57 protein-coding genes, 2 tRNA genes, 3 rRNA genes and 9 pseudogenes (2 of these 71 running past the window's edge) are annotated in these 57113 nt (G+C 45.9%); 19 read left to right on the forward strand and 52 right to left on the reverse strand.

All coding sequences use genetic code 11. From position 1 onward, the window contains the following. The 6 genes and pseudogenes from XBJ1_RS02680 to XBJ1_RS19295 all read right to left on the reverse strand — a co-directional run. Positions 1-569 carry the 5' portion of a methionine ABC transporter permease MetI gene (locus XBJ1_RS02680; protein WP_012987212.1) on the reverse strand. Its footprint begins 85 nt before the window's first position, so only the first 569 of its 654 coding nucleotides appear in the window; it begins with the start codon at positions 567-569; its stop codon lies beyond the left edge, outside the window. Beyond that, positions 562-1593, reverse strand: a complete 1032-nt coding sequence (metN, locus tag XBJ1_RS02685; RefSeq protein ID WP_012987213.1) for a methionine ABC transporter ATP-binding protein MetN — start codon at positions 1591-1593, stop codon at positions 562-564. Before metN ends, XBJ1_RS02680 begins: the two co-directional genes overlap by 8 nt. Positions 1594-2312: 719 nt before the next feature. After that, on the reverse strand, positions 2313-2951 hold the full coding sequence (locus tag XBJ1_RS02690; protein WP_012987214.1) for a LysE family translocator: 639 nt from the start codon (positions 2949-2951) through the stop codon (positions 2313-2315). Between the two features lies 1 nt (position 2952). Beyond that, entirely contained in the window at positions 2953-3723 is a 771-nt protein-coding gene (locus tag XBJ1_RS02695; RefSeq protein ID WP_012987215.1) for a 2OG-Fe(II) oxygenase, read from the reverse strand. Between the two features lie 550 nt (positions 3724-4273). Further along, positions 4274-4598: pseudogene (locus tag XBJ1_RS22250) on the reverse strand (IS110 family transposase); the annotation flags it as partial. A gap of 880 nt (positions 4599-5478) precedes the next feature. Beyond that, a pseudogene (locus tag XBJ1_RS19295) lies at positions 5479-5604 on the reverse strand (transposase); the annotation flags it as partial. A 68-nt stretch (positions 5605-5672) separates the two neighbouring features. Between XBJ1_RS19295 and XBJ1_RS19300 the strand changes: the two are divergent. Further along, a pseudogene (locus tag XBJ1_RS19300) lies at positions 5673-5998 on the forward strand (transposase); the annotation flags it as partial. 27 nt (positions 5999-6025) lie between these two features. Here XBJ1_RS19300 and XBJ1_RS22255 read toward each other — a convergent pair. The 4 genes and pseudogenes from XBJ1_RS22255 to XBJ1_RS22865 form a co-directional block, all read right to left on the reverse strand. Next, positions 6026-6345, reverse strand: a pseudogene (locus XBJ1_RS22255) (integrase core domain-containing protein); the annotation flags it as partial. A gap of 16 nt (positions 6346-6361) precedes the next feature. After that, on the reverse strand, positions 6362-7249 hold the full coding sequence (locus tag XBJ1_RS02710; protein ID WP_012987221.1) for an IS982 family transposase: 888 nt from the start codon (positions 7247-7249) through the stop codon (positions 6362-6364). A gap of 97 nt (positions 7250-7346) precedes the next feature. Beyond that, positions 7347-7868: an IS3 family transposase gene (locus XBJ1_RS02715; protein ID WP_049778793.1), complete on the reverse strand. Its 522-nt coding sequence runs from the start codon at positions 7866-7868 to the stop codon at positions 7347-7349. A gap of 21 nt (positions 7869-7889) precedes the next feature. Continuing rightward, entirely contained in the window at positions 7890-8120 is a 231-nt protein-coding gene (locus XBJ1_RS22865) for a transposase (RefSeq protein WP_012987223.1), read from the reverse strand. Positions 8121-8243: 123 nt separating this feature from the next. Here XBJ1_RS22865 and XBJ1_RS19310 point away from each other — a divergent pair. From XBJ1_RS19310 to XBJ1_RS21840, 9 genes and pseudogenes are all read left to right on the forward strand, one after another. Then, positions 8244-8533: pseudogene (locus XBJ1_RS19310) on the forward strand (transposase); the annotation flags it as partial. Between the two features lie 115 nt (positions 8534-8648). Continuing rightward, positions 8649-9215 carry a D-glycero-beta-D-manno-heptose 1,7-bisphosphate 7-phosphatase gene (gene gmhB, locus XBJ1_RS02725; protein WP_012987224.1) on the forward strand — a complete coding sequence of 189 codons (567 nt, stop codon included), beginning with the start codon at positions 8649-8651 and terminating at the stop codon, positions 9213-9215. A gap of 373 nt (positions 9216-9588) precedes the next feature. Then, a 16S ribosomal RNA gene (locus XBJ1_RS02730) occupies positions 9589-11131 on the forward strand. A gap of 83 nt (positions 11132-11214) precedes the next feature. Then, positions 11215-11290 (forward strand) — tRNA-Glu (locus XBJ1_RS02735). Between the two features lie 186 nt (positions 11291-11476). Continuing rightward, a 23S ribosomal RNA gene (locus XBJ1_RS02740) occupies positions 11477-14386 on the forward strand. Positions 14387-14472: 86 nt separating this feature from the next. After that, a 5S ribosomal RNA gene (rrf, locus tag XBJ1_RS02745) occupies positions 14473-14588 on the forward strand. The 16S, 23S and 5S rRNA genes sit together here with 2 tRNA genes alongside, the layout of an rRNA operon. Positions 14589-14661: 73 nt before the next feature. Next, positions 14662-14738: transfer RNA gene (locus tag XBJ1_RS02750), tRNA-Asp, on the forward strand. Between the two features lie 296 nt (positions 14739-15034). Continuing rightward, a complete protein-coding gene (locus XBJ1_RS22870; protein WP_419184840.1) occupies positions 15035-15154 on the forward strand; it encodes a hypothetical protein in 120 nt (39 codons plus the stop codon). Positions 15155-15394: 240 nt separating this feature from the next. Beyond that, entirely contained in the window at positions 15395-15601 is a 207-nt protein-coding gene (locus XBJ1_RS21840; protein WP_162467458.1) for a hypothetical protein, read from the forward strand. Between the two features lie 25 nt (positions 15602-15626). Here the strand turns inward: XBJ1_RS21840 and XBJ1_RS02755 are convergent, their stop codons facing one another. The 3 genes from XBJ1_RS02755 to XBJ1_RS02765 all read right to left on the reverse strand — a co-directional run bounded on the left by XBJ1_RS02755 (position 15627) and on the right by XBJ1_RS02765 (position 18484). Continuing rightward, on the reverse strand, positions 15627-16631 hold the full coding sequence (locus tag XBJ1_RS02755; protein WP_012987226.1) for an IS110 family transposase: 1005 nt from the start codon (positions 16629-16631) through the stop codon (positions 15627-15629). Positions 16632-16846: 215 nt separating this feature from the next. Further along, on the reverse strand, positions 16847-17851 hold the full coding sequence (locus tag XBJ1_RS02760) for an IS110 family transposase (protein WP_012987226.1): 1005 nt from the start codon (positions 17849-17851) through the stop codon (positions 16847-16849). A 204-nt stretch (positions 17852-18055) separates the two neighbouring features. Next, the gene (locus XBJ1_RS02765; RefSeq protein WP_038198328.1) at positions 18056-18484 is read right to left on the reverse strand and encodes a hypothetical protein; all 429 of its coding nucleotides are present in this window, start codon (positions 18482-18484) and stop codon (positions 18056-18058) included. A gap of 170 nt (positions 18485-18654) precedes the next feature. Here XBJ1_RS02765 and XBJ1_RS02770 point away from each other — a divergent pair, with 170 nt between their 5' ends. The 3 genes and pseudogenes from XBJ1_RS02770 to XBJ1_RS21955 all read left to right on the forward strand — a co-directional run bounded on the left by XBJ1_RS02770 (position 18655) and on the right by XBJ1_RS21955 (position 20368). Further along, entirely contained in the window at positions 18655-19443 is a 789-nt protein-coding gene (locus XBJ1_RS02770; RefSeq protein WP_012987228.1) for a PhzF family phenazine biosynthesis protein, read from the forward strand. Between the two features lie 21 nt (positions 19444-19464). Beyond that, positions 19465-19753: pseudogene (locus XBJ1_RS19325) on the forward strand (transposase); the annotation flags it as partial. 450 nt (positions 19754-20203) lie between these two features. Further along, positions 20204-20368, forward strand: coding sequence for a hypothetical protein (locus XBJ1_RS21955; protein ID WP_012987229.1), 165 nt, complete (start codon positions 20204-20206; stop codon positions 20366-20368). Positions 20369-20509: 141 nt separating this feature from the next. On the opposite strand, the pseudogene XBJ1_RS19330 reads toward XBJ1_RS21955, so the two are convergent. After that, positions 20510-20719 (reverse strand): annotated as a pseudogene (locus tag XBJ1_RS19330) (transposase); the annotation flags it as partial. Positions 20720-20805: 86 nt separating this feature from the next. Further along, complete coding sequence (gene lldD, locus XBJ1_RS02775) at positions 20806-21948, reverse strand: FMN-dependent L-lactate dehydrogenase LldD (RefSeq protein ID WP_012987231.1); 1143 nt, start codon at positions 21946-21948, stop codon at positions 20806-20808. A gap of 425 nt (positions 21949-22373) precedes the next feature. On the opposite strand from lldD, the pseudogene XBJ1_RS22875 reads away from it, so the two are divergent. After that, positions 22374-22493: pseudogene (locus XBJ1_RS22875) on the forward strand (IS30 family transposase); the annotation flags it as partial. A 116-nt stretch (positions 22494-22609) separates the two neighbouring features. Here the strand turns inward: XBJ1_RS22875 and XBJ1_RS22880 are convergent. From XBJ1_RS22880 to XBJ1_RS02810, 8 genes are all read right to left on the reverse strand, one after another. Further along, positions 22610-22801, reverse strand: coding sequence for a polysaccharide lyase (locus XBJ1_RS22880; RefSeq protein ID WP_012987236.1), 192 nt, complete (start codon positions 22799-22801; stop codon positions 22610-22612). A gap of 344 nt (positions 22802-23145) precedes the next feature. Next, a complete protein-coding gene (locus tag XBJ1_RS02780; RefSeq protein WP_012987237.1) occupies positions 23146-23748 on the reverse strand; it encodes an RBBP9/YdeN family alpha/beta hydrolase in 603 nt (200 codons plus the stop codon). A gap of 110 nt (positions 23749-23858) precedes the next feature. Next, positions 23859-24215 (reverse strand): NADAR family protein, encoded by a 357-nt coding sequence (locus XBJ1_RS02785; protein ID WP_012987238.1) that lies wholly within the window; start codon positions 24213-24215, stop codon positions 23859-23861. Between the two features lie 23 nt (positions 24216-24238). Next, positions 24239-24933, reverse strand: a protein-coding gene (locus XBJ1_RS20470) for an IS1 family transposase (protein ID WP_143827612.1) whose coding sequence is annotated in 2 segments (ribosomal slippage) — positions 24239-24678 and positions 24678-24933 — 696 coding nt in all. Because the reading frame shifts where the segments join, the coding sequence is not laid out codon by codon here. 159 nt (positions 24934-25092) lie between these two features. Further along, positions 25093-25545 carry a DUF2335 domain-containing protein gene (locus XBJ1_RS02795; RefSeq protein WP_038198332.1) on the reverse strand — a complete coding sequence of 151 codons (453 nt, stop codon included), beginning with the start codon at positions 25543-25545 and terminating at the stop codon, positions 25093-25095. A gap of 121 nt (positions 25546-25666) precedes the next feature. After that, positions 25667-25852 carry a Cro/CI family transcriptional regulator gene (locus tag XBJ1_RS02800; RefSeq protein ID WP_012987240.1) on the reverse strand — a complete coding sequence of 62 codons (186 nt, stop codon included), beginning with the start codon at positions 25850-25852 and terminating at the stop codon, positions 25667-25669. A 385-nt stretch (positions 25853-26237) separates the two neighbouring features. Next, positions 26238-26969: a 3'-5' exonuclease gene (locus tag XBJ1_RS02805; protein WP_049778794.1), complete on the reverse strand. Its 732-nt coding sequence runs from the start codon at positions 26967-26969 to the stop codon at positions 26238-26240. Between the two features lie 1987 nt (positions 26970-28956). Continuing rightward, a complete protein-coding gene (locus XBJ1_RS02810; protein ID WP_012987244.1) occupies positions 28957-29934 on the reverse strand; it encodes a tail fiber protein in 978 nt (325 codons plus the stop codon). 654 nt (positions 29935-30588) lie between these two features. Here XBJ1_RS02810 and XBJ1_RS22260 point away from each other — a divergent pair. The 3 genes and pseudogenes from XBJ1_RS22260 to XBJ1_RS02825 all read left to right on the forward strand — a co-directional run. Next, positions 30589-31047 (forward strand): annotated as a pseudogene (locus XBJ1_RS22260) (Hcp family type VI secretion system effector); the annotation flags it as partial. Between the two features lie 281 nt (positions 31048-31328). Next, positions 31329-32168: a DUF6402 family protein gene (locus XBJ1_RS22265; RefSeq protein ID WP_012987247.1), complete on the forward strand. Its 840-nt coding sequence runs from the start codon at positions 31329-31331 to the stop codon at positions 32166-32168. Then, positions 32165-32611: a DUF6201 family protein gene (locus XBJ1_RS02825; RefSeq protein ID WP_012987248.1), complete on the forward strand. Its 447-nt coding sequence runs from the start codon at positions 32165-32167 to the stop codon at positions 32609-32611. The genes XBJ1_RS22265 and XBJ1_RS02825 overlap by 4 nt, the downstream gene beginning before the upstream one ends. A gap of 98 nt (positions 32612-32709) precedes the next feature. On the opposite strand, the gene gpJ is transcribed toward XBJ1_RS02825, so the two are convergent. Further along, positions 32710-36399 (reverse strand): TipJ family phage tail tip protein, encoded by a 3690-nt coding sequence (gene gpJ / locus XBJ1_RS02830; RefSeq protein ID WP_012987249.1) that lies wholly within the window; start codon positions 36397-36399, stop codon positions 32710-32712. Positions 36400-36462: 63 nt separating this feature from the next. Between gpJ and XBJ1_RS21845 the strand changes: the two genes are divergently transcribed. Continuing rightward, entirely contained in the window at positions 36463-36669 is a 207-nt protein-coding gene (locus XBJ1_RS21845) for a hypothetical protein (RefSeq protein ID WP_162467458.1), read from the forward strand. Between the two features lie 25 nt (positions 36670-36694). Here XBJ1_RS21845 and XBJ1_RS02835 read toward each other — a convergent pair whose 3' ends face one another. The 28 genes from XBJ1_RS02835 to XBJ1_RS02980 form a co-directional block, all read right to left on the reverse strand. Then, positions 36695-37699: an IS110 family transposase gene (locus tag XBJ1_RS02835; RefSeq protein ID WP_012987226.1), complete on the reverse strand. Its 1005-nt coding sequence runs from the start codon at positions 37697-37699 to the stop codon at positions 36695-36697. Between the two features lie 76 nt (positions 37700-37775). Continuing rightward, positions 37776-38414: a tail assembly protein gene (locus XBJ1_RS02840; protein WP_012987250.1), complete on the reverse strand. Its 639-nt coding sequence runs from the start codon at positions 38412-38414 to the stop codon at positions 37776-37778. A gap of 70 nt (positions 38415-38484) precedes the next feature. Further along, positions 38485-38856, reverse strand: coding sequence for a hypothetical protein (locus XBJ1_RS02845; protein ID WP_038198338.1), 372 nt, complete (start codon positions 38854-38856; stop codon positions 38485-38487). Between the two features lie 91 nt (positions 38857-38947). Continuing rightward, entirely contained in the window at positions 38948-39652 is a 705-nt protein-coding gene (locus XBJ1_RS02850; RefSeq protein WP_012987252.1) for a C40 family peptidase, read from the reverse strand. 2 nt (positions 39653-39654) lie between these two features. Continuing rightward, positions 39655-40407, reverse strand: coding sequence for a phage minor tail protein L (locus tag XBJ1_RS02855; protein ID WP_419184850.1), 753 nt, complete (start codon positions 40405-40407; stop codon positions 39655-39657). Between the two features lie 6 nt (positions 40408-40413). Next, positions 40414-40746, reverse strand: a complete 333-nt coding sequence (locus tag XBJ1_RS02860) for a phage tail protein (RefSeq protein WP_012987254.1) — start codon at positions 40744-40746, stop codon at positions 40414-40416. Then, positions 40746-44120: a tape measure protein gene (locus tag XBJ1_RS02865; protein ID WP_012987255.1), complete on the reverse strand. Its 3375-nt coding sequence runs from the start codon at positions 44118-44120 to the stop codon at positions 40746-40748. Before XBJ1_RS02865 ends, XBJ1_RS02860 begins: the two co-directional genes overlap by 1 nt. A gap of 8 nt (positions 44121-44128) precedes the next feature. Continuing rightward, positions 44129-44395 (reverse strand): phage tail assembly protein T, encoded by a 267-nt coding sequence (locus XBJ1_RS02870; RefSeq protein ID WP_012987256.1) that lies wholly within the window; start codon positions 44393-44395, stop codon positions 44129-44131. 8 nt (positions 44396-44403) lie between these two features. Continuing rightward, positions 44404-44781, reverse strand: a complete 378-nt coding sequence (locus XBJ1_RS02875; protein ID WP_012987257.1) for a phage tail assembly chaperone — start codon at positions 44779-44781, stop codon at positions 44404-44406. Positions 44782-44783: 2 nt separating this feature from the next. Then, the gene (locus tag XBJ1_RS02880; RefSeq protein ID WP_012987258.1) at positions 44784-45251 is read right to left on the reverse strand and encodes a phage tail tube protein; all 468 of its coding nucleotides are present in this window, start codon (positions 45249-45251) and stop codon (positions 44784-44786) included. 13 nt (positions 45252-45264) lie between these two features. Further along, the gene (locus tag XBJ1_RS02885) at positions 45265-45600 is read right to left on the reverse strand and encodes a DUF3168 domain-containing protein (RefSeq protein WP_012987259.1); all 336 of its coding nucleotides are present in this window, start codon (positions 45598-45600) and stop codon (positions 45265-45267) included. Then, positions 45597-46040: an HK97-gp10 family putative phage morphogenesis protein gene (locus tag XBJ1_RS02890; RefSeq protein WP_012987260.1), complete on the reverse strand. Its 444-nt coding sequence runs from the start codon at positions 46038-46040 to the stop codon at positions 45597-45599. The genes XBJ1_RS02885 and XBJ1_RS02890 overlap by 4 nt, the downstream gene beginning before the upstream one ends. After that, on the reverse strand, positions 46037-46357 hold the full coding sequence (locus XBJ1_RS02895; RefSeq protein WP_012987261.1) for a phage head closure protein: 321 nt from the start codon (positions 46355-46357) through the stop codon (positions 46037-46039). The genes XBJ1_RS02890 and XBJ1_RS02895 overlap by 4 nt, the downstream gene beginning before the upstream one ends. Beyond that, a complete protein-coding gene (locus XBJ1_RS02900) occupies positions 46357-46662 on the reverse strand; it encodes a head-tail connector protein (protein ID WP_012987262.1) in 306 nt (101 codons plus the stop codon). Before XBJ1_RS02900 ends, XBJ1_RS02895 begins: the two co-directional genes overlap by 1 nt. Before the next feature lie 45 nt (positions 46663-46707). Then, on the reverse strand, positions 46708-47919 hold the full coding sequence (locus XBJ1_RS02905; protein ID WP_012987263.1) for a phage major capsid protein: 1212 nt from the start codon (positions 47917-47919) through the stop codon (positions 46708-46710). Positions 47920-47933: 14 nt separating this feature from the next. Continuing rightward, complete coding sequence (locus tag XBJ1_RS02910; RefSeq protein ID WP_041573294.1) at positions 47934-48587, reverse strand: HK97 family phage prohead protease; 654 nt, start codon at positions 48585-48587, stop codon at positions 47934-47936. Further along, positions 48565-49803, reverse strand: a complete 1239-nt coding sequence (locus tag XBJ1_RS02915; protein ID WP_012987265.1) for a phage portal protein — start codon at positions 49801-49803, stop codon at positions 48565-48567. Before XBJ1_RS02915 ends, XBJ1_RS02910 begins: the two co-directional genes overlap by 23 nt. Beyond that, positions 49803-49979: a hypothetical protein gene (locus XBJ1_RS21960; RefSeq protein WP_012987266.1), complete on the reverse strand. Its 177-nt coding sequence runs from the start codon at positions 49977-49979 to the stop codon at positions 49803-49805. The genes XBJ1_RS02915 and XBJ1_RS21960 overlap by 1 nt, the downstream gene beginning before the upstream one ends. Positions 49980-49988: 9 nt before the next feature. After that, entirely contained in the window at positions 49989-51725 is a 1737-nt protein-coding gene (locus XBJ1_RS02925; RefSeq protein WP_012987267.1) for a terminase large subunit, read from the reverse strand. A 2-nt stretch (positions 51726-51727) separates the two neighbouring features. Next, complete coding sequence (locus tag XBJ1_RS02930) at positions 51728-52189, reverse strand: phage terminase small subunit P27 family (RefSeq protein ID WP_012987268.1); 462 nt, start codon at positions 52187-52189, stop codon at positions 51728-51730. A gap of 231 nt (positions 52190-52420) precedes the next feature. Next, positions 52421-52624 carry a hypothetical protein gene (locus XBJ1_RS02935; protein WP_012987269.1) on the reverse strand — a complete coding sequence of 68 codons (204 nt, stop codon included), beginning with the start codon at positions 52622-52624 and terminating at the stop codon, positions 52421-52423. After that, entirely contained in the window at positions 52621-52971 is a 351-nt protein-coding gene (locus XBJ1_RS19345; protein ID WP_038198340.1) for an HNH endonuclease, read from the reverse strand. The genes XBJ1_RS02935 and XBJ1_RS19345 overlap by 4 nt, the downstream gene beginning before the upstream one ends. 4 nt (positions 52972-52975) lie before the next feature. Next, entirely contained in the window at positions 52976-53335 is a 360-nt protein-coding gene (locus XBJ1_RS02945; protein WP_012987271.1) for a hypothetical protein, read from the reverse strand. 87 nt (positions 53336-53422) lie between these two features. Continuing rightward, entirely contained in the window at positions 53423-53788 is a 366-nt protein-coding gene (locus tag XBJ1_RS02950; protein WP_012987272.1) for a hypothetical protein, read from the reverse strand. Positions 53789-54860: 1072 nt separating this feature from the next. After that, the gene (locus XBJ1_RS20480; RefSeq protein ID WP_012987275.1) at positions 54861-55340 is read right to left on the reverse strand and encodes a lysis protein; all 480 of its coding nucleotides are present in this window, start codon (positions 55338-55340) and stop codon (positions 54861-54863) included. A gap of 10 nt (positions 55341-55350) precedes the next feature. Next, entirely contained in the window at positions 55351-55926 is a 576-nt protein-coding gene (locus XBJ1_RS02970; RefSeq protein ID WP_012987276.1) for a phage antirepressor N-terminal domain-containing protein, read from the reverse strand. 168 nt (positions 55927-56094) lie between these two features. Beyond that, a complete protein-coding gene (locus XBJ1_RS02975) occupies positions 56095-56496 on the reverse strand; it encodes a structural protein (protein ID WP_012987277.1) in 402 nt (133 codons plus the stop codon). Continuing rightward, a complete protein-coding gene (locus tag XBJ1_RS02980; protein ID WP_173346393.1) occupies positions 56496-56816 on the reverse strand; it encodes a phage holin, lambda family in 321 nt (106 codons plus the stop codon). The genes XBJ1_RS02975 and XBJ1_RS02980 overlap by 1 nt, the downstream gene beginning before the upstream one ends. Positions 56817-56977: 161 nt before the next feature. On the opposite strand from XBJ1_RS02980, the gene XBJ1_RS02985 reads away from it, so the two are divergent. Then, positions 56978-57113, forward strand: the 5' portion of a protein-coding gene (locus XBJ1_RS02985) for a hypothetical protein (protein ID WP_012987279.1). It continues 101 nt past the right edge of the window; the window shows 136 of its 237 coding nt (coding positions 1-136); it begins with the start codon at positions 56978-56980; the stop codon falls past the right edge of the window.

The following is a 57113-nucleotide window of genomic DNA, read 5'->3' on the forward strand; positions in this document are numbered from 1 at the left end:
TTCATAACAGGTGCATTGTAGCCAATGTAACCATATTGATAACCAATCTGGCCTAAGCCACCTGCGCCAACGGCACCTCCCATTGCGGAATAGCCGACCAAAGTAATCAAAGTAATCGTTGCAGCATTTATTAAACTCAACTGGGCTTCAGGAAGCAGGATTTTTTTGACAATCTGTAAAGGCGTTGCACCCATCGCACGTGCAGCTTCGATCAATCCAGGCGGAATTTCCAATAAGGCATTTTCCACCATGCGGGCAATAAAAGGTGCTGCTCCCACAGTCAGAGGGACAATCGCCGCTTGCAAGCCAATGGATGTACCGACAATTAGCCGGGTAAACGGGATCATCCATACCAACAAAATAATGAAGGGAATTGAACGACCGATATTCACTAAGGCGGAAAGAATACGATAAAGTGTAATATTCTCCATAATCTGTCCTGCACGGGTGACATATAAAAGCACACCGATTGGTAAACCAATTACAAAACCAAAAAAACCTGAAACAAAAGTCATTACTAAAGTTTCCCAGACTCCTTTAAACAATAAGAAAATCATTCCATCAGACATAACCGAGAACCTCTACTTTTACATGGTGTTCTTTTAAAAACTCAATTGTTGATTCAATGCTACTGTATTCACCGCCCAATTCGGCCAACATCACACCAAATTTAACGCCACCAGCATAATCCATTTGTGAACTCAATATGCTGACATCAATATTAAAACGGCGTACAGCCATAGAAATTAGTGGGGCATCAACCGATTTGCCCGTAAATTCCAGTTTCAATAATGGTAGACTATCTGGCGTGCATTCAGGTTTTAACTTTTTTAGATAACTTTCCGGAATATCGATATGCAGCGTTGATTTAATAAATTCTTGCGCAACAGGCGTTTTAGGGTGTGAAAAAATTTCGCTTACAACATCTTGTTCAATTAACAGACCTGCATTGATGACCGCAACTTGGTCACAAATACGTTTTACAACATCCATTTCATGAGTAATTAACAGAATCGTTAAGCCCAGACGACGATTAATGTCTTTTAATAGTTCAAGAATAGAACGGGTTGTGGCTGGATCGAGAGCGCTGGTGGCCTCATCACATAACAGTATTTTGGGTGAGTTTGCCAATGCGCGAGCGATGGCAACACGCTGCTTTTGTCCACCAGATAAATTTGCCGGATACGCATCATGTTTGTCAGAGAGACCAACTAATTCAAGCAACTCGCTGACTCTTTTATTTATTTCGTTTTTTGGCGTATTATCCAACTCCAGTGGCAATGCCACATTACCAAATACCGTTCTGGATGACAGCAGATTGAAGTGCTGAAAAATCATACCAATATGGCGTCGGGCGTGGGTCAGCTCACGATTTGACATTGAAGTCAGATCTTGACCGTTAACCAATACCTTGCCCGATGTTGGACGTTCGAGCATATTTACACAGCGAATCAGGGTGCTTTTGCCTGCGCCAGAAGAACCAATAACACCATAAATTTGTCCCTGAGGAACATGTAAGTTGATATTTGAAAGCGCGTTGATAGAACGCGTCCCTAGTTGAAATACTTTATTTATTTGAGTCAGCTTTATCATGTTTTTCTCAGGCAACAAGTCATGAATTGAAGTGGATGTTAAGGTGTCTAGACGTCTAAGTCAACTGTGAATAAATTAAATTATAAATGAATTAGCATCATCAATCGCTTCCTAATCAAAGCATAAAACTATGGTTCTGAATTATCACTAGAAAAAAGGCAGCATTTTACATATTAGAGTGCTATACCACATTAGCGTTTAGGAGAAAAATGCGTTTTCAACCAAATGCTGGGAAACGATAGAGTTCATTATTATATTCCTACTTTATTTTACGATTTTTGGGATTAATAATTTGGATTCTCATTCCTTATCATTTAAGTTACTTAATATTACTAGCCTCAATACGTAGGGCGCGAGCACACTATTTTAGGTGCTTTTCTAAGATTATTATTTCTTAAAAATAAACTTTAATAGTGTTTTCATTGAGCAATATTTAATCACGAAAGCAATTATTTACACTCTTTTAGCAAACAAAAGAGTTAAAGAACAATATTGATATTTTAAGTTTAAATATTAATCAAAGTATGCTCGCACCCTGCCTCAATACGTTAGCAAATGCTCATTCTTCGTTCCTTCAAACATGATTAGATTTGGTGACCATCTAAGTGGTCACCTTAACTTTTTTACGCTATTAACCTGATACAGAAGCCATTTGTCAATTTTAGAATAATTGCATATTGGCACTGGGAAATTAGTTACAGATTCTGTATCGAAGGAATTCATACAGATATAAATAATAACCGAATAGCAAAACTGATAAGTACAATCCCCATTACTCTTTCAAACCAATACCCTTTTTCCATGAATTTATTACGAATCAATACATTCGAAAAAATAACACTAACCAGCACAAACCATACTGTATTAGCTATACACATCCACAAGCCATAAAAGACTTGTATCAGAATAGGTGTATTAATACTCACCACGGTCGTAAAAACTGCTAAAAAGAACAATGTTGCCTTAGGGTTAAGAGCATTTGTCATAAACCCCATCAGAAATGCTTGCCATTTACTTTGTGAGGTCTGAATAATATTTTTACTTTCCAAAGTATCCGGATTGACAGGTTTACTTTTAATAAATTTGATACCGAGCCATATGATATAAAGTGAGCCTACCAGTTTTGCCATTTCCATTAACCATGGGGTGGAATGCATTAATGAACTGATTCCCACCAGTGTATAGACTACATGTACTGATATACCTGCACCAATACCTATTGCCGTGCATACCCCAGCTAAACGACCAAATTTTACACTCTGCTGTATGGTCACAGCGAAATCTGGGCCTGGTGCTACTACTGCTAAAAAATGAATCATTGCTAGCCCTAGAAATTCTCCCCAATAATTAGATAGCATGTTAACTCCAGAATGACAGAGGAGCTGCTTCTCCACGATAACCTATAAAGCAAGACAGACTTAAACGTGAGCTACCGATACCAGCAGTTACAGCGTGCATACATTGGGCATTAAAAATCAAAAGTTCGCCCGCGTCCGGTTGAACCTCTAGTGCCGGTTTTCCAAGCAAAGAAGGTTCAATACCATAACTATCCCTGCGCATAGAATCAAATTCTTCAGGAGATAATTTATTTTTCCAAACTTGTAAAGCACCACCTTCATTAGGCATAGAAAGATAAACATTAGCGGCAAACTGTGCCTGAAGGCTCTTGGCTCTGAAACTATCTGGAGCATCTTTAGCAAAAATATCATGATGTGCAAGAAAAGTCACTCCGGGTTCAACTACCCTTGACAATCCCACATACATTTTCTTCCCATAAAGTGTTTCGAGTTGAGCCCCTGCTGGCCAAACTTCGTCTAAAACGCATCTCAGTTGATCTATTGGTGATAGATAAGGTGAACAACGCTGCCTCAGTTCGTTGATATTATTGAGCACATTTTCAAAATAATCTGCTACACGGAGTGCCTTATTTTCTGTCTCGTAAAATGCCATCCCGATCCGACCTATACTCGGCGCATTTAAATATTTATCAAATCCTTTTCCTAATATTTTTTCACTTATTTTTTCAGCTAAGGAAGTAGGAATAAATTTTTTTATACGTATGGCTAAAATTTCTTGTTTAGCAAGTTTTTCTATACATGCGCTATTAAGACGATCTGTTTCTATAATCATAATTATCTCTTTTTTATTTATTAATGAAATTCGAAAGTGTTGCTAGTTACAAACCACTTTATAATGTACTATTTCGCATTTTTATGTTTTTATATCTTTTTATTTTTATAAATGTCTTTATATAATAGTAATGTTCTCAAAAAGGTATATTTCGTACTCCGCACTGTATACAGAATATAAGAGTCTTCTACAATTTTAAAATGTTATTTAGTCATGTCTCATGCGAGAGTCTCACTTATTATATGAATTCAGGTTTTAACTCTTATTCCAGGGCGAGAGCGTGAACGTTTTCTAATCTTAAGTTATGTGTAATACAATTTATATATGGATTAAAAACGCTCAATTTAGTCTTGTTCAAGTATTGAAAAGTATTTCATTTAAATCAATTAACCAAAAAATAATCATTTATGCTCTCTATATGAACGCGTTTCATTTGTAAGATAATAGTGACTTTGACATCGACGGTAGTCTGCAGTTTTATATTATTACCGTTGCCCCTGCAACCTTTTTGCATTCATCCTCGTAGTTAATTAAATCAAATGTCAGTAATCTTTATCGCTACGGATTTTCTGGGCTGCTGAACTGCCATCCAAATTGTCCGTGAATCCATCACGTCATTTTTGTTTCCCATCATATCGGGAATGCTGTCACAAATTTGGCCTGAAACAGACGAATCTCGAACCCTAATTTTTGAGTTCTCACGCCCAATAGTGAGTTCCCCTACAGGCTTCTATGCCGATAAGGCTCCCGGTTGCCAGGGAGGGGAATTACTGCCGCTGGAGCTACTTATCGACGACTTCACTAGTATATTCATCGACAAAATGAACCTGCATCAGATGTTTTGCAATATCGAAGCCAAACGGAGTATATTTCATGGGTGGTTCTTCCTGTTATCAGGGAGCAATAAGCTTCACGTATTTAGGCACTATAAGGTTGGAAATCTGTGAGCAACCATGCCTCATCTCTCACTTCCAACACTGTGGTTGGGATGCGTTCGTTACATTCCCTGTCATTGTGAATATACATCAATAACAAGGAATTTGAATAATAACATAGAACAGATATTCGCCATTGTGTTTTCATATTCTATTATGTCAAATTATAAGATATTTTATTATTTTAAATCACAAAGTGTCTTATTAGCTCTCCTATTAATCTACATAATAGTTATATTAAATTCAAGTGATAAATATACTATTTTATAGTGAAAAGATTATTTGGTGTGATTTTCTGTGAATATAAAATTGTTATAATATAACTATTTCTATAATTAATTTAAATTAAAACAATGTATTGCATTGTTTTAATGACTAGGATTACATTAATGTTTATTTAAAAAATAATAATCAATGTAAAAAATAACAAATATTATTATGCTATTATTAAATAATTAATATGGTGAATTAAAATTTCGGACAGAGTAGTCGCAAAAATATATCGCACATGAAATCCCAGATTAAGTAACCTTATATCTTGATTATCACTTTTACAGAGCGATAATCCCCTGACTGATCATCAGGGATGCTGTTGTGAGTTTGTTATTATTAATCTGAACCTGAAATGGGTCATTCAATGGAGTTCGTCATTCAGAGTAAATCACAATTTATGGCCTCCCACGTTTTTGCAACACTGATTTTGATACATTGTTGGTTTGCTTCAATCTATCCGGAGTCTCAATGAGCAAATGTGTCCGCGCCTTAGTGAGGTTTGCACCTGACCTGACGAATCTAACAACAGCCCCAGCTTCACTGAGCCATTGACATTTACAGGTTTAACACGGCCACCTGTTCCTGTTTGCCGGGGAACCAAACCCAGATAGGTGGAAAACTCCCGGCCTGATCGGAAAGTGGTCGGATCCCCCATCGTAGAGATGGCCGCTGTAGTCCGTGTCCCTTAATGCAAATTGATAGTATTATCATCTGGACTGTTTTCAATACGGGAAAAAGATGATGGCACGTTACGACATTCCTGATGAGGCATGGATATTGATAGAACCTTGCTTGCCCCTATTCATTCAAAGCGAGCAGGACGTCCACATGCTGAACACCGCCGTGTCATGAATGGGATGTTCTGGGTGCTATGTTCAGGGACACTGTGGCGCGACTTACCGGAATGTTATGGGCCTTGGAAAACGGTCTATAACCGATTTAACCGTTGATCAAAATCGGGCATTATCAATAAGATATTTAATCGGTTACTGTCCATTCTGGATGAAAAAGGTTTGATTGACTGGGCTGAAATTTTTCTGGATGGCAGCAATATTCGCGCGAGTAAAGATGTTCTGCTCAAGACAAGAAAAATCGGACACTATTACAAAGGCCATTTCATCTTCCACAGGTGTTAAATCATTATTGGCCGTGTGCAATCGTGTTAAATTGTAATAATGCAGATAATCCAATACATTTTTTTCATCTCTGCCTGGTTTTCATGATGGGTTTTGAAGAGCTAATCATGTTTCAAACTGCCAAAGAAACGTTCGACAAAAGCGTTATCCCAACATGCCCCGACATCCCCCTGGCTTGCTCTTATGTCATAACTGCTGAGCAAGTCCCGGTATTGCTGGCTTGTATATTGGCTCCCTCTATCACGATGAAAAACACAGCCTTGTGACGGCTGACGTAAGTAACCTGAGATCGGTTTAAGCCATTACTTGAAGTCCTGTTTTCTCGGTATTTGAGAGATTCAGTGATGGCTTTTTTGGCTTCAAACAATAGGCAATCAAACCGCCCAGCAAATTCAACATGAAGCCATGTAAGCTCCGATGGCGAGAATGCTCAATCTGAGTGATATTTTTCAGTTGGTCATTAATAGTCTCAATAATGAATCGCTTAGCGAGCATCGCTCTATCCCAAGCCGCTAATAATTTGGGTTTCATATTTTTGCGTTGCCCTGTGACCAATGTGATGCCTTCCATTTCTAACTCTTCCGTTAAGGCTTTGCTTATATAACCTTTGTCTGCATAGAGTTTATCTAAAAGCCCCTTGGAAAGCGCCTTAACTGGGGTTCTATCATCAACATTAGCTGACGTGAGCTTCGTGGCGACAATCTCACCAAGATGGTTAACGATAATGTGTAGCTTAAATCCGTAGAACCATCCCATTGTTCCTTTCCCTCTAGCTGCTGCCCCTTTAAAAACTTGATGCCGTGGTATTCGCAGGTTATGGCACACTTTAATGCGGGTTGAATCAATGAATTCGAGGCCTGTTGGCTGGCCTTTTAGGTGGGTAAAGAAGGAGCTTAATGGAGCCAAAACCGTCGGCATGACCTCAAGAAAACGTGTGTAGCTCAATAATGAGGGAAAGTCTTTTTTGTGGTATACCGTCATGAACCCAATATAAAAATGTTTAAAATCACGCTGATGGGACATATGGAAGGCAATGATAATCGTCATGATTTCACTGGTTGTCATTCTTGTTGGGCGTAACCGCTGGCATTGACCACTTTCAATCAGATATTTTTGCCATTGAGGCATGAACAATTTGCAAAAATCATCGACATGACAAAATAAGTCAACTAAATTATGCATAGCGGGTTCCTCAGTGAAAAGTTTCTTTTTTGGTCAAAAGATCTGATCACAGAACCCGCTTTTAGTTCTCTTCTTTTTTGTTTCTCTTATCCCGAGTTCAGGTTAAGTAATACGCATTCATTAAAGCCTGGCTGATTAAGGTCGTATCTATTTCCGTTGAGATCTGCCATCCCACTGTCCGACGTGAGTACAAATCCATCACAATAGCTAGAGATAACCAACCTTCGGGCGTCTTCAAATAGGTGATATCTCCAGCCCAAACTTCATTCGGCGCCAACGGATTAAAGTTCCGGTTAAGTAGATTACAGGCTGTTGATATCGCTTTATCTTTGCGCGGAGCCCGGTAGCGCTGCCGCTGTCTGACGGATAATCCGCGCTGATTCATAAGCTCTCGGGTCCGATAGTCACTGATGGTAAGGCCTTCTTTGCGTAATTTTTTCGCCAACATCCGATAGCCTAAACTTTCCCGGCTTTCTTTAAAGAGCGCCGTCGCTTTTCGGTTTAATGCTTGTTGCTCATCAGAAAGTAACCGAACGGGTTTTGCCTGCCAGGCATAAAACGTGGAACGACTGACTTTCATCACGCGACATATATTGGCAAATGGGAAATGGCTCTGCATGTTCCTTTATGAACCCACATTTTACAGCAGTTCTCCCGCAAAGAAGGCGCTCGCCTTCTTTAAGATCTCCTTCTCCATTTTCAGCTGTTTATTTTCTTTACGAAGCTGCAACAACTCCTGTCGCTCATCGGGGGTTAAAGCACTGGGTTTAGATTGCTCAACATCATGTTTCCGCCACGTATACAGGAGTTTTGTTGGAATACCTAAGGTTTCAGCTGCCTGTGGGACTGTATAGCTCTGTTCAACAACCAGATTGACCGCTTATCTTTTAAAGTTATCGGTAAATTTTTGGGGTGATTTTCGTTTCATAAAGACACTTTAATTAAAGTCATTCTATTCCTTTACCAAAGTGTCCGAATTTATTAAAGCACAATACCGCCTTCGGACTTTGTGATAGCTGACAAGGGGTACGATAGTCAGGCATTCAGAACTGATATTGAACAACAAGGGGCAACAGCAGTTATTCCCTACCGAAAAATAATCTAAAATCGGATAAAAAGGTTGATAATGGTTTATATCGTTATCGTCATTTAGTCGAAAATGGGTTTGCCAGAATCAAACATTTTCGTGCAATCGCAACAAGATACGATAAATTGGCGCGAAATTACGCCAGCACATTGGCACTGGCATTTGTCATTATATGGTTACCCATGTGGCTCGAGTAAATGATGAATGTAAAACGTCAACACGCCCTAGTATCATCTAATTTATATCCTCACCTTATTATTCAGTCATAAATCATGCGATACTGTCTGCTTTGTACGTTCTTGGAGCAATCAAGTGACTCAAAGTATTCCCGCTGTATTTTTGGATCGTGACGGCACGATTAACATCGATCATGGTTATGTTCATGAAATAGACAATTTTCAATTTATTGATGGCACGATTGAAGCCATGCTCGAATTGAAAAAAATGGGTTACGCACTGGTATTGGTAACTAATCAGTCTGGTATTGCTCGAGAAATGTTTACAGAAGATCAATTTTTGCAGTTAACAGAATGGATGGATTGGTCTCTGGCAGACCGAGGTGTCGATCTTGATGGCATCTATTATTGCCCGCATTATCCCGAAGGGAGTGCTGACGCATATAAGAAGAACTGTCATTGCCGCAAACCGCAACCGGGTATGTTATTGGATGCACAGAAAGAATTAAGCATCGATATGTCAGCTTCTTATATGGTGGGAGATAAAATAGAAGACATGCTGGCAGCAAATGCAGCGAATGTAGGAACAAAAGTGCTAGTTCGTACTGGAAAAGCGGTAACAGAAGCAGTAGAACAGGCTGCTGATCTGGTTATTAATAGCCTTATAGATCTTCCAAATGCGATAAAAAATAGGCAAAAATAGCCTTTTTGCCTGAATTATAATCACTTGGGTAAATAATTACAAAAAAGGCTTGTCTAAATCAGAAATCTCCCTATAATGCGCCACCACTGACCGACGCTGAGCGAAGACACGCCGCCGAGGACAGCGGGAGAAAAGCCCTGAAAATAAAGGCTTGACACCCGGCGAGGAAAGCGTAAGATACGCAGCCTCACGGCACGGAGCCCTGCTCCGGTCGGACCGCTCTTTAACAATTTAATCAGACAATCTGTGTGGGCACTCACAAGACAGTATCGACAGCATCGCAAGATGCCGAAAACTTTAAAGTCTTAAAGAGTGACTAAAACAGTTAATTCATTACGAACTAACAGTAACAATTCTTTGAGCATCAGACTTTTAATTGAAGAGTTTGATCATGGCTCAGATTGAACGCTGGCGGCAGGCCTAACACATGCAAGTCGAGCGGCAGCGGGGGGAAGCTTGCTTCCCTGCCGGCGAGCGGCGGACGGGTGAGTAATGTCTGGGGATCTGCCCGATGGAGGGGGATAACCACTGGAAACGGTGGCTAATACCGCATAACCTCTTTGGAGCAAAGTGGGGGACCTTCGGGCCTCACGCCATCGGATGAACCCAGATGGGATTAGCTAGTAGGTGGGGTAATGGCTCACCTAGGCGACGATCCCTAGCTGGTCTGAGAGGATGACCAGCCACACTGGGACTGAGACACGGCCCAGACTCCTACGGGAGGCAGCAGTGGGGAATATTGCACAATGGGCGCAAGCCTGATGCAGCCATGCCGCGTGTATGAAGAAGGCCTTCGGGTTGTAAAGTACTTTCAGCGGGGAGGAAGGCAACAGCGTAAACAGCGTTGTTGATTGACGTTACCCGCAGAAGAAGCACCGGCTAACTCCGTGCCAGCAGCCGCGGTAATACGGAGGGTGCAAGCGTTAATCGGAATTACTGGGCGTAAAGCGCACGCAGGCGGTCAATTAAGTTAGATGTGAAATCCCCGGGCTCAACCTGGGAACGGCATCTAAAACTGGTTGACTAGAGTCTCGTAGAGGGGGGTAGAATTCCACGTGTAGCGGTGAAATGCGTAGAGATGTGGAGGAATACCGGTGGCGAAGGCGGCCCCCTGGACGAAGACTGACGCTCAGGTGCGAAAGCGTGGGGAGCAAACAGGATTAGATACCCTGGTAGTCCACGCTGTAAACGATGTCGATTTGGAGGTTGTGCCCTTGAGGCGTGGCTTCCGGAGCTAACGCGTTAAATCGACCGCCTGGGGAGTACGGCCGCAAGGTTAAAACTCAAATGAATTGACGGGGGCCCGCACAAGCGGTGGAGCATGTGGTTTAATTCGATGCAACGCGAAGAACCTTACCTACTCTTGACATCCTCAGAATCTGCCAGAGATGGCGGAGTGCCTTCGGGACCTGAGAGACAGGTGCTGCATGGCTGTCGTCAGCTCGTGTTGTGAAATGTTGGGTTAAGTCCCGCAACGAGCGCAACCCTTATCCTTTGTTGCCAGCACGTGATGGTGGGAACTCAAGGGAGACTGCCGGTGATAAACCGGAGGAAGGTGGGGATGACGTCAAGTCATCATGGCCCTTACGAGTAGGGCTACACACGTGCTACAATGGCAGATACAAAGAGAAGCGACCTCGCGAGAGCAAGCGGAACTCATAAAGTCTGTCGTAGTCCGGATTGGAGTCTGCAACTCGACTCCATGAAGTCGGAATCGCTAGTAATCGTAGATCAGAATGCTACGGTGAATACGTTCCCGGGCCTTGTACACACCGCCCGTCACACCATGGGAGTGGGTTGCAAAAGAAGTAGGTAGCTTAACCTTCGGGGGGGCGCTTACCACTTTGTGATTCATGACTGGGGTGAAGTCGTAACAAGGTAACCGTAGGGGAACCTGCGGTTGGATCACCTCCTTACCTGAATGATAGTGATTGTGCAGTGTCCACACAGATTGTCTGATGAAAGAAAATGAGCAGGAATGCCCGCGAAGAAGACTTGAGTCCCCTTCGTCTAGAGGCCTAGGACACCGCCCTTTCACGGCGGTAACAGGGGTTCGAATCCCCTAGGGGACGCCATCCTGTTCAGGCACTGTGTGAAAGGCAGGGTCACCGAATTATTGGTAAACGGACTGTCAAGTCGGTTTACCAATAACGCTCTTTAACAATCTGGAACAAGCTGAAAATTTGAAACAATCAGTGCCGTCATGGACGGGACTGGTGAGTCTCTCAAAACGCACACCCGAAGACACCTTCGGGTTGTGAGGTTAAGCGACTAAGCGTACACGGTGGATGCCTAGGCAGTCAGAGGCGATGAAGGGCGTGCTAATCTGCGATAAGCGCCGGTAAGGTGATATGAACCGCAATAACCGGCGATACCCGAATGGGGAAACCCAGTGCAATCCGTTGCACTATCCTGGCCTGAATTCATAGGGTCCGGAGGCGAACCGGGGGAACTGAAACATCTCAGTACCCCGAGGAAAAGAAATCAACCGAGATTCCCCCAGTAGCGGCGAGCGAACGGGGAACAGCCCAGAACCAACATCAGCATCAGCGTCAGGAGAACGGTCTGGAAAGGCCGGCAGTAAAGGGTGATAGCCCCGTATCTGAAGACACTGGTGGTGTGAGTTCGACGAGTAGGGCGGGACACGTGGTATCCTGTCTGAACATGGGGGGACCATCCTCCAAGGCTAAATACTCCTGACTGACCGATAGTGAACCAGTACCGTGAGGGAAAGGCGAAAAGAACCCCGGCGAGGGGAGTGAAATAGAACCTGAAACCGTGTACGTACAAGCAGTGGGAGCCTTGATTTATCAGGGTGACTGCGTACCTTTTGTATAATGGGTCAGCGACTTATATTCTGTAGCAAGGTTAACCGTTTAGGGGAGCCGCAGGGAAACCGAGTCTTAACTGGGCGTTAAGTTGCAGGGTATAGACCCGAAACCCGGTGATCTAGCCATGGGCAGGTTGAAGGTTGGGTAACACTAACTGGAGGACCGAACCGACTAATGTTGAAAAATTAGCGGATGACTTGTGGCTGGGGGTGAAAGGCCAATCAAACCGGGAGATAGCTGGTTCTCCCCGAAAGCTATTTAGGTAGCGCCTCGTGAATTCATCTTCGGGGGTAGAGCACTGTTTCGGCTAGGGGGTCATCCCGACTTACCAACCCGATGCAAACTGCGAATACCGAAGAATGTTATCACGGGAGACACACGGCGGGTGCTAACGTCCGTCGTGAAGAGGGAAACAACCCAGACCGCCAGCTAAGGTCCCCAAGTCATGGTTAAGTGGGAAACGAAGTGGGAAGGCTCAGACAGCCAGGATGTTGGCTTAGAAGCAGCCATCATTTAAAGAAAGCGTAATAGCTCACTGGTCGAGTCGGCCTGCGCGGAAGATGTAACGGGGCTAAACCATGCACCGAAGCTGCGGCAGCAACACTTAGGTGTTGTTGGGTAGGGGAGCGTTCTGTAAGCCTGCGAAGGTGTGCTGTGAGGCATGCTGGAGGTATCAGAAGTGCGAATGCTGACATAAGTAACGATAAAGCGGGTGAAAAACCCGCTCGCCGGAAGACCAAGGGTTCCTGTCCAACGTTAATCGGGGCAGGGTGAGTCGACCCCTAAGGCGAGGCCGAAAGGCGTAGTCGATGGGAAACGGGTTAATATTCCCGTACTCGGTGTTACTGCGAAGGGGGGACGGAGAAGGCTAGACCAGCCGGGCGACGGTTGTCCCGGTTCAAGCGTGTAGGTGGGAAGAATTGGTAAATCCGTTCTTCCGTGAACACTGAGGCGTGATAACGAGGCACTACGGTGCTGAAGTGGTTGATGCCCTGCTTCCAGGAAAAGCCTCTAAGCATCAGGTAACAGTGAATCGTACCCCAAACCGACACAGGTGGTCAGGTAGAGAATACTCAGGCGCTTGAGAGAACTCGGGTGAAGGAACTAGGCAAAATGGTGCCGTAACTTCGGGAGAAGGCACGCTGGCGCCAGGTGACGGGACTTGCTCCCCGAGCCGAGGCCAGTCGCAGATACCAGCTGGCTGCAACTGTTTAATAAAAACACAGCACTGTGCAAACACGAAAGTGGACGTATACGGTGTGACGCCTGCCCGGTGCTGGAAGGTTAATTGATGGGGTTAGCGGCAACGCGAAGCTCTTGATCGAAGCCCCAGTAAACGGCGGCCGTAACTATAACGGTCCTAAGGTAGCGAAATTCCTTGTCGGGTAAGTTCCGACCTGCACGAATGGCGTAATGATGGCCAGGCTGTCTCCACCCGAGACTCAGTGAAATTGAACTCGCTGTGAAGATGCAGTGTACCCGCGGCAAGACGGAAAGACCCCGTGAACCTTTACTATAGCTTGACACTGAACCTTGAACCTTGATGTGTAGGATAGGTGGGAGGCTGTGAAGTGCGGACGCCAGTCTGCACGGAGCCATCCTTGAAATACCACCCTTGAATGTTTGATGTTCTAACGCAGGCCCGTTATCCGGGTCGCGGACAGTGTCTGGTGGGTAGTTTGACTGGGGCGGTCTCCTCCCAAAGCGTAACGGAGGAGCACGAAGGTTAGCTAATCACGGTCGGACATCGTGAGGTTAGTGCAATGGCATAAGCTAGCTTGACTGCGAGAGTGACAGCTCGAGCAGGTACGAAAGTAGGTCATAGTGATCCGGTGGTTCTGAATGGAAGGGCCATCGCTCAACGGATAAAAGGTACTCCGGGGATAACAGGCTGATACCGCCCAAGAGTTCATATCGACGGCGGTGTTTGGCACCTCGATGTCGGCTCATCACATCCTGGGGCTGAAGTAGGTCCCAAGGGTACGGCTGTTCGCCGTTTAAAGTGGTACGCGAGCTGGGTTTAGAACGTCGTGAGACAGTTCGGTCCCTATCTGCCGTGGGCGTTGGAAGATTGAAAGGGGCTGCTCCTAGTACGAGAGGACCGGAGTGGACGCACCACTGGTGTTCGGGTTGTCATGCCAATGGCACTGCCCGGTAGCTAAGTGCGGAAGAGATAACCGCTGAAAGCATCTAAGCGGGAAACTTGCCTTGAGATGAGTCTTCCCTTGTCCCTTGAGGATACTGAAGGAACGTTCAAGACGAGGACGTGGATAGGCTGGGTGTGTAAGCGTAGCGATACGTTGAGCTAACCAGTACTAATGAACCGTGAGGCTTAACCTGACAACACCGAAGGTGTTTTGGTGAGAGAGAGAGACGCAGTTTCAAATGAAAAACAGCAGCTTGTTCGGGATTGAACACAGAATTTGTCTGGCGGCCATAGCGCGGTGGTCCCACCTGATCCCATGCCGAACTCAGCAGTGAAACGCCGTAGCGCCGATGGTAGTGTGGGGTCTCCCCATGTGAGAGTAGGGCACTGCCAGACATCTATTTAGCCAGTATGACTCATAAGCAGAAGTCTACTGAAGTTCCAGTCAAATGGATAAAAGAAATTCGGTGGTGCGGTAGTTCAGTTGGTTAGAATACCGGCCTGTCACGCCGGGGGTCGCGGGTTCGAGTCCCGTCCGCACCGCCACCTTATTTCGAAAACCCCTGAGATTTATCTCAGGGGTTTTTCTGTTTTCTTACTCCGGCGATACGATCAAATTTAAGAACCCGAAAAAATTTGTTGGTGGATATTAAGTGTGAACATCTGTAAGCGTACGGGGAACCCCATCTAGCCAAGATAAATTCACTGATTAAAATAGTTTCACCTATTCTGATGATGGAAAAAAACTCATGCGCCAATCCAAATTTACTCAAGCTGAGTGACTGGACATCTTTGAACAGCAGAAAAAATCCCCACTGACTGTCCCGCAGTTTTGCCAAAAAATCGGGGTTTCAACAACCCGCTTTTATCATCATCGCCAACGCGCCGCCGATTCACAAGAAAAATCTATGGTCACCCTCTTTTTTGCAACACTGATTTTGATTTATGATGGGCTTGCTTAAATCTATCCGGCGTCAATATGGGCAAGGATGCCCGCGCCTCAATGAGTTCCGCGCCTGATGCTCCTTTAAAAATCTATGGTCCCCACCTTTTTTGCAACACTGATTTTTGATTGATGTTGGCTTGCTTAAATCTATCCGGCGTCACTATGGGCAGGGATGCCCGCGCCTCGATGAGTTCCGCACCTGATAAGCCTAAAAATCTATGGTCCCCACCTTTTTTGCAACACTGATTTTTGATTGATGTTGGCTTGCTTAAATCTATCCGGCGTCACTATGGGCAGGGATGCCCGCGCCTCGATGAGTTCCGCACCTGATAAGCCTAAAAAACCGCACGGCTTCAGAGAGCCATTTTTTATGTCAGGATTCCATCAGGTCGATAAGCCGTTCATGTCATCAATAATCAGTCTTCGCAAAACCAGATTGGGAACTGCTTTAATTAACGATTAACCTGCCAGTCAGACTGGCGTCGTCGTTACCTTTCGAACACAGTTTGCCGTGTTGTGATTGCCCAGGCTATCCGGGCTAATTTGTTGGCCAGCGCACAGGCCACAACATTTGAGTGTTTTCGCTCAAGCTGAGCCTTTACCCATTCAGCCAGCCTTCCTGACTGATAATCGATTCTCTGGATAAAGACTCTGGCGCACTGGACAAGTAACCGTCGCAGATTTTTGTCTCCGCGTTTACTTATCCCTAAAAGCGTATTTTTGCCACCCGTGCTGTACTGGCGTGGTACCAGACCGGTTGAAGCAGCAAAATCCCGGCTACAGCCATACTGCTTACCATCGCCCAGCTGCGATGATAAGACGCTGGCAGTTATCGGACCCACGCCCGGTATTGTCTGAAGACGCTGTCCTGTTTCATCACGTCTCAGCTCCTGCTCCAGTGCCGTCTCAAGCTCGGTGAGCTGTTCGACAAGATAAAGATAATGGGCATGTAAGCGCATCAGCAACTGTGCCAGATAGGGAGGAAGTTCGTTCTCTGCCAAGACGGTTGAAAGTCTTTTTATCACGGCGGTTCCGATCGGCATACTGATGCCAAATTCCAGTAAAAAAGCGTGCATCTGATTAGTGGTTTTAACCCTGTCTCTGACCAGTGATTCTCTGACCCGATGCAGGGCGCGCATAGCTTGTTGCGCCTCTGTTCGTGGTTGCACAAATCGCATGGAGGGACGAGATGCAGCTTCGCATATGGCTTCAGCATCCACAAAATCGTTCTTGTTGCTCTTTACAAAAGGACGAACAAATTGTGGAGAAATCAGCTTCGCTTCGTGACCAAAAGCAGCGATCCGGCGAGCCATAAAGTGAGCACCGGCGCAGGCTTCCATTACAACAGTCGCTGATGGCGATCCCGCTAAAAACTCCATCAGTCTGGCGCGGGTAAATTTTTTACGCAGCAGGGCCTTTCCTGATTTGTCCTGACAGTGAACGTGGAAAGAATGTTTGCCGAGATCAATACCAATAAGCGTAACGTTTTGCATGATGGTCTTCTCCTGAAAGAAACACCCTGCCAGCATACCGCTCACAGGGTGGTGGGGACCATCTCATTAACCGCACGGCTTCAGAGAGCCATTTTTTATGTCAGGATTCCATCAGGTCGATAAGCCGTTCATGTCATCAATAATCAGTCTTCGCAAAACCAGATTGGGAACTGCTTTAATTAACGATTAACCTGCCAGTCAGACTGGCGTCGTCGTTACCTTTCGAACACAGTTTGCCGTGTTGTGATTGCCCAGGCTATCCGGGCTAATTTGTTGGCCAGCGCACAGGCCACAACATTTGAGTGTTTTCGCTCAAGCTGAGCCTTTACCCATTCAGCCAGCCTTCCTGACTGATAATCGATTCTCTGGATAAAGACTCTGGCGCACTGGACAAGTAACCGTCGCAGATTTTTGTCTCCGCGTTTACTTATCCCTAAAAGCGTATTTTTGCCACCCGTGCTGTACTGGCGTGGTACCAGACCGGTTGAAGCAGCAAAATCCCGGCTACAGCCATACTGCTTACCATCGCCCAGCTGCGATGATAAGACGCTGGCAGTTATCGGACCCACGCCCGGTATTGTCTGAAGACGCTGTCCTGTTTCATCACGTCTCAGCTCCTGCTCCAGTGCCGTCTCAAGCTCGGTGAGCTGTTCGACAAGATAAAGATAATGGGCATGTAAACGCATCAGCAACTGTGCCAGATAGGGAGGAAGTTCGTTCTCTGCCAAGACGGTTGAAAGTCTTTTTATCACGGCGGTTCCGATCGGCATACTGATGCCAAATTCCAGTAAAAAAGCGTGCATCTGATTAGTGGTTTTAACCCTGTCTCTGACCAGTGATTCTCTGACCCGATGCAGGGCGCGCATAGCTTGTTGCGCCTCTGTTCGTGGTTGCACAAATCGCATGGAGGGACGAGATGCAGCTTCGCATATGGCTTCAGCATCCACAAAATCGTTCTTGTTGCTCTTTACAAAAGGACGAACAAATTGTGGAGAAATCAGCTTCGCTTCGTGACCAAAAGCAGCGATCCGGCGAGCCATAAAGTGAGCACCGGCGCAGGCTTCCATTACAACAGTCGCTGATGGCGATCCCGCTAAAAACTCCATCAGTCTGGCGCGGGTAAATTTTTTACGCAGCAGGGCCTTTCCTGATTTGTCCTGACAGTGAACGTGGAAAGAATGTTTGCCGAGATCAATACCAATAAGCGTAACGTTTTGCATGATGGTCTTCTCCTGAAAGAAACACCCTGCCAGCATACCGCTCACAGGGTGGTGGGGACCATCTCATTAACCGCCCGAAACTATTTATCCATGGTGAAATTAGGCTGTATTCGACTCTTTTACAAGCGGTTATATAATTAAGGGACACGACCTAGTTTAACCATCGGCTAAACGCTATCGTCCCATCAGCCAACCGTCATTAGCTTAGTGAAAAGAACCACAAGTATCAGCAATATCTGAATAAGAGTAGCCATTTCCAAAGTCTTTTTCCAATTTCTGTCGAGTAGCTCGGTAACAGCGGCGATTGGAGAAATGACTCGTTTGTTGCATATGTTGAAGGGATTTTAGGTGCTTACTCTCCCAATCATAAGAAAGTCCGATTCCATTTTTATTCTCGAATTTTTTGTTGTACTGCCCCATCTCTTCCTCTCGTTTCTCCGCCAGCACGTTATCCTGTGTCAGCGTATCAACATTCCAGGATTTGGATTCTAACCCCGCTCTTTTTTTCAGGTACTCCTCTGAAGGTTTGTTATCAGCAGGCATTTCACTTTTGTAGCTAAAATCCAGTGCCAACGCTTGGCTACCGCCCATTGATAAAATAAAAAACAAGCAATAAGCTCCTTTGATTTTCATATATTCCCCTGATGTGACTATAACTAAAAATTATTATTTAATAGCCATTATGAGCTCAGGTCAACACCCCGTTATAGGTAGTTCTATGCTCAGGATAAATAACCCTTTACAAACAAAAGTAACTTCAACATGCTTAGTTCGATTTTTTATTAAAATAAAGTGAGATTTTGATGCATTCATACCCTATTTATCATGTCGATGCTTTCACGGAAAAATCCTTTTCTGGCAACCCTGCCGCTGTTGTTTTGCTGGATAAATGGCTGACAGATGAAGCGTTGATTGCCATTGCCGCAGAAATTAATCTTTCAGAGACCGCCTTTCTGGTAGGAAATCAATTACGTTGGTTTACACCTAAAGTTGAAGTGAATTTATGTGGGCATGGGACGCTGGCAACCGCTTTCGTCCTCATCGAACACCAATCTTGCCAAGATAACCCGATTACGTTCACAAGCCTTTCCGGTGAGCTTCGTGTATCTCATCAAGAGGGTATTTTCACATTGGATTTTGCCGCTGCTGATTGTCACGAAGAAAAAACGCTCGTTTCTATTATGCAGGACGCTCTGGGGCAAAATATCAACGAAGTGTTCGCCTCACATGATCGCTATATTTGCGTGATGGACTCTGCTGATCAAGTTCTCAATACTCAACCTGACTTCAATAAAATCGCTGCTCTTCCCTTAGCTGGGCTTACCATTACCGCTCCCGGTGAATCACCTGTTGATTTTGTTTCACGTTATTTTGCTCCAGCAAAAGGTGTCAACGAAGATCCTGTGACGGGTTCAACCCACTGTGTTCTCACGCCATTCTGGGGAAAAAGGCTCAATAAATCAACACTCCATGCACGGCAACTCTCCGAACGAGGAGGCGATATATTATGTAAAACAGACGGCAATCGTGTTTATTTGACTGGAAAAGCAAAACTCTTTTCCCATGGACAAATATTGCTTGAAGACCAGTGACCTTATGATTACAGAACGGTTGCGGCTGTAGTATTAGCTCCCCTGCAAACAGGAACAGGTGACCAAGTTAAGCTACTGGGTATCAGTAAACGCGGGAATACGTATCTGAGGACACTGTTTATTCATGGCGCCAGAGTCGCAACATTATGCACGAAAACCCCCGCCGCTGTGAGTAAGCGAACTGAAAAAACGCCGCCCGGTCAGTGTTGCGATTGTCGGGATGGCGAATAAACTGACCCGCACGGTCTGGGCACTGGTTCCTCATCAACGGGAATACCAAAAAGATTACGTCAGTATCAGACCTTATTGAAGTATTTCACAGGTAAAATTCACTTCAACTCAATGAAAAAAGAGGAATGCAGAAAGATTGCAGAGGCAAGAGTCGTGATGACAAAGAAAGGTGAGGCCGTGACTTGCTAAACTTGAATGGTCACCAGAGCTTCAAGCTCGTCCGGGAAATAAGGAGCAGGTCAGCGGATTATATCGAGGCCCGCAGTATGAGATGCAATCTACCTTCAATGTCACAATAACTTTTGTCTTGCAAACGGGATGCGTTCATATAGTGACCATTTCATTAGCCACCCGCGTTAACTAATGGCATGGGATATTCCTTTAACCACTCGGGGGAATGAGTAAAGAAATATTGACTTTAATTTTAATCGTTGATTAATTATTGAGCGCCAGTGGATTATTGTTAGGTGGAGCTAATATTATTAAGCTTATTAATATTTCGATAATAATGTTATACGTGGAGAGTATTATGAAAAAATATATTCTTTCTTGTCTGCTGGCAGGCGTTACGCTTTTATCTTCAATGCAGTCTTATGCTCTGGCTTGTAATTTTTTTCCCCCAGATAGTCAAGCATGGAAAGCTTGCACGGAAGTCTGCAAACTGGTGTTTAGCCCCTCAATTTGTTTAAAATAACATCAAATAGGACGGTTCATTCCTGCCGTCCTACTCATGTCTCACCAACACCACCCCCTAACATACTCCTGCAACCCCAGTATCATTTGCTCTGAGGTTCTGTTTATTTAACCTCAGCTTCGTTTAAGAATAGCGATATCATTATCCCGTAAATTCAAGCTCGGTTTTTTTAGGTTGGAATGTATAAGCAATTAGACCCGCCGCAATTTCCAGCAAAAAACCGAGCTGACTGCGATGTTTTGAATGCTCTATCTGAGAAATATTTTTGAGTTGGTCGATGACCGTTTCTATCAAAAATCGCCGTCTTAACATTAACCTATCCCAAAGAGATAACGCTTTGGCTTTCATGTTATAGCTAAATCATATTAATATGATTTAGCTATAATTGAGTGCCGGTCAGCAGAATAACCTCTGCTGACCATAAACAACAGCTACCATTAACCTTGCTTGCCTACCAACAGATTTGAATTAATCTCTGCGATTGACTTCGCACCTGTCAATGTCATTGCTACTCGCATCTCTTTATCAATCAGATCCAGCAGATTGGAAACACCGGCTTCCCCTGCTGCTGCCAGTGCATAAACAAAAGCGCGCCCCAACAAGACACTATCCGCCCCCAAAGCAAGCATTCTCACCACATCTAATCCAGTACGGATACCAGAATCAGTCAGAATGGTGATGTCATTCTTGACAGCATCTGCAATCGCAGGCAAAGCACGCGCCGTTGATAAAACACCATCAAGCTGGCGTCCCCCATGATTGGAAACTACAATCCCATCAGCACCAAAACGCACAGCATCTTTGGCATCTTCTGGATCAAGAATACCTTTAAGAATCATTGGCCCTTTCCAGAAATCGCGGATCCATTCCAAGTCTTTCCAGGATATTGACGGATCAAAATTATTTCCCAACCAGCCAATGTAATCTTTCAACTTGGTTGGTATACCACGGTATGCGGAAATATTGCCGAGGTCATGCGGTTTGCCCATTAGTCCCACATCCCATGCCCATTGAGGATGAGTTATCGCTTGCAAAATTTGTCTCATGGAAGCATTCGGGCCACTCATGCCAGAGTGTGCATCACGATAGCGCGCTCCAGGAATTGGCATATCAACGGTAAACACCAGATTTTTAACTCCCGCCGCCTGCGCCCTCTCCAGTACATTGTGCATAAAACCACGATCTTTCAGTACATAAAGCTGAAACCATATTGGACGGTCAATAGCTGAAGCCACTTCTTCAATCGGGCATACCGATACAGTAGATAAAGTAAATGGAATTCCTTTTTTGGCCGCAGCCCGTGCTGCCTGCACTTCACCACGACGTGCATACATACCGGACAAACCCACAGGAGCTAACGCCACGGGCATTGCCATTTTTTCCCCAAATAAACGGGTTTCCAGGTTCAGTTCAGACATATTTTTCAATACACGCTGGCGCAACTCAATGTTAGATAAATCTTCGGTATTACGTTTAAGGGTATGCTCTGCATAAGCTCCGCCATCAATATAGTGAAACAGAAAAGGCGGTAATTTGGCCTGTGCTGCTGTCCGATAATCCGTTGAAGCGGAAATAATCATAATATGTACCTTAATGTTGAGAACTTATTTGTGCATTTTCTCCGCCCAGCATCATGATGTTTACCATCACTAATGCACCAAACAATGCAATGAAGGGCTTGAAAACCCGTGATCCTGTTTCACAGAACATCTATTTTACCTGATAGCGATTCAGCTGAAAAAGTAGGATGCACAACAGAACAACCAACAAGAATAGGATAATTGCCAGTGCATATAATATTTTGTAGCTGGCAGAAGCTGATGTACCCAACACTTGTTGTAAGTTAATAATCAGAGATTTACTGACATTAAGTTCACCTAATCATCCCAAATTCAATTGCCACTGGATATCGGCATTGTTCAATAGCCCCTTGATCCCCTAATTGGTGAATACGGGTAGTTATCAGGATCACAATTAATAACAAGGTTGGCATCATCGCCTTGATAACCTTGTGGCAAACCGATTAAATAATCGTCCTCGTAAAACACGAGATTACAAAACACCGAATGAGTTATTTAAAGGAATACCTTCTCATTTACTTCGTCCATTACGGTGTTGCGCTTAATATGTGAATCCAAGTTTCAATTTAAAAATTTCTTTATCATTAACATATTGTATATAAATACCATCATGCTTACCGATGCTATTCAGTTTTACGTATTGGGTTAAGGTATACCAGACTCATTTATTTAACGTGATATCAAATTTAAAATAATCACCGCACCGTGATTCTTTCTCAGGATAATAGAGATATCCCTTCAACTCTCCTCTCTCTCGCCACATTAAGCGACTACTAAATCCATCAAAATCGCCATTATCTATGCACCCTAACGGGCGATCACCACCTGCTAGCCCCGGCAACCATATAAACATCCAGATATAGATATATTTACAATAAATATTTATCAATTTGTGCCAATTACAAGGTTACAACGCTTTAATCAAAACCTACAATATATATCATAGCACTGACATCATTTATTTAAAAACACCAATAACAGTAAACCACAAATTAAATTAATATTAAATCACGACAATAAAATACATGTTTTTATATTATTCTCACTATTGACGGTAGTCAAATCTTATAATTAACTCTCGTTTTTTAAAATACATCATTGGTCTTTTATATTTAATATCTTCACACACCAGATGCGCCAATGCCCCAGATTAAATAAAATAAACTGAGACATTGGCAGGATTGTATCTCTTCATTCTCATCCTGAAACGATGGTTTTTAAAGCATCATAGACAGGTAAGAGACGAGTAAAACCCTCTCTATCAAGAAAGTGCCCAGCATTATCGACATTAATGATTTTGGTTTGCAATGAATTAGCCAGAGCATGAGAAGATTGCGGAGAAACAATATAATCGTTGGAAGAAATGATTGAAATACGATGTTCCGTCACTTCACGCAAGAATGCATAGCTCAATGGTTCGGCTGTAAAAATATTTAATTTTGGCAAACTCTCCAGCGGAGAATCAAACCCAGAAACCAAAATATACCCTCCAATTCGGTCAGCCGTAGAACTTATCGCTTCTAAATGCCGTAATAACGTGACACAACCGAGGCTATGACCAATAAAAATTGTATCATCATCTGCCTTTGGTATTACATCAGTCAACATCTTAGCCCACATTTCAGGTATCGGTGCCAATGACTCAGGCATTGCAGGCACCATAACCTCCGCACCTTGCTCAGTAAGCACTTCTTTTAACCAAGGGAACCAATGTGATGAAGGTGAGGCACTATATCCATGCACAATAATAATCTTTTTGCCAAAAAATAGGTCGCTACTACTTATCATTTGTTGTGTCATTGACGTTATCCTAGTGAGTAACATTCCCACTGAATGGGAATAAAATTGTCTATCCCTTCCCATTCTATTTTAGCGCCTAGATTTTTAGGCGCTAAAATTTAATCTATATCTTATATTTTTAATTCCTCACGTACAGCCATCAAAGAAAATCCTAATAAATTCAAACCATTCCACGTCAACGGATTCTCAATATTGGCAAAATCTTCTGCCAGCCCGATACCCCAAATACGATCAACAGGACTCGCTTCGACCAGTATTTTATCTGCCGTATTCAATAAAAACTCTGCCAAAGCGTTATTTTGAGAAAATTTTGCCAGATTACCTTCAATCACGATTGCCAATTGATGATCATCCCAAATCGATTGGTTAAACCCACAAACTTCGCGCCCATACGCTTTTGCTGCACCTGGGTTTTTAGCATTGATAATTTTTTCCAGTGTTGCAGAATCATTAAATAAACGGGTCATGTATTAAATGATTAGATTAGGTATTAAAAATAATGTTCACGTTCAATAAAGGTTCCTATCACTTTATCGTGCATTTCTTCCGATTTTGAATACCCAATGGTTTTTCTATTCAGCCTTTTGATTCGGGTACGATGCGTTAAATTCGTTCTCTCTATACGCTGAGTAAACGCCTTTCCAGTCAAGTGCTCTTCCTCGGGAAGTGGGTCATAAACAACATAGTCATCCGTGCAGTAAAACCGAATAGTAAAGGAAGATAAGAGGGTAAGCAGCTTGTCTAACGTTTTTCGACTGCGATCGCCAAAAACATGAGCCACTATTCGCTTCAGGCGGGGTTCCCAAGCATACCAAAGCCAGCGTTGGTTTTTCTTATTGCCGACAAACGACCATTGCTCGTCGATTTCACAGACAATCTGGATGCCACATTCCGCAAGGGGAAGTGTCGTTACGTTTCGGGGTCTGAGGTTTTTAATGTTTTCATGACGGTGGCGGTGGCGACTTTCAGGATCCGAGCGGTGTCACGAATTCCCCCGTTATTCATCGCGATATCGACAATCTGTTCTTTAACGCCGGGTTTGCAGGCCTGATAGGTATACGCCAACTGAAAGACCTTACAGCAGCTATAACAGCGATAACGAGGATGTCCGCCATTTCCTTTCCCATGTCCTTTGACCTGTTCTGATTTGTGGCAATAACGGCAATAGACATCAACTTTGGCCATACTTCATCCTTAAAAAGCCGGAAGCATATCACAGCAACTAACCATTTAATACATGACCAATAAACGCGCCTTTTCTGCCATCATATAATGCTCAGAGCTGGAATAAGTGAATTAAAATCATTACATGTTTTATGAATAATTTCCGTTGTTATTTCAGGATCATTTGATGTTTGATTTACGCCCTATGGCAAACACGGCTGCCAGCCCAACCAGATCAATAGTAATTAGCGTTCCTGCAAATAACATTTCACCCTTGAACGCAAAAACAGTCGCTATGGTTAAGATAAACATCGCAATGGAAAATCCCATCCACTGCCCCCTTCTATCCTTTGTGATCATGCTATCAAGTGCCTTTTTTTGATTATCATGCCGGAAGTGCTGCTCTTGTTCTCTGAAAGAGAATATTCTTTCTGCACAACCAGACAGGATTGACTCATAGTTCTTCAACACATCAGGGGATGGAAGCGGTTCAGAACAACAAGAAATCACCTGACTTTCCGAGGAATTTCTATCTGATAAATCAGAATCCAAGATCTCGCGATAATCGTTTGCGGGCATAATGTCAAGAATACTCCCTATCGCTCTAAAATAATGATAAATGTTAGAACTCATATCTTCTCCTGAACAATATACACAAAAAACATCAGAATAAAATCAATGAGATAATTAAGTCCGTTCAATAATAGATACCGATTAATCATACTCCTGATATTTTTTAATTCTTCTATACAGCCTATTTCTGACTGGGAAATGGCCGGCATTCTTCGGCTTTGTAACTGCCATCTTCCTGACGGATCAAAAATATTTTACGACCCGCTCGCAACGCCTTACTTATAGCGGTTTGATGAACACCGACCAGACTTGCAGCTTTCACTTGGCCATTTTTCTTCACATATTCTGATAATAAAATTTTTTCCATACGTTTTCTCCTGTCTACCTCAAAATAATATCCAAAGTATTAAAATTTTCAATACTTTTAGTATTTATCATTTTAATAGCGTTGGTATTAAAATGGACACATGAAAAAGAAACTTATCGCATTATGATAATATATTGATAAATAAGTAATTTTATTAATATATTTATTTTATTTTTTAATTTGTTTATACAAATATTTATACATAGATTACTGAACAAATCTATAAGCAAATCATAAGATGAGAACAGGGTGAAAGGAAGATCAGGCTAAATGGATGTAGTAAGACCTGTACACTAAACATCCTGAACTAATGACTGACGACGAATTTCGTATTCAGTGAGATGAAATAGGTCAGTACGCTAACCGTTCTGACCTTATAGCGACTTTAAAAAAGAGGCCATATCATATTGAGCATGAGAAAAAAGATCACTACAACGAAGAATTTCAAAATAATTTTCTGAAAGTTAGATTTTTTCTTGGTAGGTTGGATTGAATTTGATGGCTTGTTTTTTTTGTAATGAACAGAATCATTCATATGAACTCTTGGTGATACATTCACTTCTGCGCAAGCCATAAACTTTAACAATTCTAGGGTCATTCTGGCGTCAGTGAGTGCCCGGTGAGCCTCTCCAGTGACTTGGATATTATTTTTATAAATTGCATCTGTCAGTTTATGCCATTTATATTCACATGTTCTTTTATTTATAATCCCCTCATACTTAGCGTATAACAACATTGCGCATTCTGATTTTATTCTTGGCGTAGGCAATTCATATTTTTTGCATGTTTGTCTAATTATTTTAGTATCATAAGATTTGTTATAAATGACAACTGTTTTCCCTTCAACTATCTCTCTGTATTTTTTATAGACATCACTCCATAATGGCTTATGTTGAACATCTTCATTTGTTATTCTGTGTATTCTTGTCGCATCAGGAGGTATCTTTTTTTGGGGCTTAATAAGTGTATCTAGTAAAACATTACCATCAGCGTTTATAATGCTTATTTCAATAATTTCATCATCGCTTTTTAATCCTGTTGTCTCTGTATCTAATATAACAATATCTTCTTTTAGTATCTGCTCTGCAATTAACTGCGCTTGTTGACGATTTCGCATACCCATAACCCATACAATGAAATAATAGGTTATTGTACATACGCATTATCTTGTTCGTTATTATTGATCTTGATTAAAGAGACTTTTGTCACATAGAGATGCTTGCTGATAACAAAAAGAGATTAGTACGTTTAACGTTCCGAGCTATAGAGGGTCGCGACGAATTTCGTCGGAACCTATTGAGTGATTGAGCTGACAGCTAACTGATAGCCCTGCCAGTAAGAAGATCTCCCCATAACAGTGATCGCCTGACCTTTCTGTAACAGCATCACCGAGAGCGCCATCTCATCAAAGCAATGGCACTCAATGGGTAATCACTGCGCTTTTACATAGTAACGTTACCTGTCTGGCACTTTATACGCTTGGAGGCAACGGTAATCTTCCCTGTAACTGTGGTGACTATCGAGGGGGCATTCTTCTGTCTTCGTGCTATTTTCCACAGCCTTTAGGTGATCTGGTTTTTTCATCATGATAAAAATCAATCAATTATATGAAAATGACTCACTGCGAACGTAATACGTACTCAGTCACTCAGTTATATTAAGTAACCTTGTACTGGACGACTTAAACTCAAGCCCTCCTGTGTTGTGATTTTCACAATAGAGATTTAGCGAATTTATTCAAAAATCACGCCTCAGCGAAAAAAACGCAAAATAACTGCGCCATATCTGTACCACGCTCACGGGAGCAATGACCAATGGCAACTATTACGATTTCCGTGATGGTTGATTAACTCATTGATTTTGCCGAGGCCGTCACTTTGACCCAACCATTGCGGAAATCCCAATGATTACTTTATGTGCTGGACAAAACGACTTAACCCCTTGTTTCTAGCTCACTCTTTTGTGTGCACCTCTCAATGGGTTGTGCAAATTTTGTGAGTCAGTATGACTGACGCTCAAATTCTGCCTTAGCGTTCCGGACAAATTCGTCCAGTTAATGCCATTTGCGAGTAACTAATAGTTACGCACAAAGTCCGATTATCAGATATTGGGTTTTGCATACCGACATTATCGGTGCTCAAATTATAAGCAGACCCCGAATTCGGGGTCTGGATAAATATCAATGGTTTACCACCAAATCCCGAATTAGGGCTTTGCTCTGCCGTCAGATTTGTCGTTAGTCATTAAGTTACATGAGGGAAAATCCCGTATGTACAAAAGCATCAACTGCAAAAAATTTTCAGTTGTGAGAATCCCACATGAGCAAAAGGTATGGTGAAAATCCCCATACCCTCACCTGCATATATAAACCAAGATGTGATATCCCACCTTGAGATGATCCAGTTTTTGGTTCATTAATAAAATCAGATGATTAGTCATGACTCAAATCTGAGTCATCTATGTCACTTAAAGATGGTTGGTATTTCAACCATCATAAAAATCAGTATGTTAAAATTAAAGATGCTTTTTCGCTCTTATAGATTCACTTCCGACGAAATTCGTCGTCAGTCATTAATATCACTTTCAAATTGATTCTCATGAATAACGATAATTTTATTTCTCATTAATATATAAGTTAAGCAAACAGTGTTGTCTCAGTTGTCTCTGTTGCCTCAACCCACTTAACCAATTGTTTTATAATGATTAATATTTAAAAATTGAGGCAACACGGTCTATTTTATGTTGTCTCAATTTTAATTTTCACCTCGTCAATAGTTATTATCACATTGATAAATAAGAAATTAATTCTTAATTTCGTGTTGTCTCAGTGAATCACTTTAGCACGTGCATTTGTTTGAATGGTTTCAGTACTGGCGGGTAAAAGCCATCATGGAACGGTGGAAGGATTTACTGTGCCGAGGATGAACCCTGTGATATTCCAGAGAGGTGTCGCTTAAATGTCCATGTCCATATGCTGGAGGATTTTATCTGGAATCAACAGCAAAGAAAATTAGCTGAACCAGAATAACTATCAGGAGCTACGTGCCCCTGTCATTATGTCGGCTGCTCCGGCCATGCAATATCGGGGACTGTTGGCTGAACCATCACCTTCCCCTTACTAAAAATAGCACTGCCACGTTTTTCATCCTATTTTCAACCGAGGTCGGGACAACGGCAGATGCACGAAATTCTCGATCCTCGTAAACGTAGCCATTATCCCCAAACGCGTCAGAGTAAACGTGACTTCCTCTACCTTGGTCGATGGTGGTGAATGCTCCCGTTGTATTATCGGAGATCTCATCTGTTTTACGGCCACCTGTCCTAATTACTCCCGTGATATCTCTGATAGCGTCAGCCTGAAATGATCCCAGCGCCCTCCCAACCTCCGAGTCAACTCCTCCAGTTTTATCCCATCCACGAGGCACATAACCCCGCCAATCTGGTAAATGTCCCGAAGGGTAGTGTTTGAGTAATTCAGGATATTTATCAGGGTCAATTTGCCCGCCCTCCATCGGCAGGAAGTTATTGGGGGGTGGTAGATCACTGCCCCACATTAAAATGCCACCGATGGGAACTGCCAACAACTCAGCATCTTCTTTTTTGATGCGCTCACTAATCAGCATAGTTGTCACATTCTGGCTCATTACAAGATCATTAGATATTCCAGTTTGTTGAACAATAGCTGATTTTTGCAAGGCATTTTCTGCCTGATTGACTGTATCTCGTAATCCGAGATTGTTTACAAAATCGTCTTTATCAGGAATATCAGCTCCGTTCTGGTCTTTCGCTAAGCGGGTATTGGTATTGCTATTTGCATTGTTGGCGTTCTGGTTGGCTGTATTGGCTAAATCATATGCTGTTTTTATTGCTTTTGGTGTTGCTGCGTTAGTCTCGCTATCACTACCGACATCATTACTCAGGATAACAAATCCTTTATCTTGTAGCGTTGCATCTGGATGGTTGCGACTTAGGGCATGTTTTTCTATCGCTTCTTTGATTGAATCTTTGACATATTCCGGTGTGGTAACAGTCACAAGGCTGCTGTCGTCTAATCCCTTTGTCTCAGAATTTTTATCTTGCATAGTTATTCCCTCATTTAATCAACAATACACATTGCTAAATAACATGAAGGCGGGCTACTTCTCCGCCTGTGAACATCAATAAAATAGGTTCATCAATACTGGAGAGAACTTCTGATTAGGATGGCACGGAATGGCTGGCAGGACATTATTAAAATCTATTTGCCTATGGCTGATTGATAAAACTTAGCATTTAAAGGGGACAATCCTCCCTTTTAACTTAACTCATTGATATTGTTTATTTCTGCCAGAGAGCCAGAATTCCGGCTCTGAGCGGTAATTAAGTAAAATCAGTAGGTTATATAAATCTGGAGTTTCACCCCTTATATAGATTCAATACCTACAAATCAGATATTGATGGGATGTCAAAATATATATTATTTAAATGGGTTGTTTATCTTTCCATATTGATTATGAATGATATTTCACCCTGTTTAACTATAAATAACCATATGTAAAAAATACCTTGTTAATAATCTTGTTGTATAACATGAAATTTAAAATAGGCAATTACCTGATTTTGTTTAGGAGGAGAAGTTAATCACAATTTTTATTCTGTACTTTCATTCATTCTGGAATACATAAACCATACTGTTGTATCCTGCCTTATGATCTGGCTCAGGTGATTTAAATGAAAAACTAGAAGGGTAACTACGGATGTCATATTTAATTTATTTGTCGTTAAAAGGTAAGAAGCAAGGTTTAATTTCGGCAGGGTGTTCAACCCCTGAATCTATCGGGAACCGGTATCAGGCAGGACGGGAAGATCAGATACAAGTATTAAGTCTGAATCATATGATGACCCGTGACCAGAACATCAATCACCACCCTGTCAGTTTTGTAAAGCCCATCGATAAATCCTCCCCCCTGTTAGCAATGGCAATAGACGGTAACGAATTACTGGATGCTGTTTTCATGTTCTACCGAATCAGCCCAATGGGACAGTTGGAACGCTTTTATGAAGTCAAACTCACCAGTGCCACCCTTGTTGATTTCTCCTGCCATTATCCCCACTCGATAGACGACAATGACCAGATACCGTCTGAAACAGTGCTCCTTGATTACAAGTCCATTACATGTAGCCATCTCGCAGCGGGAACGACAGGCTATAGTATTTCGCAATTGCAGGGGCGTGAAGAGGAAAGGCCGCTGCTTTCGGGGTTTTCGTCTATTCTGCCTTTAGCGGAAACTATCACAGCTTTGTTTAGCCATCAGTTCAAGCTAAAAAATCAACAGAACGGCGATAACTGTCAACATATCGCATATGGCGTGAAAACAAATAAGGGACCGGTAGAAGGTGTCTGTCAAACATCTGGTGTGACAAAGCAATTTGACACAAAACAAGAAGAAAACCTCAATGTAGAATATTTATTTCAAACAAAGATAGGGATTTGATTATGGCAATTTTTTCAGCTAAGACTGTTAAGGGTGGCGCAGTTACAGATATAAATGTAGATATTTTCATGTTAAATGAAATTCCTAACTCAATGGAAAAAATGGGTTGGGAAATGGCACCTAAAATTATGCGCCACTGGTTTGAAAGACCTAAAATTGAGTTTACTCAAGAAGAAAAAGTCAGATATATAAAAGAAATAGATTCCATAGATATACCAAAAGACAGAGTCAATGATTCTATTGTAAAAATGGAATGGGCTATGAATTTCAATCAAGTAAAAGAAGCTACCGAGGAACTTGTACAGAAATGGGCATCCCCTAATGGAATAAAATTATTAAAAAAAAGACTTAACGTAAATTCAAATAAAATAGGATATTCTGATTCAGCAATTGAATTAGATACATATGCACAAGTAAACTATAAAGAAATTGGCTCTTTGACGGATACCATCGATGATTATTTTGGCGCTATAGGTAAAGCAACATTAAAATTAGCGGTGAGAGGGCATGCAGATAAAATAAAAACAAAAAATGTATTTATTACAGAGGGATTGGGTATTTACTTAAAAGATAGCTATGACTTTTTTAACCCTGATGAATTCCTTGGGGTCTGGAGCAGGGATGGAGTTTTAAGTAAAGTAAAAACAGCTGTATACATGGGTTTTTATAACGATAATATGTGGAGAGAGTTAGCGACAGGGGAATATTCAAAGCACGTCCCTGTATATAATAGAAATTTCAGAGAATGGCAAAAGAAACACAATAAAGGAGGGGATTTTATTGTTTTTTCAGATGTTTTATGGATTTCTCCGCTGCCAAAGGATAGAGTGATTTATTTATGATTGTAAAAAAAACAGCAAAGTATATTTTATATTTTATGCTGATCATACTTTTCTTATGGTGGTTTTTTTTATCACATGTTACTTTTTTGAAAGAAAGTGACACGCTGAGCGAAGTTAACTCTGGTGAAAGTGACTATTACGCCAAATATTACAAGCCGGAACCTATTAATTTATTTGGGATTTATCTAACCATAATGGAGAAAGAGCCTATTTTTGTGGTTTTATATGATAAAGAGGATAAATATATAGGCCAAACGTCACCTTTTAAGATGATGAATATGTACTCATTTTTTGAAGGAAATCCTACATTACCAGAAAAAAACCCACAAGATATATTGGACACACACTTTTATATTGTAGTCGTTGGAGATTTTGAAAGTGCTTATGACATAGATATAAACCATAAAAAATGGTGGAGCAAAGTACTGCAATATTTCCATTAAAAAGAATGGCGATTTATATCGCCATTCTTATGTGTTTACCTTCTTTGAATCTAAAATGCTGCGCTACTGCGGTATACTTTAGCTAATGAAATTAATATTTACATGTTAGACCACTGACTACTAGCCTTAAACAGCATACCAATACCGGGAGTAGGGTATGTAATGCCCGCGCCGTGGGTTACGAGAACAACTTTAATGGTCGGCGTTGTATTGGCGGGAATTGTTATAGGGGGTGAAAACAACGTACCAGAGATGCACTGCGGGCCGCGATCAGAAGACTCCATGAAAAAGTTTTGCCCAGCCACATGCACATTATTAACGTATACCGAAACGGATGCCTCCCCCGAACCACCCAAAGATCCGACGTAACGCTGAGTCATTATCGGTCCATAAATAAAAACCCGATCAAACGGCATAGCTTCCGTTAGCCTTTTATGAAAAAAAATGCTGTCACGGTTGCCTAATGATACATTCCCCAAAGTAACAGACACAACGTCACCTACAATTTTGGTTGCATATACTGCGCCGGAAAAACGGCCATCAGCGCCATTGATTGTTCCGGTGAACGTCCCGCTGGTTGCATGTATCTCCCCACGAACAGTAACATGGTTGAATTCTGCCCCACCCCCTTTATCAATTTTCCACCCTGCCCGGCCAGCAATATAATTTCCAGACTGGATGTAATTGCCAATTTTGGCATTGGTAATACTGCCATCTTCTATAAATCCATCCCGAATAAACAACTGGCCATTTTTAGCCGCCACAAAGGGTTCGAATTTGTCATTTGCGGGATTGACGAAGGTAAAATTATTGGCATTAAAACCAATATCCGTTCTCACTTGGCCATTCACCATCTGAGCACCAATAACCATCCCCGCACTATGATAATTCCCATTAGCGTCTTTAATACCTGCCCTCACTGTGTACGTCGCAGAACCGCCTATATGGTCAAAAACAGTGGTTGCCTTGGTATCAATGAGGGCCGATTGATGTTTGAATTGAGCCTGAACACGCTGCTCGCTCTCAGCTAATGATGAATCCAGTTTGTTAATGGATTTCTGGTTTTCCTGAACAGCAGAACGGTTTTCCCCGACGCTGGATTTTACTTCCTTAATGGATTGTGCCCATGCGGTTTTTTCATCAGCGAATACACGATCGAGTCGTTTGATTTCCGCTTTGTTCTCACCATCACGGGTGAGTAATTCGCGGCTATTTTGCTGAATAGCTGTACCGTTGATGAGGATGGACTCCGACTGATAATCCATTTGCTCCTGTAATCGTTTCCCGGCTTCGGCGGTCAGGAACTGGTTGCCTGCTGCATCAATGATCCAATTCGTATCCGAAGACGATTCTCCCCTGACGAACGCCGTCCACGGGGATTGATTGCCGGACTTGTCCACCAGACGCGCACGGAAATAAAATGCAACGCCTGCCGCCAGTCCCTGCATTGTGTGCATTCGCTGGGGATAGGGAATATCGGCCAGCAACAGTAAACCCTCGCCGTCATTCGTCCTGCTGTACTGGATTTCAGTTTTCAGCGTGTCGTCGGTCTGGGGCGCAAAACCCCAGTCAATCTGGATACCGAAGATGATCGGGGTTGTTCTGAACCCCAGCGGTGCCGGAGGGTTACCTTGTTTTCCAACGATATTGACCTCTTCAGAGGAGATAAATAAGCTGGGAATATCAAAGGAGTTGATGGCCTTGATGCGGGCCTGATATCTGCCGGAGTAAGCATTAGGTATTTCAAAACCCAGCGATGCGGTACGGGGAATGGAAATCCAGTTCCCGCTATCCCGGCGCCACTCTCCCACATAGGCCGCCGCCCCTTCCGCTTTCTCCCATGCAATCCGCACGGTAGTGGTGGAAATGCCTTGCTGAACAAACGAAAAACTCTCAATCCTGATTGAATTCGGTGGCTGCTGGACGCTCGCCGGAATAATGGAAATAGGCCGTTCGTCGATTCTGGCACCCGTGTCGATACGGTCGTATTTGTCGGGATCGTGGTAAAGGCCATTGATTTCGAATGTGCCATCATTGTTATCTTTGATGCCGACAACGCGATATTGCTGAATAAATAAATCATGGGCATCCACCGCCCAGCCAGCACCGGATACAGGTGATTCACTATAAGTCGTCGTTACGGTAACAATGTTACCATTGACGGCCTGAACCGTCCGGCCTTCTGATTTTCCTGTCGGTAAATTAACCAATAGACGATCACCCGCCTTCACATCAGGTTTTCTGTCCAGTGTGATATTGCGATCGTTCACCGACTGAATGCGACCACCGATAGTGCGCCCGGCTCGGTTTTTATGTGCCACGCCAATAATATGACCGGGCATCGGGATTTGACCATCCAGCCCTACACGAAATGAAATCATGCCATCGCGTGAGTTGGTCAGGATTGCCCATTTTCCCCGGCGTTGCGCCTCACTCTGACGGGTGCAGCCAATAGCGGAAATATCAATCTGGTTGATACCATAACGTCGGATTAAATTATCGTCTGAAACAACTTCAACTTCATCATTGTAATGATTGTTTGGATTTGACCAGCTCACCATGGCAACCGTGCTGCGGTTACGCTCGCCGCCGCCGCTGTAGACAAAGTCGCCATTGATAACGCTGGCCTGAGTGAAAATATATTTAATGTCATCCGGCATATCCGCCGCTGCCACGAACTGATTAGCTCCCCAGTGGACTGAACCCCGGAATATGGCGCCAATATCGGTCAGCACTTTATGTGCCTCTTCGCGTGATTGTATGTAAACATCGCAGGTAAAGCGCGGCTCCATGCCACCACCGCCTTTGCCATCAGGGACCAATTGATCGCAATACTGCGCCACGCGATACAGTTCGATTTCATCAATTTGCGTGCGGTCGATTTTGTCGCCAAGGCCGCATAAATCGTTTAGCAGTATATCGTACAGCACCCACGCCGGGTTATTACTGTGCGCCCATTTGAAGGTTAAGTTCCAGATGCCACTGTACGTGCGGTTAACCGGGTCGTAATTGGCGGGTACGCGAATAATGCGCCCCTTGGGCTTACATGAAATCAGCGGGGTATTGCCATTGAATAACCGGGCGTCAAATTCAACGTACAGCAGCGCGGTATTCGGGTAGCGTAATTTGGCGTCAACAATCTCAGTGAACGCCATGATATTCATTTTGTCGTTGATCCGCTCACTGGTGCTGTCTGGCGTTTTTCTGACAACACGAACCGTCCAGCCCGTTTTGGCATCAGGCAGATTAATGCGGTATGAGCGTTCATACAGGGTGGTTGTTTTGGCATCAATATGGGTATCAAACACAGCCTGATAGCTGCCGCCATCGGTGGACAATTCAATGGCATAATCAACGCGAAAGCCCACCGTGTCACCATTTTCTTTTTGCATTCTCAACGCAGGCCAGCCGAGACGGACACGGACGGCCGATAACTTGGTGTTGGAAATGTATTTTGTCCAGGGCACAGCGGTTTTTATTTCTGTACCCAGACGGATTTCATTTTCAGCCGCGCTCATGCCTTTGATATAGTTCTGATGCTGGGTACCGGGGCGAAATTCCCATTTCACGCCTGCAAAATTAATGGTTCCGTTGTCGTTCTGCAAGGGTGTGCCGTCCAGATAGATATCTTTTGCCGTCAGATCATTGACGAACTCACCCTCACCCAAGGCCACCAGAATTTTAGCCGTGGCCGTCGATTGAATGTTATCGGGCATTTCATAAGGTGTATGTCCGCCGCCCCCGCCGCCGCCGCCGCCTTTGGCGCCCTCGATAATATGCAATGTCATTGTTCGCCTCTGAAATAAAAAATCTATGGTCCCCACCTTTTTTGCAACACTGATTTTTGATTGATGTTGGCTTGCTTAAATCTATCCGGCGTCACTATGGGCAGGGATGCCCGCGCCTCGATGAGTTCCGCACCTGATAAGCCTAAAAAACCGCACGGCTTCAGAGAGCCATTTTTTATGTCAGGATTCCATCAGGTCGATAAGCCGTTCATGTCATCAATAATCAGTCTTCGCAAAACCAGATTGGGAACTGCTTTAATTAACGATTAACCTGCCAGTCAGACTGGCGTCGTCGTTACCTTTCGAACACAGTTTGCCGTGTTGTGATTGCCCAGGCTATCCGGGCTAATTTGTTGGCCAGCGCACAGGCCACAACATTTGAGTGTTTTCGCTCAAGCTGAGCCTTTACCCATTCAGCCAGCCTTCCTGACTGATAATCGATTCTCTGGATAAAGACTCTGGCGCACTGGACAAGTAACCGTCGCAGATTTTTGTCTCCGCGTTTACTTATCCCTAAAAGCGTATTTTTGCCACCCGTGCTGTACTGGCGTGGTACCAGACCGGTTGAAGCAGCAAAATCCCGGCTACAGCCATACTGCTTACCATCGCCCAGCTGCGATGATAAGACGCTGGCAGTTATCGGACCCACGCCCGGTATTGTCTGAAGACGCTGTCCTGTTTCATCACGTCTCAGCTCCTGCTCCAGTGCCGTCTCAAGCTCGGTGAGCTGTTCGACAAGATAAAGATAATGGGCATGTAAGCGCATCAGCAACTGTGCCAGATAGGGAGGAAGTTCGTTCTCTGCCAAGACGGTTGAAAGTCTTTTTATCACGGCGGTTCCGATCGGCATACTGATGCCAAATTCCAGTAAAAAAGCGTGCATCTGATTAGTGGTTTTAACCCTGTCTCTGACCAGTGATTCTCTGACCCGATGCAGGGCGCGCATAGCTTGTTGCGCCTCTGTTCGTGGTTGCACAAATCGCATGGAGGGACGAGATGCAGCTTCGCATATGGCTTCAGCATCCACAAAATCGTTCTTGTTGCTCTTTACAAAAGGACGAACAAATTGTGGAGAAATCAGCTTCGCTTCGTGACCAAAAGCAGCGATCCGGCGAGCCATAAAGTGAGCACCGGCGCAGGCTTCCATTACAACAGTCGCTGATGGCGATCCCGCTAAAAACTCCATCAGTCTGGCGCGGGTAAATTTTTTACGCAGCAGGGCCTTTCCTGATTTGTCCTGACAGTGAACGTGGAAAGAATGTTTGCCGAGATCAATACCAATAAGCGTAACGTTTTGCATGATGGTCTTCTCCTGAAAGAAACACCCTGCCAGCATACCGCTCACAGGGTGGTGGGGACCATCTCATTAACCGCATTTAGCGGCTGTGTTTGCGTTGGTTTTCTATTTGCTCAGTCTGATACTGGTCTTCGGTGTAAACACCCGCTGAGATAATCGCCCCGCCTATCTCGCGCGAACCATACAGAAGAGGCACAGGGTTCCCTTGTGCGATGGTATTGACTGCACCACCGAAAGCATAACTGGGTTTATTGTCGGGGGATTCCCGCATCCCCAACCTCGGCGGCTGAGGTGCCAGCATTTGAGAAACGCCGCCCATTGCCATTGATGCCCCTGACGCCCCGACAAACAATGCGGTCGAGGCAGCCCAGCCCAATGGATTCCACCATGCAACCGCAATCAGCGCTACCCCTAAAATCGTTTGAAACAATCCACCGCGTTTACTGCCGGTGATGACAGGCAGTATATGGATACCACCATTACCCTTGGTCATGTCCAGTTCGTCTTTGTGGTAACTTCTGCCACCCACAATGACCGAAAAAGTAAAACCCTGCTGGTGAGCATGGATCATGAATGCCTCAAAACCTGCAACCAGCCTACTCATAGCCCGGATAGCATGGGGGGCATCTCTGACGGCATAGTCAAATGTCGCGCCGAACTTGGTAGCAAGGACGCCGTGTAGGCGTATTGTCCGAAGAGGGGGACATATATAAGCCATAATGACCTCATAAATAAAAAAACCCGCCGACGCGGGTTAAAAAACTATGTTATTTTCAATTCATCCTTGGCTATAAACAATTTTTAGCCATTTCTCTCAGTTCATTTTTTGTTAGTGGACGATAATGGTCATCTAAGCTCTGTATCGATACCCTAGTTTTTCCTCCATTATCCGATATGATTACCCTATGGTAATATCTCATATTTGATAATTGTAGCGCTCCAATCAATATTTCCACCGACTTGGAATTTAAAACTGGTTCTATTAGCATTCGATCGCCTCTTAAATGATCTAAATTATCAATTAAGCAATATTTAAAATCATCAGGGCTTTTATCTGAAAAAAAAACTTCATGTCTGACGCTTCTTATGTCCTTGCTTGTAATCCCTACGCATCCACTCATCAACATCAAAAAAATTAAAGAAATAAATTTTGTTTTCATGATAATTCCTCTAAGTAATTCACTGCATATTTTCATTGAAAACAACGCAAATCCAGCGTAAAGGTAATTGAGTTATCTTATAGCGCTTAATTTATAATAATAAATGATATCGTACTATCTTTATTGTCCTGTCTTTCCAATACCCCCCATACGGCACTTTCTGACTTAACTGTCCGTAGAGGTGATGGAGTAATAAATTACCCTCTAACAAAACACCGGCATGATTGGGCACATCCGCTTGAACCTGCATAATGATTACATCGCCCGTCTGCGGGTCGCCTGTGACTTCAACAAAACCGGCATTCTCAAAATTCTCTATGTAAAGGTTTTCACCTTGCTCCCACCAATGATAATTAACCCGATAGTCATTCAGTTCAATACCGCATTGTTGGCGGTAATAGCTCATAATGAGACCATAGCAATCATAGACACCCAACACAAACGGGCGACCGAGTAGCGGCAATTCACCGCGCGGATAGATTGTCCTGAAATCACCCTCTGGGTAGCTCACAATGTGCCACGGCAATTCAGTAAAATCACATTGTGCCTCATCTAAATCACTGGGCATAGTAGTTGCGTCCGGGTGACTATGAACAATACCGGTAATAGTTCCCCAGATTGATGCGGCTAAATAATCACCGGGATCTAGCTGGAATTGTTCGGCGGGATTAGGGGCTAAATTTTTGCAGGGAAAGTATTTTTCTACGCGGCTTTTCTGGGCAATTACCCCACAACATTCATTGGGATACATTTGTTTAGTATGTTCAAATATGGCCGTTAATGTCTTATCATTCATGGCTATCTCCTGATAAGGGACGAGGCCGGAAACCCACCAAATGATAGCTCATTATCTTCACCGTAACGCAACTTACACGCAATGACGGTGCCGGGGCATCGGTCTTTGCTCGGATCATCGGTCGGGTTGTTGTCAATATCAAAATAGTTTGTTCCGGCGTAGTCGCAACCTTTCCCTGTCCGGTACCAGCCACGGGCACACCATGTGCATACGCCGTGAATTTGCCGGGTGGGAATAATCAGGCCATCCAGTGACGCCGGGCTGGCTAATTCAAAAACCACAGTCTTATCGGTTTCAGATGTTTTTCTGTTGATGTAAAACATGAGCTGCCGCTCTTGTTGCGGATCAGCGGTAGGGTTACCCTGCGGGAAATTTTTCGCATCCAGATAATGAACAAATGTATCATGGATAGCGACTTTCGCTTGTACCATGTCATCAAATTGCAGACATAGCGCGGTGACCGTTCCCTCAATATTCGCAACAGATAAGCGAGGGCGGGCAGCCTGTCCATCCGTGGACATGTCCAGTCCCTCTATCTGAACAGGCCACGGTTTATATTCCTGCCCCTGCCACCAAAGGGACTTCGGCTGCGGCTGACTGCCTGTCTCCTCGGCGGTGTCAATTTCTTCGGGCGTCACAGGCATACCATACGCATGAAAACGAAGCACATCGGCACCGAATTTTGTCCCGTCAATCTCGTAGAGCCGGACGGTATTTCCGGCGTCCAGCTTTTGTACGTCAGCAGTAAACATGATTGTCCTCTATGGCGCGTGCGCCTCAATGAATTCAGTTGACAGGGCATAGGTTTTGTAATCAATGGCCTGATACTTATAGCTCTCGCACCGAAACAGCCCCTTGCTCGCCAGCGGGGGCGTCCAGATAAATGACTTATGCCCTTCATGCCGGTCAAGAAAGGCGATAATCTCAGTAATGTGTTTTTCATTACCGACAAAATCCAATGTCCATCTCATCGACTTGGGGTTAATCCCCGCACCAGAGACCTGTTCATAACCGTCACCGAATTTCGCTTTTCGGATCGCAAATTCAACATTGGAACTGGCATTCACGCGCGGCAGCCATGTGAATATTTCCATTATTTCGCCCTTATCGCTTTGTTGATTGCACCACCCTGCCGCAAATCCCTGTCACGTTCAGCGTAGTAGACCTGAGCGACGGCCTGAGCAAAACGACGCCCGAAGGCGTCATTATCGCCTTTCGATGATGAACTTTCAGTTTTCCCGTCCGTGATGTAGACATTGATATTGGTGCCCCCTTGATCACCCAAGCCCTTTGGGGAAATAGCACGTACACCCAGAGAGCCATCGGCACTACGGGTCAGCGGCATGATGGCTTCCGGCCCCGCTTCACCCATCAGTCCCGCCCCTTTCGCAAATGCAAACAATGTCGGACTATTGACTATCTGACCGCTGTAGCTACTCAGACTGGGAGAATTATAAACACCGCCTTTGGCATTCTTGACGAACGTAGACATGAAGCCGTTGAACGCCCCCCCCGCACCGCCACCGAATGAAGAGGCCAGCATTTCAAATGCCTTATTCGCAGCAATTTTCATTAAACTCTGAACGACGCTCTGTGCCATTGAAGCGAACATTTCAGAAATGCCTTCTTTGAGCGATTTAGTTCCGGTTAGCAGCCCCGTAATCATGTTGCCCATGCGTTCGCTGACAGTATCAAACAGGTTGACTGCGATTGCGTGATAGGTACTTTGGGCAGCAAATAACTGTTTCGCCGCTTCAATGCGTTTCGTGTTGTTTTCCGTTTCGGCGGCCGCAATCAGTTCATTCTTACGCTGTTCACTGATAACAGTTGCGTCAGCATAGGACTGATAAAGCGCCTTTTTGCGTTCAAGTTGGTTTTCCAGATCCTGTATTGGGTCAACTTCGCCCCGTAAGTTATCTCTGGCGGAAACGGCATACTGCTGTCTGGCGTCCGCATTGCCTCTAACCTCGTCTTTCCAGATATCCCCTTTTCGATAGGTGTATTCGGCGGGTGACTCAATTTGACCATTGTTCTTCTGCCGCTCCAGTTGCTCTGTCGCTTCTTGGGTTCTTTTAGCAACATTACGGAATGGATCCGCTTCGATAGCAGCCTGTAAGTCCTGATAACGCTGCTTAGTTTCCTCCAGTCGCTTGTTAAGCTGGTTCAGGTGGTTGTTCTGTTCCTGAGTAAACTTACTGACGTTATTTTGAGAATTGGCGAATAGCTCGGCGGCAGCATTGCCCTCTTTATAGCGGATCGCTTCGGTGGCCAGTTGCGTATTCAGTTCGGCCACTTTATTCGTGTAATCTTCTGCGGTTTTGGCGGCTTTCCGTGTGGCACTTTCTGCCTCGCTTTGAGCTTTTCGGGCGGCTTCGTCCTGCTTCCGTAGGGCTTCGGCATTTTGGTATACCTGAGCCGCGTTATTAATGACCTGATTCACATAGGGCTTTTGTTGCCTATCATCCGGATTCAACCCCCCATCAACGGCTTTGTAATACGCCTCACGCCTGACTTTATCTAATCCCTTTCTTTTAGAAAGATCAATTTCCCTTTCCTGGTCTTTCAGTAACGACTTTATTTTGTCGTTTGGCTCGAATTTCACTACCGGTACGGGAATGTGAATACCTGATACATCAATGCTTGAGTTTTTGATCCGTTCCAGTAGCTCGACCGTGAGTTCCAGCTTTTGATTTTGCAGCGCCAGCGTCACATTGCCGGTTTTGCGCATTTCGTTAATCGCTGTGATGAACCTTTTCTCTTTCTCCCCATTGATTGTCTGTTGGTCACCCAGACTCGTGAGGGCAGACGTGATTTCACCGACCGTTTTCAGGGCAGCTTCATACGCCGAACGGCTTTCTGAAAGTTTAGTGCTGAACTCGGTGATCTTGATGTCAGTATTTTTACCGTTGCTTTTATCCTTCATGAAAAGATTGAGGCTGATTTGGTTTTTATTCATCTCCTTCCTGAACTTTTCCACATCCTCTTTAGCCACGGCAAGATCTTCTTTTAACTGATTCTTGGTGTCCCTGAGTTGAACAGGATCCATCTTGCTCAGTTCTTCCTTGATTTTTGTCGCCTCTTTCGCGTGCGCCCGGGCTTCTTCTTTGGCCTGCTTTTGGTTTTGGTACAGCAGGTAGGCTGCACCGGCGGCCATAATCAGTATCCCCGGCAGTCCACCGACAGCGCCGAGCAGCGCACCGCCCATTCTTGAACCGAGCGAGGTGACCGCATTGAGTCGCGCTTGTGCGGCGGCTCTTGCATTGATGCTTTGCGTCACTCTGGCCTGCGCTGCCGCTTCTGCGACCAGTGTCCGGTTCAGTCTCGCTTCTGCGGCGGCGAAGGTCTGTGTGTTTGTCGTCTGAAGCAGGCGTGAACGCGCGGCGATAACGTTTTGTTGTGCCTGATAAGCGCTGGCTCTCGCTGAGGCAACCTGAACCTGAGAGTTACGGTAAGCTTGATCCGCGTTATTAATTTCGGCGCGGGAATTCTGGATCAGCGCAGAGGTTGATGCCCCAATCGCTGATACCCTGTTACCCAGCGCCCGCGCCCCGAACAGACCGACTGCCACTGCGCCCGCCGCAGCGACGTCGTTAATATTTTTAGACAGGTCATCCAGTACCCCGGCGAGAACGCGGGTAGTACCCGTGGCTTCATTCGCCCCACCGATCCATTCCATGAAGGCGTTTTGTACGCGCATCAGGGATTTTTCAACCGTCGCCCCCATTGAAAGGCCTTCTGCTTTCAGTTTCTCCAGTTGGCTCAGTAAAGCGGGAATGACTTTATCCATCGTCAACAGGCCGTCGTTCGCCATGCCTTTTAATTGGGTTCTGGCGACGCCCATACCGTCAGCCAGTGCCTGAATGATTCGACTGCCGTTCTCCGCCATCGCGTTAAATTCTTCACCCCGCAGGACACCGGACGACATCGCTTGCGAGAACTGAACCAATACCGAACTGGATTCTGAAGCATTCGCGCCTGATATTCTCAACCCCGTCGATAGCGCTTCCGTCATATTAACAATGTCTTGTGAGGCATATTGGAGTGCCCGCATCGGGGCAGCCGCACGGGCAAAGACCGTGGCATTGGCCTCGAATGATGTTCCGGTTTTTTGACTCATCTCCATCAATAACCGCTGGCTATTGGCTAAATCGATACTGGACGCCGTCGCCAGTTTCAAGCGGGAATTGAGGTTTGTCCATTTGTCGGCGGTTTCAATCAGTTTACTGGTGGCGAAGATGCCGGCAAACGCGCCCGCCATCCCGACGGCAGAGTCTTTCACTGAAACCAGCTGGCTGTTCAGGTCACGCAGGGCGGCACGGCTGCCACGCGCCGCCGCCGCCGCACCCCGGTTGCCATTTTCCATCACCCGGTGGTAATTTTCTCCCAGCCGGGCAGCCCGGGCGATTTCCGCCTGATACGAGCTGGAATTGGCCGAGATTTTGATAATCAGTTCACGCAGTTTTGCCACAGTGTCACCTATGTGAGATTAGCAAAGAAGTTTTCGAAGTCGTCGCCGCTTTCCTCATCGGGATTGCCCCATTGCAGCAGCGCCTCGCTCAGCCCGACTTTGACACCCTGTGACTGATAAACCGCGGAGGCAATTTGCGCGGCCTGAATGTCACCCCGACGGTCGCTGAGGGGGTTTTCGCGGTCGTAGGCCAGCCACAGCATCAGTTCGCTGGCACTTAACCCGCCCTGCAATTCGGACAGGGTTTTACCGAGGCGCAGGGCCAGCGTCAGCATAAAGCCGGTTAATGGAGATCGGACTTTTTTTCGGCTTCATCACCGGTGGTCACCAGACTGAGTGCCTGATGTAACAGGCGGGAATGCACGGGGGCGTAGATATCCATCACGGCCTCCATATCGTCCGGAGTAAAGACCGGTTCACCGTGTTCATCGCACAGCACATCGATAAACAGCACGACATCGGCACGGGTATTGCGCAGCACCTTTTCTGCCGTGGAGAGTGTTCCTTCTTTGTCTGTTGGCGAGGTCACTTCATTCCAGCGGATCCATGCCCCAGCTGACGGTTCACGCAGGGTGACGGTGGCGTTATCCCACTCAGTCACGGTTACCGTTTTGGTGCGAAAGCCCAGTTTCGGGGTTAATGCCAGTTGACGAATATTCATGATTATTGTCCTTCCTGTGTGTTGGTTTGCAGTTTTTTCGCCAGCGGTGTCGGGCGGCCTTTCATGCGCAAGGTGAAGGAGGCGCTGACGATGCCATTGGCGGCAGCCTGCCATGATTCCTGCCTGACCTCAGCCAAGAAGGTATAGCCATTGCCGCTGGGGAACTGGACACGGAAGGCATAGGCTTGGTCGGTGCTGTAGGCGAGGCGCAAAATGTCCTGCCCTTCCTCGTCGGCCGTCCAGTGCCCGGAGAGGGTAATTTCAGCCGGGGCCGCCAGTCCGTTAATCATCTCCTGTTCACGGGAACCGAGCGTAGTGACCTCAATGTCACTTTTTTGACCGCCGGTGTAGTTGATTTCTTTGACGGAAGTGTCAATTGCCACCCATTTTATCAGGGTGCTGGTTGCGTCATTGGCTGCCTCAGCAGAAACCGACAGCGAGGTCGCCAGTGTTTTTTCATACTTAGCCATATTATCTCCGGGATTAGGAATAGATTTTAAATTCGACGGTCGCGCGATACAGCCCCGTGTCATTTTCGTAACTGTTCTCACGTTCTACTTCAAAAGGTTGCAATGTTTTGATGGCACTGAAGGCGTCGCCACAAATCCGGTCGGCGTCGTCCAGCCCGGGCGCGTAGGCATCAATCTGAACCCGCGTCATTTTGACCGACTGGCCGCTCAGTACATCGGTGTAGATACTGTAGGTGGAAAATACGCACCACGGCGCCGCGGTTTTTCTTTCGGTTTGCGGGATTAAATAGGGAAACACCCGGCCGGGCAGTACCGGAACTAACAATGTAAACAAATCGCCGTCTGTCATTTTGCCAGTACCTCATCAATGGCTTTCAACGCCGCATTAAATACCGCGTCGGCGGCGGCATCTGATTTGGATTCAAAGGCCGGATCAATGAACGGCTTCGGGGCCATCCTTGAGGTGCCTTTTTCCAGAAAGCGCCAGTAGTAGGCGTTGCGGGGGTCGTTTTTCTTCATTTTGGGGTCGCTGTTGGTGCCGGATTGATTCGATCCCCGCACATAAACGCCCGAAGAGATGGAGCCGTCCCGCTGTTTTTTGCGGTTAACCGCCATAATGTTCTTTTTGAGTTTACCGGTGCGTTTGGGGGCACGGCTGCGGGTCTCATCGCGCAGCACTTTCGCCCCGGCATACATGCCTTTACGTAGTACTTTGTCGTTCTCAGCCTTGCTGAGCAGCTCCAAATCCCGCGACAGGTCTTTGAGTGCTGAAAGATCCACGGTGGTCATTGTTTTACGCCCTCCTGACAGAGTAATTCCAACAGGGTTAATTTATTGTCCGGCATCACTGCCTGAATGGCGTAAGTTTTGCCCCGGAAAATGATAGCCATGGTGGTGTCGATATCAGCGCGGTAACGCACCCAGAACCGGACAACACTTTCAGATAACACTGCCTTGGCCGCCACCACCTCGCGGCCGCTGATAAATTTCGCCTCCGCCCACACCGTTGCCACGGTGTAGCGTTCGTTGACAACGCCGCCCGAAGACGTCTGTCGGGTGCGGATACCCTGAATCGTGATGCGGTGGCGCAATCGGCCGATATTCATTATTTCCCCCTCATGGGTCTGATCCGGTAGTCGTTAAGCAGCTCTTTAAATCCACTGGCTAATACATTAGGTTCACGGTGTTCATACCAGAACCCCACTGCCAGCATTAAGGCCAGCTTAATTAACGGGGTGATCAGAATGCCGTCAAGATCATCGTCCGGCACCCTGTCTTCATAGAGTTTACGGTTCAGGTAGTTCTCGGCCTTCTCTCTGGCACTGGCAAGATAATTCAGTAACAGGTCATCGTCCTGCGTCTCATCTATCTTGCACTGCAACCGCAGTTCTTCAATGGTGGGTAAGGGCATGGTTCCCCCGGTAAAAAGGCGGCACGGTGGCCGCCATTGGATTGATTATGATTTACCGCCACCCGCTTTCAGCAGTTTCACCGCGTTGCTGTCCACCAGCAAAGACCCCACGCGCTTGGTGGTGTAAAAGTGGATGAACGGCTTGTGGGTGTACGGGTCACGCAATATGCGTACGCCCATGCGATCCAGAATGGTGTAGCAACGCTTGAAGTTACCGAACGCCACCGGCACGGCGTCCGCGCCCACATCGGCAAACTGCTCATTTTCCGCAATGCCGTAGCCCAGCAACGCAGAGGGTTGCCCCAGTTGCAGACCCGGTTGCCACAGATAATTGCCCTGACTGTCTTTCAGGGTGCGCACGGTGAACAGCATCTTGTTGTTCATCATGAACTTTGCCCCGTTGCGGTACGGCTTGCGTAGGGTGTAGATCAGCTGCATGATTTCGTCCGCCGTCACTTCGGTCGGCTTTTTCAGCAGCAGGTGCTGCAAGGTGCCCCACTTGCGCTCTTTGTCGGTCTGCGCGTCACTGCCGTAGGCCAGTAATCCCTTCGGCTTCTTGACCCCGTCGCCGTGGGTAAAGGCGTCTTCTTCCTGCTCGGCAAATTCCTGTGCCAGCTCCGCCGTGATGAAGGCCTCCACATCAAAGAAGGCATCGTCCAGCATGGTCTGGGTGGCGGCGGGATTACCGTAAATCTCACCCCAGGTCGGTTCGATGGGCGTCAGCTTCGGTGTTTTCGTTTCCGGGCGTTCATCGGTTTCGCCGACCCAGCCACTGTTGGTGCCACCCTGATTGACCAGCCGCTTAAAGTTGGGATTACCGACGGACACCACGCTGCATTCTGCCCGCATCACCACTTCATCTTTCAGGGCGCTGATGATATTACGATCCAGCTCTTCGGGAACGGCATAACCGCCCTCGGGATCACTGACGGTCTGCATGGCTTTCTGCTCCAGTTCGGCCAGCCCGTCATCCTTACCCTTGCGGATAAACTGGGTAAAGGCGGTTTTGTGCTCAGACGCGGCCTTGTTATTGCTGCCGCCTGCCGGGCGTTTCAGTCCCGCCAGTTCTTCTTCCAGTGCGGTTTTCAGGCTATCCAGTTCAGACAGCTTGCCGTTCAGGGTGTCAACCTGCCCCGCCAGTTTGCCTTTTTCGGCCTCAATCGCGTCAAAGCGTTTATCATTCTTCTCTTTGAACTCGTCAAAGCGCCCCTTGATTTCCTGCGCGATCTGTTCAACGTCTTTCAATTCAACTGCCATAGTGGACTCCGTGATTATTCAAAAGTAAGGGTTTTTAATGCATTCAAAATGGACACGTCCGTTTCAGCGTCACGCAGAGACAACGCGCCGTACCCCTCAGCCATAAATGCCTTGGCCTGGGAGCGGGAGAGTCCGACGTCGCGCAGGACCCGTTCAATACTTTTTGGGGCGGGAATGTCACCCCGGGCAAAGGCCGATTTCACCTCACTGACCCGGGCTTCGTCATTGGCCGGAAAGGTCACCAGACTCACTTCCCATAAATCGAGTTCTTTCAGTAAAAAGGCCTCTTTCGTCCGGTCGTATTCCCATTCTTTCAGGAGGTAGCCAATCGACAGGCCGGACAGTGACCCCGCTTTCAGGTGGGCATGCGCCCGTTTCGCCAGCGGATCGTCGTCAATCAGCAACCGCCCTTTCAGGTACAGCCCGACCTCATCTTCTTTCATCTCGGTATAGATACCGATGGGTTCGTCCATCCGGTGCTGCCAGAGCAACGCGGGTAAGCCGCCTTTTTCGCCCCACTGCTTCAGCGAGTTTTCAAAGGCACCGGGTAACACAATATCGTCATAACTGTCTTTCACCCCGAACACCGAACCGTAGCCTTCGAACTCGCCGGAGTCGCTGACCGATTTGATTTTCAGGGGGACATCAAGCCGTTTTTTGGTCATCATCGGCATGGGATTCAGTCTCCGTCTTGGGTTTGGGGGGTGAATCGGGATCAGTGGTCATGTTCATCGGGGTCAGGTAGATATCCCCGCCTTCACGCGGGTTCAGTTCTTCCAGTTCCCGGCATTCGTTCGGCGAGTAAATCCCCCAGTTAATGCCCCGGGTGTACGCCTCAAAGCGGGATTTCATGTCCCCGCGCAGCAGCGCCCCGGTGTTGAACTTGGCATAAAACTGCCCTTGCTTAGTCCCTTTCACCAGTCCGGCATTAATCCGCTGCTCGATACGGGTCAGGTATGGCACCAGTGAATAATTAATGAAACCGATCCCCAGATTTTCAATGTTATTAAAGGTCGCCCGGTCGGTGTTCTGCACCATATGCAGGGGAACACGGAAGATGCGGCAAATCTCCTCAAGCTGAAATTTGCGGGTTTCCAGAAACTGGGCGTCTTCGGCGGACAGGCTAATCTGTTTCCATTGCAGCCCCATCTCAAGGATCATTGGTTTATGGGCGTTGACCAGTCCCTGATGGCGGGATTCAAAATCCGCTTTCAGGCGGTCAAAGGCGTCATCGGTCAATGACTGATCCGTTTGCAGTACGCCACTGGTCACGGCACCGTTACCGAACAGCCGGGAGCCGTGCTCTTCGGTGGCCAGCCCGAGTCCAATCGCCTGCCGCGCATAGGCAATCGGGCTTAATCCGATCAGGCCATCCAGTGTGAAGATACGCACATGCCAGATCTCATCCTGGGTCAGTGTCCGGCTATCCCCGTTCGGGAAGGTGACCTGATATTCCGGCAACCAGTCACTGTTCAGTTTGGGTACAACGCTGCCCGGCTCAAGGGGCAGGAGTTCCACCACTTCGCCGAGCGCCTTGACTTTGTAGGCGTAGAAGTTGCCGCGCAGACACAGACAGGCAATCAGCAGCTCCCAGAATTCCTGGGGCGTCATGTAGTTGTTGGGTTTTACCGACAGCAGGGTGTTCAGCCGTTCGCGGGTCGCCCGTTTGTTCCCCCGCGCCAGTTGTTCATACAGCGAACAGGGCAGCATGCCGACCGATTCCGCCAGTACCCGCACGCAGCTAAAAACGGCGGTAAGCTGCATGGCCATCCGGGGGCTGACCCGCCGTCCGGTGTAGGTGTCATACGACAGGCCGATCAGTTCACTGAGTTCCCGTGAGGTCATCGGGTCGGCGGATTTTCGAAACAGTCCGGGAAAGAACATCAGGCCCCCTTACCGGGTTTATGACCCAACATGCGGGAGACCAGATAAGACCAGCCCAGACACAATACGCCGGCGACCATAAATCCCGCCGCCGGCAGCAGCAGCCACGCCCCGTAAGACAACAGGCCGCCGCCTGCCAGTCCAACCAGCAGGGCAACAAAGATTAATATTTTCATGAAAGTACCTCAGAGGGCGCGTAAACCCCGGGCCATCAGTACATCGGACAGGCTTTCCGGTTGCTCGCCCCCGTTCACCAGCAAGCGGCTTATGGCGGTAAACAGGGCAACGGGGCCGTCTATCTTGGCTTCCGGTGTGGATTTGTTCGGGAAAATGTTGTCGTTCTTGTCAGGTTTGGCGGTGACGTTGCTCATCATCCAGTTCATGACCGGGTGACCGTTATGGTGGAACTGGCCACTGTAGACCAGCGCTTCCAGCGATTTCATGGCTTCCGACAAATTGCGGACTGTCTGGGAGACCTCAATCAGCGGCAACCCTTCTTCGGCCAGTGCCCGGCTGAACTGGGTGGCACTCCACGGGTCAAAGCCGATTTCTTTCAGGTTCTCCCCGGCGACCCAGTGCTGCAATTCTTCCTTTATCTGGGTGTGATCGACGACTTCACCGTCCGTCAGGGTCAGGGCGCCCATCTCTCCCCACTTACGGTAGAGTTCGGCCATCTGGCGGGAGCAGCGTTCAATCCGGTCTTCCGGCAGCCAGAATTTAAAGTCGGCATGCACATGCCCGTTATTACCCTGCCAGACCTTGACGGCGGCACAGATATCTATCTTGTTCGCCAAATCCACCCCGACCCACATCGGGTAAGTTTTCAGCTCATGCGGCGGGGCAAGCGGTTCGCTGTCGTCCCATTTGAGCATGTCCATCCACGCCGATTCGGCGGTGACCCACAGGTTCATGTGTTTGGTGAAGAAGTTATGCCGGGCAGACACCTGCTCTCTGGCTTTTTTCGCCAGCCGCCGCAGGTCATCCCAGCGCTTGCAGATCCCCAGCCCCGGATTGGCCTTTTGCCAGACCGTTTCATCAAAGGGATCGTCCTCTTTGTCGAGGGTGTAGATAATGCCGAAGAAGGTGTCATCATCCACCTGACCGCGCAGCACCTTGACGGCGTAGTCACGCAGCTCGTAACAGATGCCTTCCTTGTTGAAGCCTGCCGTGGTGATGCCGAACAGCAATGATTGCAGCCGGGCACCGGTGGCGGTTTCCAGTACGTCCCACACATCGCGGGTCTTGTGGGCATGCAGCTCATCGACAATGCCGCAATGGATATTGAGGCCGTCAAGGTTGTTGGCGTCACTGGACAGTGGCTCAAACTTGGACGCCGACTGCTCCTGATAAATCGCCAGCTTATTGAACGCAAACAGCCGCCCGAGTGTGGGTCTGGCCTGTTTGATCATGTTCTTCGCGTCCTCAAATACAATCCGCGCCTGATCACGGGTCGTGGCCGCCGAATAGACTTCCGCCCCGCCCTCGCTGTCCGCCCCGGTCATGTACAACCCGATGCCCGAGGATAAGGTCGATTTGGCATTTTTACGGGCGACTTCGTTATAGGCGGTACGATAACGGCGCACCATCACCGGGCGGCCACTGCCATCATTGCGCAGGACAATTTCGCCGGTCTGTTCATCAATCAGCGGACGGACAAAACCGAAGATATTAATCAGAATAAAAACATGCCAGTCCATCAGTTCAATGGGCTGGCCTGCCAGTGCCCCCTTGACATGGGGGACAAATTTATAAAAGTTCAGGATATGCTGGGCGCGGGGTTCGCTAAAGCTGATCCCCCGTTCTTCACCGTGCGCCAGATCATCCAGAAAACGCTGACAAGCCAGTGTCACCAGCTCGCCGGACACAATCTCACCCGCCACAACGCGTTCCGCGTAGCGAATACCTTCAGCCACTTTTGCCATGATCAGTCCCTCATTTGTAAAAACTCAGTCAGGGGATCGGCTTTGTCTTCTCCGGTGATGTTGACCTTGGATCGACTGGAGGGCGACATGCCGAACGCACTCAGCATGGCGTGAATACGTTTCCACGCATCGGCTTTCATGCCTGCCGCAGGGTGAGCTTTAATTAATCCCTGATCGGTTCGGTATGTGTAGCCTTCTGTCTCCAGTGTTTCACAGTGCGTTCTGTATTCGACGTAGGCTTCAATCAGCAATTCAAGGGCTTTGGCATCAAGGCTGGTCAGCACGCCGACTTTATCCAGTTCCCCGGCGATCCGCTCGTGCCAGTACCTGCCCATTTTCCCGAAATGTTTGGGGACATGGGGTACCCCTTTTCCCGGCATCGGTTCATTGGCGTTAATCGGCCGTTTTGATGGGTTCCCCCTCACCAGACGCAGGTGGGTCGGGGTTGGCGGTCGTCCTGCCATGTGATTTCTCCTGTAAAATGGCGCAGTTGGGGCACCCCAAAAAAAGGTTTGCATTTCGCGGCGATGTGAAAAGAGGTAAGGCGGCGGTCCCTTGGGGCGAGAGTGGCAGGGATTTGACCCGCCCCTCCCCTTGCGTGACCATGACTGATGATATTGTTACTGACGGAATTAAAATCATCTCAGGGTAGCAGTCACCATGACCATTGCACTTGATATGATGCAATGATGAGATCAAATATAAATGTCGACCCCCTCACCCGCCATCTCATCAGTTACCGTGAAGGTTACGTTCAGTGTGGGGTGAACACCCTCAGAGTTAGTTTCAATCACGACCTGCTGCTGGTTCGACAGCAACATGCCATCCACACTCAGGGCATAACCCTTGAAGTGACCACCCTTATACAGGCGTGACAGTTTCACTTGTTTCTCACTCATCGTAATCGCTCCGTCGCGGTCTTCGCCCTATGGCAAGACCAGCATAATAGAACCAGATTTGTTAACGCATCCGTGCCACCGTGTGCCTTGGGCTTGATGTGGTCAACAGTCACACCTGTCACTGCCCGTCCATTGCGTAAGCACTGTTGGCATAAGTGTTTATCTCTGGCCTTGATGGTGGCTCTGAGCTTGTCCCACTTGCTGCCATAGCCGCGTTCATGTCGGCTCTTGCCTTGCTGGTGGTTCTCCCAGCCGGTGTGAAGGTGATCGTTGCAGTAGCCACTTCGGTCAGTGGTGGTCTTGGGGCAACCCTGCTTGCGGCAGGCTCTCGGTATTCTTGGCGGCATCACATCACCATTTGGAGAACAATCCGCCTCGTTCACTCTCACGGGTGACGAACTGGCGTATCTCTTCACGGATTATCTGACGGAGGTGATCGTCGTTATCCTTTATTACCGCTTGGGGTATGACCGCCTCTTTCATGTAAACCTTTCCGGCTACATCGAAGACCTTGAAGCTATCGGCAGCAATTCCAGCCTTAGCACCTGTATCTACTGACAGTTTCATATCTGCGTCATAGCGACGACCATTAATGCGATCCACTTGTTCAGCGATACGCTTTAGTTGTGTCTCAAGCTGGTTCAGTGTGTCAGTGTCATATTTGATACCAACAGTGATGTCATATGTTGCCGTGCCTGTACTTTGTGTCATGTTCTGTTCTCCAAAAAGAAAATGCCACCCTGTTAACTGATGGCCTTATTGATAACCTACTCTGCACCTTTATGTAGCAGTTCCACATCATCGTCTTAATAACGCAGAGCCGGGAAACCCATCAAATGGCAATGGTTTTAATTTCTCCAAATCTTTCTTAGTTGAAGGATTTAGTTTTATTGATGGTTCTCCTGCCTCCTGACACCAGATATTAAATTCGTGTACTGCGTGCATCAGGTCACTGTCCACAAGGGCAATATCCTTCATCTGACTTTGCATGAGATCCCTGTCAAACTCGGCAATTTCAGGTATCCGGTAGCCATCACTAAATGTCAGCCTTGAAGTTTCATCTCTCAGTTTATAAACACATTGGTGCCTTCGCGTGTGTAAAGCCTCTATCTTTTCTCTTAACACCTTACAACGCCCAATCGCTTCATAGTTCAGTTCTGTCATAGTGACCTCTATATGTGTGGTTAATCCAATATCCGATTATCGGACTTTGCTTTTCTACATAGCGATCACGACTCAATGAATCATGATGGCAATACAGGCCGTCTCTCCGGCTGTCACACCGCTTCTTCTGCCTACAGCGGATGTTGCTGATAATGACTGTCTGGGGCATTGATTATTTTTGATTCTGACCTGTACGCTCGATGCAAAGGGAACATGTCATGGCTAATACAGGCAGACGGCGATAACCCGACGCGGTGAAATGCTGATACAAAAATGCCACCCGCGTTAACTGATGGCGTGGGGGATTCCTTTAACCACTCAAGGGAATGGGTAAAGGAATATTTTGTTGAGTTTCAAGCGTTAACTAATTGTTAAATATTATTCGTTTGTTGTTAGGCGGAAATGGGTTTAATTGTTGTTGCAATAATGTTACTTCAATCGAAATATAGAGAATAAAATGAAAAAATATCTTCTTCTTTGCCTAGTAGCAGGCACGACTCTTTTAGCTTCGATGCAGACTTATGCTTCTATTTGCTCGATGCATCCCAGTAACACCCAAGACTGGAGGAACTGTATAAGTTGGTGTATGGCAGTAAATCCTGACGTTCCAGGCTCCTACATGACGTGTCTATTTGGAATGGCAATTAATACGATGAACCATTTGCACACGTAAATATTCAAGGTAGTGATGTCTCCAGCAGCTACCTTTGAATATTGATAAAACTTGAGTTGCCGATATTTGAATATCTGGTTATGCATTTTCCGATTGGTTTTGTACTCACCTTTGGATAATCCATTCATCGTTATTTGCCCCCTTACACTCGGTATTAACATAATCCTGCCACCCCAGTATCATTTGCGCTGGGGTGATGATCACTTGATTATTCCTGTTAACTTGATTACGTAATAATCACCGGGACATAAACTGCAAATGAAATCGGCAACATCAAACAACCAATCGGGCAACCAGTTTCGTACCGCCAATCTACACTCACCATGAACGTCACCGACATACACTGGAATCAATCCCATGAATAGGCCATAGTGGTCATAGTCACGCTTAATCTCATCTTTAGTGAGATGTTTGAATATTGCCATCATTCCCCCTGCATTCAGTATTAACGTATTCCTGCAAATACCTTAGTTTTGCTCGGTCGCTGATGATGCTTTCTCGGATATCGAGAACAGTTGATCCAGTTTCTCCAGAGAGTTCGACGGTGGTTGCATCGCCCACGCTGCCGGAGGCAACGGTTTCAGACACGGGACAGATGGCTTTGATGCGCAACTTGCGACGACCAGCGGCAACATCAGCCCGAAGAGTATCAATTTCAGATTTGGCATTGTCGAGTTCCTGCCTGTGTTTGGAGTCCAGTTCAGCAAGGCGCTGGATACGTTTTTGCTGTTCGTTTATAGCGATGAGTTGAGTTTGATGCTTCGTGTCCAGCTCGCTATAATCTTGAGCCTTTTGCTGATACTCACTGTAAAAGAACCAGAGCAGGCCGGAGACGACCACCAGAGCACCCACCGTGAAATACTGGCTGTTGAATTTCATGTCATTCGCCTTATTTCGTTCGTGTTGTTTTGCCCTTGCCTATTTCGGCCAGAACAAAATCCAGAGCTAAACCAGCAATCTCTTCGGTCAATCCTCTTATTTTGCTTTTATGTTCGACACTGACGTGCTTCCATGCGTTAAGGCCAGTACCAAACACACTGGCTATCTGCTTGTCTCGTTTAAATTCAGCACAGGCCTCATTCAGCTCTTCCATCACACTACGCTTGCGGGGGTTGATTGCTATCCCTTTTGTCCAGTAATCATAAAGCACATCATCGCACTCATCCTGATAGCGGATCACCTTGTCCCTAATTTCAGGTTTAACTTTATTGGGGTAGATGGTTTGTAACCACCCCGCCAATTTACGTAGAGCTAAGCAAACTACATCTCTGCGTTGTTTATCATCAGGGAGCTGCATTGTGATGTTCACAACGGAGGTATTAAATCTTTGTTTTAACTTAGTATATTGTGACGCCCAATCCATCCCCATGCCTTCAACAATCGGTCTCATTGGTACATACGGTTCATTGTTGTATTCCACAACATAGAGTTCATCGTTATAAAAAGGGACTGTAATGGTATGCATCTTGCGTATTCCTATAGAAATAAGAGCCTGCTGACGTAGAAATATCGCCTCATGAAAGGTCGCCACCTGGCGATATCTCTCAGGCTCTATTTCTATAAGCTCATGATTGGATTTAGCGCACGTCAGTACGCAGATAAAAAGAAGCCCCGCGATTGCGAGGCTCAGGATTCAGAGTAAATTAAAGGCTTTCTCAAACGTTGCCTCTGAATACGGTTGCTTGCCGTTCTCGTGCCGGATAATGGACTTAGCCAATGCAATCAATGTGACCTTATCAACGCTAATGACCTGATGAGGATCAACACCTAGCGCCTTGGCCACACCATTGATATAAGCCGAAGTGTTGTTTTCGTTAGTGGGTGCCCAGCGGTCTATCATCTTCGCGACGGTCTGATAGCCTTTTTTGTGGTAATTGCACAACAGCTTCATCAGTGCCCGAATACCATACTCTGGTGACTCAAACCGACAGAACCGAGATTCAATCTTCGGGTCGTGGGGCAATTGACCCTGCCACTTATTCGCTGAGTTGTGGTCAATGTTGCCGGGATTGTTATTGCGAATGCCTCTGCTCATTATTTATCTCCCAACCGTTTATTGATGGCACGGATAGCAAACTCACGTATTTTTTCAACGCCAATAAAACCAATGACACCACCGATTGCCGGCGCGAAACTACTGGGAACGCCAAACATCTCTAAGCCACTGGACACGCTCCATGACAAGGCACCACAGAGCAGCGCTTCGACCCAACGGTTCTTGCGTTCTACACCGTCATAAATCAGGCGGCCATAACAGATAGCTATTGCCAAAACAGAGCCGGATATCTGCGGCCACGAATTTTGCAGGCCATTGAGCAGCTCAGCCCATACATCAGGATTTTCTTTCATCTTCATATTCCACCCCATTTGAACAATGGGCGTCCGTGGGGTGAGCTATGGTCGCCCCTGTGAGTTAGTTAAAAGTAATAAGTTGATACTTAAGGTATGTTGTTAGATCAGCCAAACATTAACTAATCAATAGAGGGATGGCTGATTACCTCTGTGAAGGATAAAAAATGAGCTACGAATTTGAAAAAATCAAAGTTGACGAAATTAATCTAGAAGATATGACTTATGCAGTTCCAGTACTGTTCACTATTTTGGCCGGGATGGTCACAAACAAAGAGCCTGAAAAATTGGATCAGCTCTATA

It is taken from the genome of Xenorhabdus bovienii SS-2004 (assembly GCF_000027225.1).
Classification (GTDB): Bacteria; Pseudomonadota; Gammaproteobacteria; order Enterobacterales; family Enterobacteriaceae; genus Xenorhabdus; species Xenorhabdus bovienii_C.

Bases quoted from the DNA above. Each gene is read 5' to 3' on its own strand.
- metN (WP_012987213.1), bottom strand. From the start codon at position 1,593: ATGATAAAGCTGACTCAAATAAATAAAGTATTTCAACTAGGGACGCGT.
- XBJ1_RS02690 (WP_012987214.1), bottom strand. From the start codon at position 2,951: ATGCTATCTAATTATTGGGGAGAATTTCTAGGGCTAGCAATGATTCAT.
- XBJ1_RS02695 (WP_012987215.1), bottom strand. From the start codon at position 3,723: ATGATTATAGAAACAGATCGTCTTAATAGCGCATGTATAGAAAAACTT.
- XBJ1_RS02710 (WP_012987221.1), bottom strand. From the start codon at position 7,249: ATGCATAATTTAGTTGACTTATTTTGTCATGTCGATGATTTTTGCAAA.
- XBJ1_RS02715 (WP_049778793.1), bottom strand. From the start codon at position 7,868: ATGCAGAGCCATTTCCCATTTGCCAATATATGTCGCGTGATGAAAGTC.
- XBJ1_RS21840 (WP_162467458.1), top strand. From the start codon at position 15,395: ATGTTGGCTTGCTTAAATCTATCCGGCGTCACTATGGGCAGGGATGCC.
- XBJ1_RS02755 (WP_012987226.1), bottom strand. From the start codon at position 16,631: ATGCAAAACGTTACGCTTATTGGTATTGATCTCGGCAAACATTCTTTC.
- XBJ1_RS02760 (WP_012987226.1), bottom strand. From the start codon at position 17,851: ATGCAAAACGTTACGCTTATTGGTATTGATCTCGGCAAACATTCTTTC.
- XBJ1_RS02765 (WP_038198328.1), bottom strand. From the start codon at position 18,484: ATGAAAATCAAAGGAGCTTATTGCTTGTTTTTTATTTTATCAATGGGC.
- XBJ1_RS02770 (WP_012987228.1), top strand. From the start codon at position 18,655: ATGCATTCATACCCTATTTATCATGTCGATGCTTTCACGGAAAAATCC.
- XBJ1_RS21955 (WP_012987229.1), top strand. From the start codon at position 20,204: ATGAAAAAATATATTCTTTCTTGTCTGCTGGCAGGCGTTACGCTTTTA.
- lldD (WP_012987231.1), bottom strand. From the start codon at position 21,948: ATGATTATTTCCGCTTCAACGGATTATCGGACAGCAGCACAGGCCAAA.
- XBJ1_RS22880 (WP_012987236.1), bottom strand. From the start codon at position 22,801: ATGTTTATATGGTTGCCGGGGCTAGCAGGTGGTGATCGCCCGTTAGGG.
- XBJ1_RS02780 (WP_012987237.1), bottom strand. From the start codon at position 23,748: ATGACACAACAAATGATAAGTAGTAGCGACCTATTTTTTGGCAAAAAG.
- XBJ1_RS02785 (WP_012987238.1), bottom strand. From the start codon at position 24,215: ATGACCCGTTTATTTAATGATTCTGCAACACTGGAAAAAATTATCAAT.
- XBJ1_RS02795 (WP_038198332.1), bottom strand. From the start codon at position 25,545: ATGAGTTCTAACATTTATCATTATTTTAGAGCGATAGGGAGTATTCTT.
- XBJ1_RS02800 (WP_012987240.1), bottom strand. From the start codon at position 25,852: ATGGAAAAAATTTTATTATCAGAATATGTGAAGAAAAATGGCCAAGTG.
- XBJ1_RS02805 (WP_049778794.1), bottom strand. From the start codon at position 26,969: ATGCGAAATCGTCAACAAGCGCAGTTAATTGCAGAGCAGATACTAAAA.
- XBJ1_RS02810 (WP_012987244.1), bottom strand. From the start codon at position 29,934: ATGCAAGATAAAAATTCTGAGACAAAGGGATTAGACGACAGCAGCCTT.
- XBJ1_RS22265 (WP_012987247.1), top strand. From the start codon at position 31,329: ATGGCAATTTTTTCAGCTAAGACTGTTAAGGGTGGCGCAGTTACAGAT.
- XBJ1_RS02825 (WP_012987248.1), top strand. From the start codon at position 32,165: ATGATTGTAAAAAAAACAGCAAAGTATATTTTATATTTTATGCTGATC.
- gpJ (WP_012987249.1), bottom strand. From the start codon at position 36,399: ATGACATTGCATATTATCGAGGGCGCCAAAGGCGGCGGCGGCGGCGGG.
- XBJ1_RS21845 (WP_162467458.1), top strand. From the start codon at position 36,463: ATGTTGGCTTGCTTAAATCTATCCGGCGTCACTATGGGCAGGGATGCC.
- XBJ1_RS02835 (WP_012987226.1), bottom strand. From the start codon at position 37,699: ATGCAAAACGTTACGCTTATTGGTATTGATCTCGGCAAACATTCTTTC.
- XBJ1_RS02840 (WP_012987250.1), bottom strand. From the start codon at position 38,414: ATGGCTTATATATGTCCCCCTCTTCGGACAATACGCCTACACGGCGTC.
- XBJ1_RS02845 (WP_038198338.1), bottom strand. From the start codon at position 38,856: ATGAAAACAAAATTTATTTCTTTAATTTTTTTGATGTTGATGAGTGGA.
- XBJ1_RS02850 (WP_012987252.1), bottom strand. From the start codon at position 39,652: ATGAATGATAAGACATTAACGGCCATATTTGAACATACTAAACAAATG.
- XBJ1_RS02860 (WP_012987254.1), bottom strand. From the start codon at position 40,746: ATGGAAATATTCACATGGCTGCCGCGCGTGAATGCCAGTTCCAATGTT.
- XBJ1_RS02870 (WP_012987256.1), bottom strand. From the start codon at position 44,395: ATGCTGACGCTGGCCCTGCGCCTCGGTAAAACCCTGTCCGAATTGCAG.
- XBJ1_RS02875 (WP_012987257.1), bottom strand. From the start codon at position 44,781: ATGAATATTCGTCAACTGGCATTAACCCCGAAACTGGGCTTTCGCACC.
- XBJ1_RS02880 (WP_012987258.1), bottom strand. From the start codon at position 45,251: ATGGCTAAGTATGAAAAAACACTGGCGACCTCGCTGTCGGTTTCTGCT.
- XBJ1_RS02885 (WP_012987259.1), bottom strand. From the start codon at position 45,600: ATGACAGACGGCGATTTGTTTACATTGTTAGTTCCGGTACTGCCCGGC.
- XBJ1_RS02890 (WP_012987260.1), bottom strand. From the start codon at position 46,040: ATGACCACCGTGGATCTTTCAGCACTCAAAGACCTGTCGCGGGATTTG.
- XBJ1_RS02895 (WP_012987261.1), bottom strand. From the start codon at position 46,357: ATGAATATCGGCCGATTGCGCCACCGCATCACGATTCAGGGTATCCGC.
- XBJ1_RS02900 (WP_012987262.1), bottom strand. From the start codon at position 46,662: ATGCCCTTACCCACCATTGAAGAACTGCGGTTGCAGTGCAAGATAGAT.
- XBJ1_RS02905 (WP_012987263.1), bottom strand. From the start codon at position 47,919: ATGGCAGTTGAATTGAAAGACGTTGAACAGATCGCGCAGGAAATCAAG.
- XBJ1_RS02910 (WP_041573294.1), bottom strand. From the start codon at position 48,587: ATGATGACCAAAAAACGGCTTGATGTCCCCCTGAAAATCAAATCGGTC.
- XBJ1_RS02915 (WP_012987265.1), bottom strand. From the start codon at position 49,803: ATGTTCTTTCCCGGACTGTTTCGAAAATCCGCCGACCCGATGACCTCA.
- XBJ1_RS21960 (WP_012987266.1), bottom strand. From the start codon at position 49,979: ATGAAAATATTAATCTTTGTTGCCCTGCTGGTTGGACTGGCAGGCGGC.
- XBJ1_RS02925 (WP_012987267.1), bottom strand. From the start codon at position 51,725: ATGGCAAAAGTGGCTGAAGGTATTCGCTACGCGGAACGCGTTGTGGCG.
- XBJ1_RS02930 (WP_012987268.1), bottom strand. From the start codon at position 52,189: ATGGCAGGACGACCGCCAACCCCGACCCACCTGCGTCTGGTGAGGGGG.
- XBJ1_RS02935 (WP_012987269.1), bottom strand. From the start codon at position 52,624: ATGAGTGAGAAACAAGTGAAACTGTCACGCCTGTATAAGGGTGGTCAC.
- XBJ1_RS19345 (WP_038198340.1), bottom strand. From the start codon at position 52,971: ATGCCGCCAAGAATACCGAGAGCCTGCCGCAAGCAGGGTTGCCCCAAG.
- XBJ1_RS02945 (WP_012987271.1), bottom strand. From the start codon at position 53,335: ATGACACAAAGTACAGGCACGGCAACATATGACATCACTGTTGGTATC.
- XBJ1_RS02950 (WP_012987272.1), bottom strand. From the start codon at position 53,788: ATGACAGAACTGAACTATGAAGCGATTGGGCGTTGTAAGGTGTTAAGA.
- XBJ1_RS20480 (WP_012987275.1), bottom strand. From the start codon at position 55,340: ATGAAATTCAACAGCCAGTATTTCACGGTGGGTGCTCTGGTGGTCGTC.
- XBJ1_RS02970 (WP_012987276.1), bottom strand. From the start codon at position 55,926: ATGCATACCATTACAGTCCCTTTTTATAACGATGAACTCTATGTTGTG.
- XBJ1_RS02975 (WP_012987277.1), bottom strand. From the start codon at position 56,496: ATGAGCAGAGGCATTCGCAATAACAATCCCGGCAACATTGACCACAAC.
- XBJ1_RS02980 (WP_173346393.1), bottom strand. From the start codon at position 56,816: ATGAAGATGAAAGAAAATCCTGATGTATGGGCTGAGCTGCTCAATGGC.